Source organism: Enterobacter roggenkampii, assembly GCF_001729805.1.
GTDB lineage: Bacteria > Pseudomonadota > Gammaproteobacteria > Enterobacterales > Enterobacteriaceae > Enterobacter > Enterobacter roggenkampii.
Genome location: NZ_CP017184.1, coordinates 4696061 through 4748414, shown reverse-complemented (window position 1 = coordinate 4748414; position 52354 = coordinate 4696061). Strand labels below are relative to the sequence as shown.

51 protein-coding genes (1 of these 51 only partly in view) are annotated in these 52354 nt (G+C 51.1%); 13 read left to right on the top strand and 38 right to left on the bottom strand.

The window, feature by feature from the left end; genetic code table 11:
* Positions 1–271 precede the first annotated feature (271 nt).
* From rpmH to BFV67_RS22265, 6 genes are all read left to right on the top strand, one after another.
* Positions 272–412, top strand: coding sequence for a 50S ribosomal protein L34 (gene rpmH / locus BFV67_RS22285; RefSeq protein ID WP_000831330.1), 141 nt, complete (start codon positions 272–274; stop codon positions 410–412).
* A 16-nt stretch (positions 413–428) separates the two neighbouring features.
* Entirely contained in the window at positions 429–788 is a 360-nt protein-coding gene (gene rnpA / locus BFV67_RS22280) for a ribonuclease P protein component (protein ID WP_021242673.1), read from the top strand.
* Entirely contained in the window at positions 752–1009 is a 258-nt protein-coding gene (gene yidD, locus BFV67_RS23660; RefSeq protein WP_001307474.1) for a membrane protein insertion efficiency factor YidD, read from the top strand. The genes rnpA and yidD overlap by 37 nt, the downstream gene beginning before the upstream one ends.
* 2 nt (positions 1010–1011) lie before the next feature.
* Positions 1012–2655 carry a membrane protein insertase YidC gene (gene yidC, locus BFV67_RS22275; protein WP_008500173.1) on the top strand — a complete coding sequence of 548 codons (1644 nt, stop codon included), beginning with the start codon at positions 1012–1014 and terminating at the stop codon, positions 2653–2655.
* Positions 2656–2727: 72 nt separating this feature from the next.
* Positions 2728–4092 carry a tRNA uridine-5-carboxymethylaminomethyl(34) synthesis GTPase MnmE gene (mnmE, locus tag BFV67_RS22270; protein ID WP_032654291.1) on the top strand — a complete coding sequence of 455 codons (1365 nt, stop codon included), beginning with the start codon at positions 2728–2730 and terminating at the stop codon, positions 4090–4092.
* 163 nt (positions 4093–4255) lie between these two features.
* Positions 4256–5425, top strand: coding sequence for a site-specific integrase (locus BFV67_RS22265; RefSeq protein WP_069598929.1), 1170 nt, complete (start codon positions 4256–4258; stop codon positions 5423–5425).
* A gap of 244 nt (positions 5426–5669) precedes the next feature.
* Here the strand turns inward: BFV67_RS22265 and BFV67_RS22260 are convergent, their stop codons facing one another.
* The 3 genes from BFV67_RS22260 to BFV67_RS23655 are packed head-to-tail and all read right to left on the bottom strand — an operon-like array spanning position 5670 to position 7948.
* Complete coding sequence (locus tag BFV67_RS22260; RefSeq protein ID WP_069598928.1) at positions 5670–6014, bottom strand: helix-turn-helix transcriptional regulator; 345 nt, start codon at positions 6012–6014, stop codon at positions 5670–5672.
* A 57-nt stretch (positions 6015–6071) separates the two neighbouring features.
* Positions 6072–7760, bottom strand: a complete 1689-nt coding sequence (locus BFV67_RS22255) for a DUF927 domain-containing protein (protein ID WP_235610632.1) — start codon at positions 7758–7760, stop codon at positions 6072–6074.
* On the bottom strand, positions 7751–7948 hold the full coding sequence (locus BFV67_RS23655) for a helix-turn-helix transcriptional regulator (RefSeq protein WP_071965113.1): 198 nt from the start codon (positions 7946–7948) through the stop codon (positions 7751–7753). The genes BFV67_RS22255 and BFV67_RS23655 overlap by 10 nt, the downstream gene beginning before the upstream one ends.
* Positions 7949–8480: 532 nt before the next feature.
* Between BFV67_RS23655 and mobI the strand changes: the two genes are divergently transcribed.
* Positions 8481–9158: a conjugative transfer protein MobI(A/C) gene (mobI, locus tag BFV67_RS22250; RefSeq protein WP_069598926.1), complete on the top strand. Its 678-nt coding sequence runs from the start codon at positions 8481–8483 to the stop codon at positions 9156–9158.
* Positions 9159–9215: 57 nt separating this feature from the next.
* On the opposite strand, the gene BFV67_RS22245 is transcribed toward mobI, so the two are convergent.
* The 11 genes from BFV67_RS22245 to BFV67_RS22195 form a co-directional block, all read right to left on the bottom strand.
* A complete protein-coding gene (locus BFV67_RS22245) occupies positions 9216–10250 on the bottom strand; it encodes a virulence RhuM family protein (protein ID WP_069598925.1) in 1035 nt (344 codons plus the stop codon).
* 17 nt (positions 10251–10267) lie between these two features.
* Complete coding sequence (locus BFV67_RS22240; RefSeq protein ID WP_069598924.1) at positions 10268–12286, bottom strand: hypothetical protein; 2019 nt, start codon at positions 12284–12286, stop codon at positions 10268–10270.
* Positions 12287–12295: 9 nt separating this feature from the next.
* A complete protein-coding gene (locus BFV67_RS22235; protein WP_069598923.1) occupies positions 12296–13447 on the bottom strand; it encodes a restriction endonuclease subunit S in 1152 nt (383 codons plus the stop codon).
* Between the two features lie 2 nt (positions 13448–13449).
* Positions 13450–14928 carry a class I SAM-dependent DNA methyltransferase gene (locus BFV67_RS22230; RefSeq protein ID WP_069598922.1) on the bottom strand — a complete coding sequence of 493 codons (1479 nt, stop codon included), beginning with the start codon at positions 14926–14928 and terminating at the stop codon, positions 13450–13452.
* A gap of 3 nt (positions 14929–14931) precedes the next feature.
* Entirely contained in the window at positions 14932–16728 is a 1797-nt protein-coding gene (locus BFV67_RS22225) for an AAA family ATPase (protein WP_069598921.1), read from the bottom strand.
* Between the two features lies 1 nt (position 16729).
* Positions 16730–19048, bottom strand: a complete 2319-nt coding sequence (hsdR, locus tag BFV67_RS22220; RefSeq protein ID WP_069598920.1) for an EcoAI/FtnUII family type I restriction enzme subunit R — start codon at positions 19046–19048, stop codon at positions 16730–16732.
* A 21-nt stretch (positions 19049–19069) separates the two neighbouring features.
* Positions 19070–19285, bottom strand: coding sequence for a helix-turn-helix domain-containing protein (locus BFV67_RS22215; RefSeq protein ID WP_069598919.1), 216 nt, complete (start codon positions 19283–19285; stop codon positions 19070–19072).
* 190 nt (positions 19286–19475) lie between these two features.
* Entirely contained in the window at positions 19476–20102 is a 627-nt protein-coding gene (locus BFV67_RS22210) for a recombinase family protein (protein ID WP_069598918.1), read from the bottom strand.
* Between the two features lie 133 nt (positions 20103–20235).
* Entirely contained in the window at positions 20236–20685 is a 450-nt protein-coding gene (locus BFV67_RS22205; protein ID WP_235610612.1) for a hypothetical protein, read from the bottom strand.
* A gap of 125 nt (positions 20686–20810) precedes the next feature.
* Positions 20811–21242, bottom strand: a complete 432-nt coding sequence (locus tag BFV67_RS22200; protein ID WP_036425086.1) for a hypothetical protein — start codon at positions 21240–21242, stop codon at positions 20811–20813.
* Positions 21239–22081, bottom strand: coding sequence for a hypothetical protein (locus tag BFV67_RS22195; RefSeq protein ID WP_069598917.1), 843 nt, complete (start codon positions 22079–22081; stop codon positions 21239–21241). The genes BFV67_RS22200 and BFV67_RS22195 overlap by 4 nt, the downstream gene beginning before the upstream one ends.
* A gap of 407 nt (positions 22082–22488) precedes the next feature.
* Between BFV67_RS22195 and BFV67_RS22190 the strand changes: the two genes are divergently transcribed.
* The 4 genes from BFV67_RS22190 (at position 22489) to BFV67_RS22175 (ending at position 26076) form a co-directional block, all read left to right on the top strand.
* The gene (locus BFV67_RS22190; RefSeq protein WP_069598916.1) at positions 22489–23664 is read left to right on the top strand and encodes an MFS transporter; all 1176 of its coding nucleotides are present in this window, start codon (positions 22489–22491) and stop codon (positions 23662–23664) included.
* Positions 23633–24604, top strand: a complete 972-nt coding sequence (gene yidZ, locus BFV67_RS22185) for an HTH-type transcriptional regulator YidZ (RefSeq protein ID WP_008500176.1) — start codon at positions 23633–23635, stop codon at positions 24602–24604. Before BFV67_RS22190 ends, yidZ begins: the two co-directional genes overlap by 32 nt.
* A gap of 122 nt (positions 24605–24726) precedes the next feature.
* Entirely contained in the window at positions 24727–25473 is a 747-nt protein-coding gene (locus tag BFV67_RS22180) for a 4'-phosphopantetheinyl transferase family protein (protein WP_032654285.1), read from the top strand.
* Positions 25474–25509: 36 nt separating this feature from the next.
* Positions 25510–26076, top strand: coding sequence for an NADPH-dependent FMN reductase (locus BFV67_RS22175; RefSeq protein WP_069598915.1), 567 nt, complete (start codon positions 25510–25512; stop codon positions 26074–26076).
* A gap of 91 nt (positions 26077–26167) precedes the next feature.
* Here the strand turns inward: BFV67_RS22175 and adeP are convergent, their stop codons facing one another.
* Positions 26168–27505, bottom strand: coding sequence for an adenine permease AdeP (gene adeP / locus BFV67_RS22170; protein WP_021242668.1), 1338 nt, complete (start codon positions 27503–27505; stop codon positions 26168–26170).
* Between the two features lie 165 nt (positions 27506–27670).
* Here adeP and yieH point away from each other — a divergent pair, with 165 nt between their 5' ends.
* On the top strand, positions 27671–28336 hold the full coding sequence (gene yieH / locus BFV67_RS22165; RefSeq protein WP_069598914.1) for a 6-phosphogluconate phosphatase: 666 nt from the start codon (positions 27671–27673) through the stop codon (positions 28334–28336).
* Between the two features lie 31 nt (positions 28337–28367).
* Here the strand turns inward: yieH and BFV67_RS22160 are convergent, their stop codons facing one another.
* From BFV67_RS22160 to asnC, 21 genes are all read right to left on the bottom strand, one after another.
* Positions 28368–29522: an esterase gene (locus BFV67_RS22160; protein WP_157888838.1), complete on the bottom strand. Its 1155-nt coding sequence runs from the start codon at positions 29520–29522 to the stop codon at positions 28368–28370.
* A gap of 160 nt (positions 29523–29682) precedes the next feature.
* Positions 29683–30408, bottom strand: a complete 726-nt coding sequence (gene phoU / locus BFV67_RS22155; RefSeq protein WP_008500182.1) for a phosphate signaling complex protein PhoU — start codon at positions 30406–30408, stop codon at positions 29683–29685.
* Between the two features lie 26 nt (positions 30409–30434).
* Complete coding sequence (gene pstB / locus BFV67_RS22150) at positions 30435–31208, bottom strand: phosphate ABC transporter ATP-binding protein PstB (protein WP_008500183.1); 774 nt, start codon at positions 31206–31208, stop codon at positions 30435–30437.
* A 47-nt stretch (positions 31209–31255) separates the two neighbouring features.
* Positions 31256–32146, bottom strand: coding sequence for a phosphate ABC transporter permease PstA (pstA, locus tag BFV67_RS22145; protein WP_008500184.1), 891 nt, complete (start codon positions 32144–32146; stop codon positions 31256–31258).
* Positions 32146–33105: a phosphate ABC transporter permease PstC gene (gene pstC, locus BFV67_RS22140; protein ID WP_008500185.1), complete on the bottom strand. Its 960-nt coding sequence runs from the start codon at positions 33103–33105 to the stop codon at positions 32146–32148. Before pstC ends, pstA begins: the two co-directional genes overlap by 1 nt.
* Before the next feature lie 128 nt (positions 33106–33233).
* On the bottom strand, positions 33234–34274 hold the full coding sequence (gene pstS, locus BFV67_RS22135) for a phosphate ABC transporter substrate-binding protein PstS (protein WP_008500186.1): 1041 nt from the start codon (positions 34272–34274) through the stop codon (positions 33234–33236).
* Positions 34275–34595: 321 nt separating this feature from the next.
* The gene (gene glmS, locus BFV67_RS22130) at positions 34596–36425 is read right to left on the bottom strand and encodes a glutamine--fructose-6-phosphate transaminase (isomerizing) (protein ID WP_008500188.1); all 1830 of its coding nucleotides are present in this window, start codon (positions 36423–36425) and stop codon (positions 34596–34598) included.
* Between the two features lie 225 nt (positions 36426–36650).
* The gene (gene glmU, locus BFV67_RS22125; RefSeq protein WP_069598912.1) at positions 36651–38021 is read right to left on the bottom strand and encodes a bifunctional UDP-N-acetylglucosamine diphosphorylase/glucosamine-1-phosphate N-acetyltransferase GlmU; all 1371 of its coding nucleotides are present in this window, start codon (positions 38019–38021) and stop codon (positions 36651–36653) included.
* A 138-nt stretch (positions 38022–38159) separates the two neighbouring features.
* Positions 38160–38579, bottom strand: a complete 420-nt coding sequence (locus BFV67_RS22120) for a F0F1 ATP synthase subunit epsilon (RefSeq protein WP_006177560.1) — start codon at positions 38577–38579, stop codon at positions 38160–38162.
* A 20-nt stretch (positions 38580–38599) separates the two neighbouring features.
* On the bottom strand, positions 38600–39982 hold the full coding sequence (gene atpD / locus BFV67_RS22115; RefSeq protein ID WP_003862362.1) for a F0F1 ATP synthase subunit beta: 1383 nt from the start codon (positions 39980–39982) through the stop codon (positions 38600–38602).
* Between the two features lie 31 nt (positions 39983–40013).
* Positions 40014–40877 carry a F0F1 ATP synthase subunit gamma gene (atpG, locus tag BFV67_RS22110; protein ID WP_008500191.1) on the bottom strand — a complete coding sequence of 288 codons (864 nt, stop codon included), beginning with the start codon at positions 40875–40877 and terminating at the stop codon, positions 40014–40016.
* A 51-nt stretch (positions 40878–40928) separates the two neighbouring features.
* Positions 40929–42470, bottom strand: a complete 1542-nt coding sequence (gene atpA, locus BFV67_RS22105) for a F0F1 ATP synthase subunit alpha (protein ID WP_003862367.1) — start codon at positions 42468–42470, stop codon at positions 40929–40931.
* Between the two features lie 12 nt (positions 42471–42482).
* Positions 42483–43016 carry a F0F1 ATP synthase subunit delta gene (atpH, locus tag BFV67_RS22100; RefSeq protein WP_008500192.1) on the bottom strand — a complete coding sequence of 178 codons (534 nt, stop codon included), beginning with the start codon at positions 43014–43016 and terminating at the stop codon, positions 42483–42485.
* A gap of 14 nt (positions 43017–43030) precedes the next feature.
* On the bottom strand, positions 43031–43501 hold the full coding sequence (gene atpF, locus BFV67_RS22095) for a F0F1 ATP synthase subunit B (protein WP_003862370.1): 471 nt from the start codon (positions 43499–43501) through the stop codon (positions 43031–43033).
* 48 nt (positions 43502–43549) lie between these two features.
* Positions 43550–43789 carry a F0F1 ATP synthase subunit C gene (gene atpE, locus BFV67_RS22090; RefSeq protein WP_000429386.1) on the bottom strand — a complete coding sequence of 80 codons (240 nt, stop codon included), beginning with the start codon at positions 43787–43789 and terminating at the stop codon, positions 43550–43552.
* Positions 43790–43838: 49 nt separating this feature from the next.
* On the bottom strand, positions 43839–44654 hold the full coding sequence (gene atpB / locus BFV67_RS22085) for a F0F1 ATP synthase subunit A (protein ID WP_008500193.1): 816 nt from the start codon (positions 44652–44654) through the stop codon (positions 43839–43841).
* 8 nt (positions 44655–44662) lie between these two features.
* Positions 44663–45043 (bottom strand): F0F1 ATP synthase subunit I, encoded by a 381-nt coding sequence (gene atpI / locus BFV67_RS22080; protein ID WP_008500194.1) that lies wholly within the window; start codon positions 45041–45043, stop codon positions 44663–44665.
* Positions 45044–45659: 616 nt separating this feature from the next.
* Positions 45660–46283, bottom strand: a complete 624-nt coding sequence (gene rsmG / locus BFV67_RS22075; RefSeq protein WP_008500195.1) for a 16S rRNA (guanine(527)-N(7))-methyltransferase RsmG — start codon at positions 46281–46283, stop codon at positions 45660–45662.
* 107 nt (positions 46284–46390) lie between these two features.
* Entirely contained in the window at positions 46391–48280 is a 1890-nt protein-coding gene (mnmG, locus tag BFV67_RS22070) for a tRNA uridine-5-carboxymethylaminomethyl(34) synthesis enzyme MnmG (protein WP_008500196.1), read from the bottom strand.
* A 374-nt stretch (positions 48281–48654) separates the two neighbouring features.
* Positions 48655–49104 (bottom strand): FMN-binding protein MioC, encoded by a 450-nt coding sequence (gene mioC / locus BFV67_RS22065; RefSeq protein WP_023616251.1) that lies wholly within the window; start codon positions 49102–49104, stop codon positions 48655–48657.
* A gap of 90 nt (positions 49105–49194) precedes the next feature.
* Complete coding sequence (asnC, locus tag BFV67_RS22060; protein ID WP_008500198.1) at positions 49195–49653, bottom strand: transcriptional regulator AsnC; 459 nt, start codon at positions 49651–49653, stop codon at positions 49195–49197.
* Positions 49654–49804: 151 nt separating this feature from the next.
* Here asnC and asnA point away from each other — a divergent pair, with 151 nt between their 5' ends.
* The gene (gene asnA / locus BFV67_RS22055; RefSeq protein WP_069598911.1) at positions 49805–50797 is read left to right on the top strand and encodes an aspartate--ammonia ligase; all 993 of its coding nucleotides are present in this window, start codon (positions 49805–49807) and stop codon (positions 50795–50797) included.
* Here the strand turns inward: asnA and viaA are convergent, their stop codons facing one another.
* The gene (gene viaA, locus BFV67_RS22050) at positions 50798–52249 is read right to left on the bottom strand and encodes an ATPase RavA stimulator ViaA (protein ID WP_008500200.1); all 1452 of its coding nucleotides are present in this window, start codon (positions 52247–52249) and stop codon (positions 50798–50800) included. It lies immediately after the preceding gene.
* Positions 52243–52354, bottom strand: the 3' end of a protein-coding gene (gene ravA / locus BFV67_RS22045) for an ATPase RavA (RefSeq protein ID WP_025910786.1). The gene runs 1385 nt beyond the window's last position; the window shows 112 of its 1497 coding nt (coding positions 1386–1497); the start codon falls outside the window, past its right edge; its stop codon occupies positions 52243–52245. Before ravA ends, viaA begins: the two co-directional genes overlap by 7 nt.

Here is a 52354-nt window from a genome sequence, read left to right as displayed (position 1 = left end):
AGATCCGGGACGATCCTTGCGCTTTATCGGTGAGCCCGTATAATCCTCGACCCGGCGCGTGATGCTCATCTTCCTGCGTCGTCCGTTGCTCATTTTCCACGCGAAAACGTGCGGAAATACGCGGGAAATAAGGAAAGAGAATTGACTCCGGAGTGTACAATTATTACAATCCGGCCTCTTTAATCACCCACGCTGAGGCGTTAGTCGTTCGAAACTCGTTCGGGTATACGCAAAAGTCAGTGAATTTATTCAAGTTTAGGTAGAAATCGCCATGAAACGCACTTTTCAACCGTCTGTACTGAAGCGCAACCGTTCTCACGGCTTCCGTGCTCGTATGGCTACTAAAAATGGTCGTCAGGTTCTGGCACGTCGTCGTGCTAAAGGCCGCGCTCGTCTGACCGTTTCCAAGTAATAAAGCTAACCCCTGAGTGGTTAAGCTAGCATTTCCCAGGGAGTTACGTTTGTTAACTCCCGCTCATTTCACTTTCGTCTTCCAGCAGCCACAACGGGCTGGCACGCCGCAAATCACCATCCTCGGCCGCCAAAATTCGCTGGGGCATCCCCGCATCGGTCTCACAGTCGCCAAGAAAAATGTTAAGCGTGCGCATGAACGCAATCGGATTAAACGTCTGACGCGTGAAAGCTTCCGTTTACGTCAGCACGAACTGCCTTCAATGGATTTCGTGGTGGTGGCGAAGAAAGGGGTTGCCGACCTCGATAACCGTGCTCTCTCGGAAGCGTTGGAAAAATTATGGCGCCGCCACTGTCGCCTGGCTCCCGGGTCCTGATAGCCCTCATTCGGGTCTATCAACGCCTGATTAGTCCGCTACTCGGGCCGCACTGCCGTTTCACACCAACATGCTCAAGCTACGGAATTGAGGCATTGCGCAGGTTTGGAGTGATAAAAGGCAGTTGGTTGACGGTGAAACGCGTATTAAAATGCCACCCTTTACACCCCGGTGGAGACGACCCCGTCCCCCCAGGACCCTTTGATACCAGAGAACACTAACGATGGATTCGCAACGCAATCTTCTTATCATCGCTTTGTTGTTCGTGTCTTTCATGATCTGGCAGGCATGGGAGCAGGATAAAAATCCTCAACCCCAGCAGCAGACCACGCAGACTACGACCACCGCAGCGGGTAGCGCCGCCGACCAGGGCGTACCGGCCAGTGGCCAGGGGAAACAGATTACGGTTAAGACCGATGTGCTTGAGCTGACAATCAACACCCGTGGTGGTGATGTTGAGCAGGCGCTGCTGTTGACCTACCCGAAAGAGCTGAAGTCTAACGAACCGTTCCAGTTACTGGAAACCACGCCTGAGTTTATCTACCAGGCGCAGAGCGGCCTGACCGGTCGTGACGGCCCGGATAACCCGGCTAACGGTGCGCGTCCACTGTATAACGTCGAGAACGACACCTTTGTGCTGGCTGATGGCCAGAACGAACTCGTTATCCCGATGACCTATACCGACGCCGCAGGCAACACCTTCACCAAAACCTTCACCCTGAAGCGCGGTGAGTATGCGGTGAACGTGGGCTACAGCGTACAGAACGCCAGCGCGAAACCGCTGGAGCTGTCGACCTTTGGCCAGCTGAAGCAGTCCATCAATCTGCCGTCTCACCGTGACACCGGAAGCAGCAACTTTGCGCTGCACACCTTCCGTGGCGCGGCGTACTCCACGCCTGACGCGAAGTACGAGAAATACAAATTCGACACCATTGCCGATAACGAAAACCTGAACGTCAGCGCTAAAGGCGGTTGGGTGGCGATGCTGCAGCAGTATTTCGCGACGGCGTGGGTGCCAAATAACGACGGTACCAACAACTTCTATACCGCGAACCTGGGTAACGGCCTTGCAGCCATCGGCTACAAATCTCAGCCGGTTCTGGTACAGCCGGGTCAAACCGGTAAGCTGGCCAGCACCCTGTGGGTTGGCCCGGAAATTCAGGACAAAATGGCCGCTGTTGCGCCGCACCTGGATCTGACCGTGGATTACGGTTGGTTGTGGTTCATCTCTCAGCCGCTGTTTAAGCTGCTGAAGTTCATCCACAGCTTCCTGGGTAACTGGGGCTTCTCCATCATCGTTATCACCTTCATCGTTCGTGGCATCATGTACCCGCTGACTAAAGCGCAGTACACCTCTATGGCGAAGATGCGCATGCTGCAGCCGAAGATTCAGGCAATGCGTGAGCGTCTGGGCGATGACAAACAGCGTCAGAGCCAGGAAATGATGGCCCTGTATAAAGCAGAGAAAGTGAACCCACTGGGTGGCTGCTTCCCGCTGCTGATTCAGATGCCAATCTTCCTTGCGCTGTACTACATGCTGATGGGTTCCGTTGAGCTGCGCCACGCGCCGTTCGCGCTGTGGATCCATGACCTGTCCGCACAGGACCCGTACTACATCCTGCCGATCCTGATGGGCGTGACGATGTTCTTCATCCAGAAGATGTCGCCGACCACCGTGACCGACCCGATGCAGCAGAAGATCATGACCTTTATGCCGGTCATCTTCACCGTGTTCTTCCTGTGGTTCCCGTCAGGTCTGGTGCTGTACTATATCGTCAGCAACCTGGTGACCATCATCCAGCAGCAGCTGATTTACCGTGGTCTGGAAAAACGTGGCCTGCATAGCCGCGAAAAGAAAAAGTCCTGATCCGATAAGTTAACGCTAAAATAAGGGCGGTCGATTGACCGCCTTTTTTATTTGTATTGAACGAGAGCAACCATGAGCCATAACGACACTATCGTCGCCCAGGCAACCCCACCGGGACGCGGTGGTGTTGGCATTCTGCGTATCTCCGGCCTGAAGGCGCGCGAGGTCGCCGAAGCGGTGCTGGGTAAACTGCCAAAGCCGCGCTACGCTGATTACCTGCCGTTTAAAGATGCCGACGGCACCCCGCTGGACCAGGGCATTGCGCTGTGGTTCCCCGGCCCGAACTCCTTTACCGGTGAAGACGTGCTGGAGCTGCAGGGCCACGGCGGCCCGGTTATCCTCGACCTGCTGTTAAAACGGATCCTGACCCTGCCGGGCCTGCGCATTGCGAAGCCGGGCGAGTTCTCCGAACGTGCCTTCCTCAACGACAAGCTCGACCTGGCGCAGGCGGAGGCCATTGCAGACCTGATCGACGCCAGTTCTGAACAGGCGGCCCGCTCTGCTCTGAACTCGCTGCAGGGGGCATTCTCCGCGCGTGTGAATCACCTCGTGGAAGCACTTACTCACCTTAGGATCTACGTGGAAGCGGCTATCGACTTCCCGGACGAGGAGATCGACTTCCTCTCTGACGGCAAAATCGAAGCCCAGCTCAACCAGGTAATGGCCGATCTCGACGCCGTTCGTGCCGAAGCGCGCCAGGGCAGCCTGCTGCGCGAAGGGATGAAGGTGGTGATTGCCGGACGCCCGAACGCCGGTAAATCGAGCCTGCTGAACGCCCTGGCGGGCCGTGAAGCGGCAATCGTAACCGACATTGCCGGCACCACTCGCGACGTGCTGCGCGAGCACATCCACATCGACGGCATGCCGCTGCACATCATCGACACCGCCGGTCTGCGCGATGCCAGCGACGAGGTTGAGCGCATCGGTATCGAACGCGCCTGGCAGGAGATCGAGCAGGCCGACCGCGTGCTGTTTATGGTGGACGGCACCACGACCGACGCCGTTGACCCGGCAGAGATCTGGCCGGACTTTATTGCCCGTCTGCCGGCCAAACTGCCGATCACCGTGGTGCGTAACAAAGCGGACGTGACCGGCGAAACGCTCGGTATCAGCGATGTGAATGGTCACTCACTGATCCGCCTGTCGGCGCGGACCGGTGAAGGCGTGGATGACCTGCGTAACCATCTCAAGCAGAGCATGGGTTTTGACACCAGTATGGAAGGCGGCTTCCTGGCGCGTCGCCGTCACCTGCAGGCGCTGGAAGAGGCGGCACGCCATCTTGACCAGGGCAAAGCGCAGCTGATTGGCGCGTGGGCAGGTGAACTGCTGGCGGAAGAGCTGCGTCTGGCGCAACAGAATCTGAGCGAGATCACCGGGGAGTTTACGTCGGACGATCTGCTCGGACGGATCTTCTCGAGCTTCTGTATTGGGAAGTAAAATAGTAAAACGTATCAAACCAAATCAAAACAACATTATGATTTTAAAATAATTTTGTTTTACTTGGTGGGAAGTGATTTGAAGGGTTTTGTCGATTCTTGCGCCACGTGTGCGCCACAGATAAATTCTGGCGCACATATGGCGCACAAGATGAGAAAAACCTATGAAAATCAGCATACATAAACGAGATCCAGATAAAAATGGCCTGCGAGCTATCAGGCTTGTTTACTATTATGGATCAAAGACCTCGGAAGACGGCTCAAGAGCTCAAAAACGCTCATACGAGACGTTAAATCTGTTCCTCTACGCCAAGCCCAAAAACGTAGTTGAGCGCGAGCACAACAAAACCACATTGCAAAAAGCCGAAGCGATTCGTGCCAAGCGTCTACTGGAAATGGAATCAGCCAAACACGGCTTAGATGATCGCACTAAACTCAATGCCAGCTTCTTTGACTACTTCGATCAAGCAACAGCAAGTAAAGCATCCTGTAGTAAATCCAATTACTCAATTTGGGTTTCAGCGGGCATCCATCTCCACCGATACCACGGCCACGCAGAACTCACTTTTGAACAGGTAGATAAATACTTTTTGGAAGGGTTCCGCCATTACCTACAGCATGAGGCAATGACAAAATCAGATACCGGCCTCTCTAGGAATACCGCCTGTAGCTACTTCAATAAAATTCGGGCAGCACTCAACCAAGCACAACGAGACCGAATCATCAGAGATAACCCTGTTGAACAAGTCAAATCCATCAAAGCAGAGAGGACTCAGCGCACTTATCTCACTCTGGATGAGGTAAAGGCCCTTACTAAGGCAGAATGCCGTTACGATGTGCTACGAAGAGCATTTCTGTTTTCCTGCACTACTGGTCTACGCTGGTCAGACATACATAAACTGGTATGGAGTGAAATTGAACTGTTTGCTCAAGGGCACTACCGAATCATCTTTTCCCAGATAAAGATCAAAAACTCGGGCAATGGCCTGCAATATCTCGACTTACCGGATTCAGCAGTGCGTTTGCTCAACTTGGAAAACAGGGGAAAACCGACAGAACGGGTTTTTAAGGGCTTACGTTACGACAGCTATAGCAACGTCGCGCTAGTGCAGTGGGCTATACGTGCCGGGATCACCAAACACGTGACCTTTCATGCAGGCCGCCACACCTTTGCAGTAAACCAACTGGCCCGAGGCCTGGACATCTATTCCCTTTCCAGATTACTTGGCCACAGCGAACTCAGAACGACAGAAATTTACGCAGACATTCTGGAAACCCGCCGCACAGAGGCCATGCGGACCTTTCCAGATATCTTCGATGAGTCATCAGACTAAGAGCATTATTACAACCAAACGACGACATCTTTATAAACAAAAGGGCACCTCGACAGTGCCCTCCATCAACCACATAAGATTCGTTAGTTTTTGCAGCCGTTCTTATCACATGTGATTTTCTCGTGGAAATTAACCCAAGCCTGAGCTGTCAATTCGACGAGTAACCGTTACATGTCACAGTTAAAAATGTGACATGTAACGTATCTAATCATTCCTTTTTATTTTCATAACGTTAATCCACAACCTAATATCTCCGGCCATACAATTTTCGGTTAGCCACTAGATGATCAGCAGCGGCTTTATCAATCTCATTAGAAGAAGCCACACGATTACTCTGCAACCAAGCCAAGATATCTGCTCGCCTGAAGAACACCCGATTGCCATTAGGTTTGAAAAATGGGATCTTGCGTTCGTGAGTCAACCGGTACAAAGTGCTCTTCTTTAACCCCGTCAGCTCAGCGCATTCCTCGACGGTGAGGATTTCCTTTGTCGTGTCAGGACGTTGCTCGTTTTTAATATGATCGGTAATCAGTTTTTTAAGCAGCGACATATCCATCAGCATGCGCTGAAGCATCTCTTTTTCAGTCATGTTGATACTCCTACCTCAGAATCAAACAGGGAAAAGTGGGAAAGTGGGATATTTGAATTATTCATCATCGACTTGCTCCATCTTCAGCATTGCTTGCCTCACCCTGTCAGGCCAAAGGGCAAAAAAACGATAGTAGCGACCGCTCATCTTTAGCTTATAGGTACCACGGCTACGTTCATTACTTTCAAGACATTGACGGCGGAAGAGCAGCTCAACATCACGCATATAATGAGTTGGCAAATTTAAGCCTTTCAAAAATTCATCTTTGTGGATGAGCCAAAGCTCCTCACCATCGATAAACCGTCGATATCCTATGCTTGTTGGCCTATATACATCGCCTTCTTTAGCAAGTCGTTTGTCCCACTTAGCGAGAACACCGCCAATCTTTTGTAGTAAGCTATATTCCTCAAGATTCATTAAATGACCGCGACTTCCCAACCAAACCCGATATAAGCTGTGCACTGCTTGCTCTGATTCGTCCTCACTCCAATTAACCAGAAAGTTACGAGAGGCAAGCTGCAAGGCCACTAAAATCAGCGCAAAACGCCGGGTGACTCGCTGCACCTGTGAGGATGAATCCGGCAGTAGCCAGCTATCAACAATGCGCTGTAATTCCTTTGGCACGTATTGATTAAGATCCACTACATCAGTCGTGATCAATTCGATGAATGATCTCAGCAATGATCCGTACGTTCTCGCACTTGCAGACTTCAGATGATCAATGGCCTTTTGAGGTGTGGAAAAGCTGTGAAGATCATTCAGCACCCCATGCTGACCAATTACCGGAAGTTCAATCAAACGAACTTCTTGCCCGGCCATCGGGCTACGACCCAAACTTTCAAATATCTCTGAGAGCCACTTTTCACCTGAACTTAATACCAGCACACGCCAATGCTCAGATTCAGCAAGCTTGCCGGTTTTATCTGCCCGCAATTTCCCAGCACCATTAAAAATTTGATACAAACAGGTATCGATATCTTCCGCTTTGACCATGCCAATTTCATCAAGCGGTAAAACTAGGTCGTGATGTTCACTTGCGACAGCAGCAATACCATTGGCAGTGCCACTCCAACTTTTCATGAAGTCAGAACCACCACAGACACTTGCACACACTTGGAGAAGTGCGGTTTTACCATCAGCAGAATTGGAAACAATATGAATACCGCCATTCTCCAAACCGGCGGGTTTTAACAGTGGTCCTGCAAGGGCACAGCCAATAGCGAAAATTAAATATGGGTTACCACGACAAAAACGCCCGACTTCTTGTCGCCAATCGTCCAAAGATCCTTTTTGCTGAAAATTTGGGGCAACACGCGGAGATAGATATAGATACGGTTCATCACTCCTACCAGAAATCCAACTGGGCGTAACAAATACCTCACGATGCCAACCAGCCCTTTCCACTATGGTTGCAGTACTCGCTTTGCGCGATTCTTGAACTAAATATTGTTGAATCAGTTTCCACGTATCGATGCCAGTTTCTATCCAAAAACCGCTGTCTAATAACCGCTCTCGAATTAACATAGACTGGCTACCATTCAATATCTTCATCAAAAATACCTCCTGGACAGAACAGCCATCCAGATTGAGCCACTCGCACAACACGCCACTACTCCGAATTCGGTCATCACTACGCACTCTAAAAAGAACGCAAATTGGATCGGAAATTTTCCGTTCTTCACCATCCTGTATGCGGAATAAACCATTATTACGTAGTTCAAGCTGCATTTTTCCACCTACAAACATTGCATCCAAGCCAATACCTCGCTGTGTCGGAAACGGACTGATCGGCCATGAGCATTGAGTTTTATTGGTGAAGGAAATTTTCCACTTTGGACATAACGTCGCAGTGTTGCAGGTGATATTTGAGTTAGAGAACACACCTCTCGATATGTGAGTAGTCTTTCGTCAGTGGTGGATGTAACTTGATTCATAATGCCTCCTGAAAATTATTGAACTTTCATGCAGCATCATCCTAAAAATCAGTTATGAAGCAGACCGCTGGAACTGCCCTTTTTTGGAACTTCAATAATAAATTTCAAGACGCTGATATTTAATGATATTTATTCAATATATAGATTAAAAACAGCCTTGTGAGAACGAAAAGCCTAGCCAACAATGAGTTGCTCGACATTACCGTATCAATTTGTGCGCCAGTGAATACCCAGAGAAAAACTTTCACATGTGAAAGTTTAGAGACCTGTCGATTTACACCTCTTAAAGCCATGTCCCCCATTAAAAATGGAATCATTTAGCTAAGGTCTTTTATTGACGATAAAGCTTGTATGGAATGAATCGTCCAAGGTCCCCCATTAGATAATTATCTGGATAGGAATTGGTTAGGTCTTTTTGGCCAAGACATAACAACAAAAGACCTATGCGCCCAAAAAAGGTACGAAGACAGGCGATGAATTAGGTCACAGGACAATAGACTGACTCTGTATTCACAACGCAAAGGATTATGTCATGACCAAAAATTATTCATTTTTAGAACAACAAATTGTTGCATTTGGTGCAGCATTAAATGGGGGAAATCAACCGCAATCTGAGTACATAAAAGCCTTATCAAAATCATTTAAAGCACTAGAAACACAAATTAATATTTGGGAAACCTTTATTGCCAATAGCACAAACGTTAATAAAGACGATGCTATGCTTTTTTCATTATCAGTGTCAGAGCAATATCTACACTACACCCATAAATCGACCGAAATAGAGCAACTGCGCTACTACTACATAGCCCAGCGAATAGCCGATCTCTATTGGAAGCACAATCGAGACCATAGAGGGAAAGACTCACCTGGGTATCCTGGCCACTTTGGTTGCCGTGTTAGGCTGCGAGAGATGAAATTGGAAATTTTCTGGGTTTATAATGAGTTTAAGCCTAAAAAGAATTCTGACAAATACCAGGTGATCAGCCATTACCTCCCCCGTGAGGGCAATTATCGCTATCCACAAAGCACCTTTACCCGAGCACAAGATTGGGAAAAACCGGTGATTACTGCTGTTGAAGATGCTTTCTCAATAATCCGCAGCGCCAACTCAAATCTAATGCGGGTTAGACAACTGTGCCGTTGGAATGACACCAATCTATTCAAAATGACAGGCGATATCGACGATTTTAAGATGGATAATCCTTTATAGTTATGATCTTACAACACAGCCCTCAACTCATTAGAGATCAGGGCTGCACTATATCGGCTATTTATCTTTTTTGAGTATGGCCTTGAGTGCTGCAATATTAGCCCGCGCGCCTTCGGCTTCTTTTAAACGACGGCGCTGCTGGGCAAAGAGGTCAAACTCCAATTTCGCTTTATCATCAGCGTCTTTCTTGGAGATTTTTCCAGCTCCGCTTAGTACGTCCCGATCATTAAAACTTAAAAACTGGTCAAGCTTATCGGCCCAGTCCTTTAAGAATACCTGTTTGCGACGCAGTGCTTGGTCTTCGGCAAAGTCGAGCCACATATTGACGATGCGATTAAGCTCTTTGATTTCGTCTTCACGCAAATAGTTCTTGGCAACAGTAACGTCAGTCTTGCGAACTTCATCGCTTTTATAGCTGGTTAAGCCCATATCCGGCTTACTGGCATCCACACGGCTGGCGATAAGCTCAGCAGCCGTCATATGCGTACAAGCATAATGCAGTTTGTTCTGAATGGTTTGGAAGAAGCGGTTGGTCTCTTGGTTAGATGGCTCGTAATCAGCAGCCATGGTAAAGATTTCTTTCACCCGCAGATAAACGCGACGCTCACTGGCTCGGATATCGCGAATGCGTTCCAGCATCTCGTCAAAGTAGTCAGGCACCGCAGAGTGACCAACGGGTGGATTTTTGAGGCGCTCGTCATCCATGGCAAATCCCTTAATCAGGTATTCTTTCAGGACTTGCGTTGCCCATTGGCGGAACTGTGTTCCACGTTGCGAACGAACTCTGTAGCCAACAGACAGAATGGCATCGAGATTGTAGTGGTCGATCTCGCGAGATACTTGGCGAGTACCTTCCAATCGAACTATCCGGAATTTCCGGATGGTTGCGTTTTGTACAAGTTCACCCTCGTTGTAGATATTGATTAGATGCTCATTGATTGTGCGAACGTCTTTATCATAAAGCTCAGCCATTGCAGCCTGAGAAAGCCACAACGTGTCAGACTCAAAACGACACTCAACGCGGGTTTGACCGTCAGCACTGGTGAAAAGAACAAACTCACCATGAGGAGCTTGGGGGATATTATCTGTCATGCAATCAACCTTTTTACTTACATAGAGGGAAGTCCAAGCTTGTCAAAGAATGCACGGTTTCGTTCTTTGGCTGCCTTTACTAACTGGTCGAAACTAATGACTTCGATGTAGGCATGGGATGGTTCGTTGTAACCGAAATAACCCATTCCGTCAGATGTAATGCGCAGATTGGCTCGGCGACAGCGGCGATGCATGGACTCAGTCAGGTCACAAAGCACATAGCAATACCCTGGGATATCGTTGTTGCCGGGTATTGGGCGGCCTGATTTTGTCGTTACTTTTCCCTCGCGTATTCGCTCTAAATAACTAAGTGCCTGATCAATCGGGTCTTTATCTGCGCCTTCGCGCATGTCGTTGCGCATTGAGCGTTTGATCTCGACCACAGTGATAGATGCCAAGGGAAAGCTATTTTGATCATTAACAAGCAGTGGGTTATCAAACACTCTTAGGCTGAGTAAATCCGGTTCCTTTGTCGAATCATTACGAGTAATCGGCATCGCATTCAAAGTTTTGTCGGAAGCCAAATAGTTGTGAAATGCTAAACGTTCGTCGATCAGCCAAAGATTGCAAGAATCCAGTAAAACCTCACTGGAATCTTTACGCATAGGCATGATTAACTCATGAATCATATCCTCACGAGCATACTTGCCATCATCCAGTCGCTCGATGGATTTTTGCAGCAGATCAATAATGACCTTTCGATGGGATACGTAATTAGCGAGATCTGATTGTTTAAGGTCTTCAGCTTTTTGCAGATACTCGCTCAGTCGTTCCTTGTACTGCTCTATATGCTCCTCATTTTGAGGTTGCATGATGTCATGACCCTCACTGACTAATTGTCTCTCGACCTCATACCACTGAGCATGTAGATGTAACTCTAAGTCTTTGTCCGACTTTTCTGGGTCAACAATGAGCTGTTCTTCTGCAACATAGTGAGCAATAGGCCGGTATCGGGGTGCATGGCTATTAATAAAATCATCTACGCGTTTACGACCGGCTGAGACATTTTCTGCCAAAACATCTTGCAGATATTCTTTCGTGCGTGCGAGCACTGCATCGCGAATATCTTTAAAGCTTACTTCGTTGAGCATGTCCTCTACGTTTTCGGCAATATCAAAAGAGGTGCGCTCGCTACGTACACGCTCATCTAAGTAGCCTGAAGACACGTAACAGGTATAGGTAAATTCCCCCGATTCGTCAGATATTTTGCCGTACAAGCCGGGAATTTTTCCTTGAATGGATTCTTCTTTAACCAATCGATTAGCTGCGCATAAAGCTAACTGATGCTTTTTATTTACCGATGCACGAAACTTGATATGAGTTAGGTCGAATGCATAATCGCGTATTTTTATCGTTTCGAGAAATGCACTAGCGTGCATATGCTCTTCGAGTAGGAGGTCAAGGTCGAACACTTCTCCTGCATCTTCTACCAGTATCTTGGGTGCACTGCCTCGACGAACAAAGTACCATAGCACATGTTCAAGTAGCTGATTAGCTACGGTTAGTCCCTTGGTTGGTACCTGCTTTCGATAACTTTCATCAAATCCCACCAGTTTGATTTGAGAATCTGGTTGTTGTTCGGTAGCTACCTGAATATTTTCACTGTGGACGCCTGATTTATCGTTAAAGCGAAATACACGCTTTTTGAGATGGCCATCCCCATCGACAAAATGGCTTTCTACTTCAACAAGATCAAACACCTTCAACCACATCAAGCGACCTACACCTCGGCAGCCTTTGTCAATTTTGTGGTCGGAATCCAGTGTTTCAAATGACTTAAAGTTGGTTTCATTAAAACCACAACCATTGTCAGTTATGGTGAAACCCAAGATAGGGGGTAGCGATTTGGCATCGAAATCTAGACTCTCCTGAGTAGCACGGTTGATCCGAAGAATAACCTTACCGTTATCGCTATTACCTTTTTCTTCAATCGAGTGAATAGAGTTTACTACCGCCTCAAAAACAGGCATCAGGCCATGACTCTTAGGTAAAGAAGTGTTGCGTAAGCGACCTTTGAGATTGGTTTGTAAACTCATACTCCCTCCTTAGAGCTCGCCTTTAAAGGCGGAATCGAGAATTGAACTTTTCAAAGCTTGCAAATCATCCAGTTGTCTTTGAATTTCAGAATTCATTGTTTCGACTTTTTTAACCAACAAGTTTACGCGGCTAACCACGTCAGCCTGTTCCTCGATACTTGCCAGAGGGATTTGCATTTGATCAATGTGTTTGTTGTTAACTTGCGGGATCGTACTTGCGTCGACGAAATTTGCTAAATCTATTGTCCGCATGAAGGCGAAGAGGTACTCGTCGGAAATTTTAGATTCGTCAGCTTTTAACCCCATGATGTTGCTGTCATATGACGCATCCTCAAGTAGCATTCTCTTTTTATTGGTTAGGATTGCCCCACCTCTTTTGGGAATCAGAGTGCTGCCCTTAGGAAATAGCTTTATTTTGTGTTCTTTGGCAACGGTTTCATTAAATGTTATCTCTGGTGCAACCATAGTTTCATGGTGGTTGTTCATTTGTGCCACTTTGAAAAATGGAATGTCACCATCGCTGAAACCGTTTTTAAAAAGTTTCGGTAACGCAATGCCACTATTAATTTTTACGACAGATGATAGGGGTACGACCTCATAACGATCTTTTAGGCTCTCGAATATTTCTGACAGCCCGTTTTTTGACAGCGCATCAGCCAATGTGACGCTTTCCTGCAAATGCTCGATGGCGGTGTCGATGCGGTTGAGCAGTGCGTCGAGTTTTTCGACAATGCGTTTTTGTTCATCCAATGGTGGGTAAGGAATGACTAAATCTTTTATTCCTTTGTACGAGATTACAGGTTGAGCAGCCTTGTTTGCCGTTTCCCCAAGGTTCAACGCTGAGAGTACCTGTGCGAGATACTCCTTCAATATATCTACCTTATATTCTTTAATGAAAAACGCGTTATCCGTAACCCATATATCACCATTGACCAAGCGAACATTACCGCAAAGTGCGCCGACCCGACCAATAATGATGTTCGAACCACTCAGGTTGAAATCATTATATCTACCAGCTATTCCATTACCGCCATATACCGAAAATTTTCCCTCATCGGCCATATCTTTTTTAGTGAGGTTCTTTCCGCTAGTGATTGTGAAAACTTCTTCAATACGTTTCCACTCCCACCCATCCGGCAATTTGTATAAAACCTGCTCCATGCTTATTTCTCCGCCAACAGATCTTCTATTTCATCCAACAGGCCAGATACCAGTTTTTCCTTGGTGCGGATCTGTTTGAGAATATCGCTGGGCGCTAAATGCTCGGCATCTTTCTGTTTGGCTGGGTTTTTAGCAGATAGGTCATAGTCTTCAGCTAATTTACTGGCTGAAACTCTCCAGGAACGCTCAGTTGTTTCGCGGCTGTTATACAGCTCAACAAACTCTTTTAGGTGGTCATCGGTGATCGGTTTGTTTTTGGTGAGCTTTTGCTCGGGTTCACATTCGTAGTACCACACATCGCTAGTGCCGCCGCTACGCTCAAAAAACAGCACGTTGGTTTTTACGCCTGAGTAGGGCAAAAATACCCCAGCGGGCAGGCTTAAAATAGTGTGTAGGTTAAAGTTTTCCAGCAGTTCTTGTTTGACTTGTTTAAACGCACTGTTGGTTTGGAACAGCACGCCTTCTGGCACAACAATCGCAGCTTTACCGCCACTTTTCAGGGTTTTCATAAAGTGTTGTAAGAACAACAGTTCTGTTGCGTTACTCTGGATAGGGAAGTTTTGCTGAATTTGCGACTTCTCTTTACCACCAAATGGCGGGTTAGCCAGAATAATGTCGTAGCGGTCTTTTTCCTGAATATCCCTGATATTCTGGGTCAGGGTATTACCACGGAACAAGTTGGGTGACTCGATGCCATGTAAAATCATGTTCATCATACCCATCACGTAAGCCAGCGAGGTTTTCTCGTAACCGAAGAAGGTGTCGCGTTGAATAAAATCCCACTGCTCGGTAGAGAGTTGGTTCTTTTTGCTCTTTAGATGCTCAAAGGCTTCCACTAAAAAGCCGCACGAGCCAGCCGCTGCATCGTAAATGGTTTGCCCAGCTTGCGGGTCAATGGCCTTAATCATGGCACGTACCACTGGGCGTGGGGTATAAAACTCGCCCGCATAGCCCCCGGCATCGCCCATGTTTTGCAATAGGCCTTCATACACCAACGAGAGTTCAAACAGATCAGACTCAGATTGGAAGTTCAGGCTATCCACAATATCCAACACTTCACGCAAGGTATGGCCAGACGCCACCTTGTTGTCTAAATACTGGAAGATGGCACCAATTTTATAGGCGAAGGATTTTGGGTCTGCTCCCGTAACGGCGGCATTGGCAAAGCTTTTTAAGTAAGGGAATAACTCGTTATTCACATAATCGGTTAAGTCATCACCCGTGCGAGCTTTGTTAATATCTAGTTTGCCATCAGCATTTTTCGGGCAGGCCCAATTTGACCAGCGGTGCGCTTCATCCAATACCGGTTGATAATCTTTACCTGATAGTACTGCTTCATCTTCTTTTACAGATTCATAATCATCCAAAAACTTTAAGAACAGTACCCACGAGGTTTGCTCGGTATAGTGCATAGCACCACTAATGCCATCGTCGCGGCGCAGTATGTCGGTAATTCGGTCAATCTTTTGTTGTAATGACATGGCTTATAGTTTTCCGATAATAAAATTGTACATATTGGTGATGTCTTCGCTGATTTCTGCGGGCGGGATCAGGTCGATATAGGCTTGGAGTTTTGCAGGGTCTAAGCCTTCGCCATCGGTGTTAATCAGCGGGTTGATAATGTCTTTGACGTTCATCCTACGAATATCGTCGTTATCACCAGGATTATTGGACTGAAGGTGATTGCGCTGCGCAATATCACCATTGTTTATTTGGCCAAGCAGATTGTGGTGCGCCAATGCGGTGTATGAGAGCAAATAGTTTTTGATTTCACGGCGTTTCCAAGCCAATAGATATGGCGATACGTTGGTGCCACGAGGCCATTGAATGGCATTTAGCAACTCACGGTACACTTGTCCGTTCACTTGAACTCCATTGGCAGCATTCCAGTCCAATGCCGCCTCGTCTCGATCACAAATTAGGAAAATCTGTGTTGTTACAAGTGGTGATTCAATCTTGCTTAAGCCATGTAACCAATCTATTTTACCCTTGCCAAAGGTTTCGTTAGCAGTAGCGTAGCTGGACGACTTTTTCATGGCATGCACAGTGGCTAGACGGTTTATATCTAGCCCTGCACGTGCCGCAAGTTTGGTAAAAATAATCCAATCGTTGTAGTCATCTAATAAGGCGATGTTAGGCAGCTTGCCACACACCTCAAATTCAACGGATTTGGCACGAGAAAGTACACTGAGTCGGCTGATTAGTTGCTTGATCTTGTTGTCTTCGTTAATTCGGCCGTGCTCCACCACTTTCAGATGTTCTATGCGGTTTTCTTTTGCAGAAATAGAATCCAACAGGTGTGTAGTAGTAATCGCATGGCCTTGTATGCTGTGTAATAGAGACCATAGTTTCTCTACGTTTTTGTAGTGCAGGTGCGAATCTGCTTCATCAAACAGGAATAAAGTATTCGGCGCATCAAAAAGGTCTATCAACGCGTATAGAAAGAGCAGTTGGTATTCACCATCGCTTAACTGGTCAAGCTCTATTCCATCTTTAAAAACGAGTTTGTAGCCGTGTTTGTCTATGAAGTAATTGTTATCCGCCGCTTGGGTAAAAAAACTCACTTCAGGATCAAACGCAATATTTTGAGCCTGAGCATTTGCTTCACCAGCTTCGATACCTTCTTCACCTGCTTGTGGCTGTCTTGGGTAATCGAATGAAACATCGATCAATCGGCTTGCTGGTATTTCAATAGTTCGCTTACGTAGCGGTTGCTCAAACTCATAGTCATTTGAGACAAATGTGTTGATAAAGCTATCTAACGAACGGAAATAGGGCGTATTTCGTAGCGTATCAACCTCACCACTTTCTTCACGCTTCAGAGCGTCTTGAACTCGATTGACATAATTTTTATCAATCTTGAATGCGCATTTTAAGCACGTAGTTTGGTCATCACCTTCAAATACTGATTCAGTAACATAGCCTCTTTCGCGCAAAAAAGAGCGAACTTTGCCACTACGTTTAGTCGCCGTTGCGAGGAAAATGAGTAATTTTGACCAGGGCTTGTCAAAGTAAAGGCACTCTAACCCCAACCCTCTGCCCGCTTGACGCTCGCGTTTTAAGTAAATACCAAACTTTTCAGAGTAATTTTCATTCTGCCCTGAAGAGAAGCACACCACATTTAGGTGGTGATGTGCGCGTTTGTTTAACCGCTCTTCAAATACTGACTGCAAGATGCTGGATTTACCGCTGCCATTTTCACCAATCAAAGTCGCTACTTTGTTGATATGTAGGGTTTGCTGCTGATCGTGTAGCGGGTTAGGCGCTAGTGTTAGTTCCATTTCAGTTCACGTGATAAAGCTGTTGTTGTAATTGCTTAAAAGCCGCCAGTAAATAGGCTGGCTTTCCACCGAATGCTGTTGAGGCGTCTTTCACTGTGCCCAACCCTGATAGCTCGATAAGTGCAGGCAAGCGCTCGCGTGATAGCTCGGTGCTGCCGGTTTGCTCATACCGGTTAAGCACAAAGTGCAAAAACTGCTGTGCCTTTTGTTGTTGGTACTGATTAAAGAAGGCGCTGTTAGTACGTACTTGATCGGCACGAGCTTTCCGGGTTGCCATGGGCTGTTCAAAGGCTAAAAAAGCCAGCAGATCGAAGATATCGCACTCTTCTGCTTCAAACATGCGTCGTAGTGTGGCGAGTTGCTCTTTATCAAAGCCTGCTTGTACGAGTTTACCGAGCAAGGTTTCGCGTTCGTCTGGGTCTGACCATATCTGCCGCAGTTCATCAACCGTTCTAAACAACCCAGGTAATTGAGTAATTAGACGCTCAACAAATTCTTGCACCGTGAGAGGTTTACCGTTTTCATCGATATAACGGGTTTCAACGTCAATGACTTTCAGTTCACGGTGTTTGCCTAACTTTACTTTTAACCGAGGTTTTGGCTCTCTCGGTTCAGGCTCTGGGCCACCTGTTCCTCCGGGAGGCTCTGGTGTGTAAGGCTCCCCAGTGCCACCGGGCTCCGGTGCTTCAGGTTCGCCATCCCAATCTTTGTCGTAAAACTTATTGGTTGCACCGCGAAAATCGACAATGGTGAAATAGTCTTTTCCATCAAAAACACGGGTACCGCGACCGACTATTTGTTTAAACTCCACCATTGAGCCGACGGTTCTATCCAACACTACGTTACGCACATTGCGGGCATCTACCCCGGTAGTTAACATTTGCGATGAGGTAATGATAGTGGGAATGTCTTTGTCGTTATCTTGGAATTTTTCCAGTAGCTCGCGGCCGACTTTGCCCTCATCACTGGTCACGCGCACACAGTAGTGCGGGTCTTTCACTTTTTTGTGTTTGTTGATCATGTCACGCATGGTCAGTGCATGATTTTGGTTTTCGCAAAATACGATGGTTTTTTCTAGTGGATTGATATTGTCCAAAATGGCTTTGGCGACCAGTTCGGTACGATCATCCACGATGATTTTTTTGTCGTAATCTTCAACCTGATAGACGTCTTGCCCAGATTCACCTTCGATCACTTGGTCATCTTTGGTTAGCACTAGCTCGTCTAAGTTGGTGCGCACCCGTTTGACACGGTATGGCGTTAAGAAGCCATCATTAATGCCTGCTTTTAGAGAATATTCAAAAGCTGGTTGTCCAAAATAATCATAAGTATCAATATTATCTTCTCGTTTGGGTGTAGCAGTTAAACCAATGTGAACAGCACTTCCAAAGTGGTCCAGAATTGCACGCCATGAACCAGTGTCATTGGCGCTACCTCGGTGACACTCATCAATCATTACTAAATCAAAAAAGTCGGTTGGATAAGACTTGTAATACCCTTCAATATTTTCTTTTTCTCTATCCGTTCGATCTGCGATAGCTTGATAAATTGCAAAAAAGATATGAGCATTCGTCGGCACAACACCATTACGCTTTCGAACCTCCTCCCCATTAATTTTAATAAGATCTTTTTCGTACGGATTAAATGTATTGATAGCTTGATCTGCCAAAATATTGCGATCAGCTAAAAACAAGATTCGAGGCCTACGTGTACCCGGAGATTCTTTGTTCCAACGGGACTGGAACAGTTTATGGACGATTTGAAAGGCAATAAATGTTTTACCTGTACCAGTAGCCAGCGTTAACAACACTCGTGGCTTACCTTTACCAATAGCATCTGTGGCGGCATGTACCGCTAATTCTTGGTAATAACGCGGCTGCATTGCGCCTACTAAATGAAAGGGCACATTACGAAGCTGCTGGCCTAGATCCGAATTAACACCCGCGTAGCGGCTTTCAAGCTCTTGTGGTGTTGGGTAAAACTCGATGTAGTCGCCTTTACCAGTTTCTAAGTCGAACTCATAGGTTTGTTTGCCGTTGCTTGAATAGACAAAGCGAACGAGTAGCTTCTTTGCATAGTCGATGGCTTGTTGAAGGCCTTTGGTTGGATGTTCAGATTCTTTTTTTGCTTCAACAACTGCAAGGTAACGATTGTCTTTATGGAGCAGATAATCGACAAAACAACGACGGCCACGGACACCGCCAGCAAGCTTACGGCCATCGGTAAAGTAATGTTCCCGAATGATGTTGCCCGGTTGCCAATGTGCGGCTTTTAACGCTGGGTCGATGTAGTTTGCTCTGGTATCTGCTTCTGACGACATATCGTCACTCCTTGATGCTTTTTAGCGTTGGCTATCGCTTGGCATTTTTTCCAATATGTCGCTCAATGAACAGTTAAATAAATCACATAGCTTATCGAGCGCTTCTAAATCCACCTTGAGCGCGGTTTCTTTGTAAAGTAGCGTCACGGTGGTACGGCTGAGGCCGGTTTCTCGCATCACGTCGCTAATGCGCATTTTTCTCTCACCCATTAATCGGGCTAGGTGGCAGCGGATCATGCTCTCTCCACGGTGTTTTTTAACCCTAAAATTTAGGGAATTATCACTGTTGCATAGCCTATCACTATTATGATTTTTCTCAACTTATTTGAGTTGAAACCAAATTTTTTAGAGGGGTGAGAACATATTGTCAATGTGAGGAAGTTAGATTACCGTAATCAAGAAAATGATACGGCAGAAAGTCGTGGTATTACTGCTCTATACTACCGATATTCTTCGAGATAGTTGCAATCAGGTGCCGCGAACATCCCAACATGTCCTGAATGTCACTATAGCTATGTCCAGTTTTCAGTAGGCTGGCGATGTGCTGGTGACGTTTGAGATCTGGCTGACGCCCATTATATTTACCATCGGATTTAGCCTTTGCGATTCCCTGAGACTGACGTCTGCGCCGATCATCATAATCTTTGCGAGCAACGGCAGCGAGCATGTCCAACATCATGGCATTGACCGCCTGTAAAATAGCGCCGGTAAAGTCAGTTTCGCTATGTTGTTGCAAAGCCAGCCAACTGGTAGGAAGTTCTGGTGAAACAATGGCTAGACGTTTGCTGGCCAGCTTTTGTTTCAACGTGTCCCAATCGCTTTGCTTAAGCCGCGCCAGACGGTCGATTTGTTCAACCAGCACAATGTCACCCTCGCCTGACTCGGCAATCAAGCGCATCAACTCAGGCCTGTGCAGCGTGGCACCAGAAACATTCTCAATATAAAAAGCGGCGATTCGCTGGTCATGCTGAGTAGCAAACTGGATAAGGGACTCACGAGCGCGTTCAGCATTTTGTTCTTTGGTTGATGCGCGAAGGTAAGCTCGAATAAACATCTAAGTCTCCACAGTCTGTTATAAGTGGTGCTTTATCTCTGGTCTGGTTTAGGTGGTTCTGTTGGTAGTAAAGCCAGTCTGATGGCGAGTTCCGTTGATGTGTACTCAAAAGGAACCAGCTAAGGACCAAAAATCAATCATCAAACCTAATATGGTTTCGGTAGTCGTAATCAAAGTTATCAGGAATGCCAATACCAGTACCTAAATGCCCGCGTTTATCTATATCTATTGAGGTGTAATCACCATAGAACTCTGAATCGTGCTTACGACTTTTCACCTTTTTACGATTCTTTATTTGGTAATTACTATTTAAATCAATTGGATATTTAAAAATTGCAACCACTATATATCCAATCCAAAGCGCTAAAGACATTTGCCAACACAAATAAGTAAGTGCACACCAAAATGGAACGGCTAGCCACCATTTGCGTTGGATAAATGCGAAAGCTTTAAAACACCAAATAGCTAATGGCAAACTTGCAAGCAAGAATCCCCATCCAGAGTCTTGAGCCAGCATCAATCCGAATAGCAGAACACCAAGCAACATTATATTTACTAAATCATTTTTGAGATTTTGACTCATGTTTTCCCTCCCAATCTTCAGCTTGAGATTTGCCTTGGCCTGACAATTTCTGGTTGGCCCTATAGCTGTAAAGACACCAGAAGGTGACCAAACTAAAAAATAGGAATAGCCCAAGCATTCCCCACTCAAATGCAGTCATAGCAACCTCCGCTCACTCGAGTATCCAGTCCTTGCACACTGAATAACTTGGAAAACATAAAATCAGTCATTTCATCGAGTTCAGATGGTTCGAATTCGGGCACGGTAAGGGGCATACCGAAATACTGAAGGTTCCGGTAGGATGATGGATCGAAAATGCCTTGCGGATAACGGTCGAACGTGTTGAAAGCCTGATTCAGTCTAAGATCAACAGTCCAACCACCTGAAAGCTCAATCCAGCTATGGGGATAGACTAATTCTCCCGTGCTCTTGCATTTGACACATCCAACTCTAGGCTGATGAAACACCGAATTTCTCGTCAATAGATGACTGATCAGGTAAGTAAGAATTATGGGATCCGTTTGGACTTCATCCATCGCCAAAACAATATTGTCTAGATCCTGATATTCACTTTTCATAATGCAGGCTCCTTAAACAGCAGTTGTTCCCCTTGCTCATACAACACTGGATATGGGAGAGATTGGCCATTCTTCACCACATGGTTTGGTGGAAAATAGATCACCATCCACGATGGCAATGCAGCACTGACGGCTCTATAAAACTCATCAATTGGAAAGTCTTTTGGGCCTGACTGGCGGAAAACAAAGCGAGAATAGTTCTTCAGGTGATTAGCAGCGATGTTATAGCTTTCTGACTCACCATCTTTAATGTAAAGCGGGCTCTTCCAGAGATAAGGAGTCGTAATGTTGTAAGCAACCACACATTGACCAATACCGCATCCATGCTCAGCGCTTTCAACAGACCAAAGAATCATGGGATGACCATCAATTTCTGGCGTTTCTACATTACTCAGTTTAATGACATTCAATGCCATATCATCGGCCACATGCTCGATAGCCTGATCGACAAGATGCACATATTTCTCATAAGCCTGAGATTCTGAGGTAGCAGCGGATGCAGGCATCCATCCAATTAGACTTGGTCTAGCCGAGGGATTGTCTGGTGTCATCATTATATCGGTAGCGTTAAACGCGAACGTCTGCGTACCAGAAAGACGCCGAAGAGGATCATCAAATGAAGTAGTTAGCCTCGCGAGATCAAGCAATGGAACCAACATACCCTTGCTATAAGAGTGAGTACCATCGAGGGAATCTCTCAAATCCAAATCGTAGATGCCCCCGGCTCGCGCTAAATTCAAAGCCCGAGATTCACCTTGAGCATAATGACGAGGTCCGGCTGCACAACCTGACAAGGACACACATAAAGCAATTAATGATAAAGACGGGGATTTTTTCATGATTACCTCCTGCTTTATAAAGATTCGCATGGAGGAAGAAAAACGCAAGAAGATTTGCCATTTTATTATTTAAAATCAACAATTTGCACTGAAAGAACAAACTTCAAAATGAGTAACAATAAAGATAATAATTTTGTCCCACTTTCCCAGATATCCCACTTTAAAAATGCTGCAAATCGCCTAGAATGGGTTCTTCCATGGCAAAACCTAACAAAAGGTTGCACTCCATATGTGCGCCAATAGCTTTCTAACACTTTGAGTGGTTTTACATTTTTAGTTTCTGTATTGGTAAGTAATTCCCGCTAATCCATGGTGATTTCTTCCTGGGAAATCACCATTGTCCAAATGGCAACTCGCCTAATCCCTTTTCACCCCCTATCCTGCATGCCTGCATCTATGGGGGGTTTATGGCGCGTTTTCTGTTTTGTAGTTTCGCATTAGTTCTGCTTTATCCGTCCGGCATTGATATGTATCTGGTGGGACTACCGCATATCGCCCGCGATCTGGGTGCCAGCGAAGCGCAGCTGCATATTGCGTTTTCGGCCTACCTCGCGGGGATGGCATCGTCGATGGTCTTTGCCGGGAAGATTGCGGATAAAGCAGGCCGTCAGCCTGTCGCTATCGCCGGTGCCATCGTTTTTGCCCTGGCGTCGCTTCTCTGCTCACAGGCGCAGAACAGCACCGTGTTTCTGACCGGGCGCTTTATCCAGGGCATCGGTGCGGGCGGTTGCTACGTGGTGGCGTTTGCCATTTTGCGCGACACCTTAAGCGCCCAGCGTCGCGCCAAAGTGCTGTCGATGCTGAACGGCATTACCTGCATCATCCCGGTGCTGGCCCCGGTCGTGGGCTATCTGATCATGCTGAAATTCCCGTGGCAGAGTCTGTTCTGGACCATGGCGGCCATGGGCGCGCTGGTGTTTACCTTATCCATCGCCGTGCTGAAAGAGACCCACCCGGGCTCGCAGAATACCGGCCATACCGCAACCATTCACCCGGCAGAGAAGCTTCTCAACCGCTTTTTCCTCAGCCGTCTGGCCGTGACCACGTTAAGCGTGGCGGTGATCCTGACGTATGTAAACGTTTCCCCGGTGTTGCTGATGGAGACCATGGGTTTCGATCGCGGTGAGTATTCAACGGTGATGGCATTAACCGCGATGGTTAGTATGGCCGTTTCGTTTTCGACGCCGTTTGCGCTAAATGTTTTCAGCCAGCGTACATTGATGGTGACCTCACAGGTTTTATTCCTTGCCACAGGCGCGATCCTGGCGACCACCAGCTCACATGCGGTGATGCTGGTGGGCATTACGCTCATTTGCGCCGGGTTCTCGGTTGGCTTTGGCGTGGCGATGAGCCAGGCGCTTGGTCCCTTCTCGCTGCGGGCAGGCGTGGCGAGTTCGGTGCTGGGTATCGCACAGGTCTGCGGCTCGTCGCTGTGGATTTGGCTGGCAGCCGTAGTTGGCCTGAACGCGCTGAATATGCTGATCGGGGTTCTGATTGGCTGTAGCATAGTCTGCATTACCTTACTTGTGGTCATCCAGCCCGCGGCGCACTATGAAGAAGCCCATCAGCAGTCTCGATCTTAACCTGTTGCTGTGCCTGCAGCTTTTGCTGCAGGAGCGCAGCGTTACCAAAGCGGCGAAGCGGATGAACGTGACGCCGTCGGCGGTGAGTAAATCACTGGCCAAGCTGCGTGACTGGTTTGACGACCCGTTGTTTGTCAAAACGCCGCTAGGGCTGCTGCCGACGCCGCTGACGGTGAGCCTGGAGCAGGATCTGGCTGACTGGATGCAAATCGGCAACCAGATCCTCGATAAATTCCATCATGATTCTCCGGGCGGGCTGACGTTCGTGCTGGCCGCGGAAACGCCGCTGATGCTGATCCGCTTCAATACCCTGCTGGAGCAGGTGAACCAGCGCTATCCACAGGCGACGGTGAAAATGCGCCAGTGGGATTACGACTCGCTGGACGCGATTACGCGTGGCGAGGTGGATTTGGGCTTCACCGGGCGTGAAACGCATCCGCGATCCCGCGAGCTGCTTAAGCTGATGCCGTGGTTTATCGACTATGAAATCCTGTTCAGCGACCGCCCCTGCGTCTATCTGCGCGAGGATCATCCGGCGCTTCAGCAAGAATGGAATCTGGAGACCTTCCTGCGCTATCCCCACATCAGCATCTTCTGGGAACGCAGCGATACCTGGGCGCTTGATGAGGTGTTAAAGGAGATGGGACGCGATCGCACTATCGCCATGAGCCTGCCGGGCTTCGAACAGGCGATGTTTATGGCGGCGCAGCCCGGCCATCACTATATCGCCACCGCCCCGCACTACTGTCACCACTACAATGAACTCCACCAGCGTAAGCTGATCGCGCTTCCGATCCCCATTGATGAGGAGCAGGCGGATAAATTGACCGTGCCCTTCACGCTGATCTGGCATAAACGGAACAGCCATAATCCCAAAATTCTCTGGCTGCGGGAGACCATCAAGGCGCTGTACGGTGCGAGCGATCCAATTTTTGCCTAAGAAAATGTAAAGTTCGGTCCTAAGGCTTCTCTTACTTCCATTTACTGATTAAAACAGGAGGCAAGTTAAGCGATAATCATGTAACCGTTTAACCGATTACGACCATTATCAAGGAGCGAAAAATGGCTACGCACTTTGCAAGAGGGATACTTACAGAAGGACGTCTCGTATCGGCAAGAATTTCTTCAGCCTGTCACCGTGAAGCACTCACGCTTCCGGAGCATCGCAGGTCGCGGTTTTTAGCGTCCCGAGCGCTTCTCGCAGAACTGATGTTTATGCTGTACGGCACCAGCGAGCTGCCGGACATCATTACCCAGCCAGAAGGCCGCCCGGTCTTTGCGGACCCGGAGCTCCCTCGTTTTTCCATTGCCTACACGGGCAATATCATTGGGGTCGCGCTGACCACCGAAGGGGACTGTGGGCTTGATATGGAGCTTCAGCGCGCGACGCGCAGCTTCCACGGTGGTAACGCGCATGAAGACTATCCGCTCTCCAGCAATGAGAAGCTGTGGGTACGCAACCAGAACGATCCTGTTGAAGCCAGAGCCCAGCTCATTACCCTGCGCCAGAGCATTCGCAAGCTCTGCGGATGCGCCTCAGACGACGCCAGCCTGCTGCAGCTGTTGCCTGGCTCCGGACGTCTGCGCGCCACCCAGGCCACGCTGGTAGAAGCGCTCTGCGACGCGGAGGATGTGCTCATCTGGTCCATCGCGGTGACCCCCGCAATCGAACGCATGAAAATCTGGGAATTTGACAGTCAACAGGGATGGCGTAGCCTTCCTGATGTGCCCGAGCGCGCCAACGAGCCCGCCGCACGTCTGATGCGATTAACCAGTTTACCGGCAGAAAAAGCATTCACCCTTAGCTGATCCAATCAGGGTCATCATGATGAAACAGGAGTAATCATGTCTGATACGTTGAAAGTTGTTACGTTACTGGGAAGCCTGCGCAAAGGTTCATTTAACGGGATGGTAGCCCGCACGCTGCCACAGCTGGCACCTGCAGGTATGGAAATTAGCGCCCTGCCGTCTATTGGCGATATTCCGCTTTATGATGCTGACGTACAGCAGGAAGAAGGGTTCCCGCAGAGCGTTGAGGCGCTGGCAGAGCAGATTCGCCAGGCTGACGGCGTGGTCATCGTCACGCCAGAGTACAACTACTCTGTACCCGGTGGTCTGAAGAATGCCATCGACTGGCTGTCCCGTTTACCTGAGCAGCCGCTGTCAGGCAAACCGGTGCTGATCCAGACCAGCTCCATAGGCGCGATTGGCGGCGCGCGCTGCCAGTATCACCTGCGTCAGATCCTGGTCTTCCTCGATGCGATGGTGATGAACAAGCCGGAATTTATGGGCGGAGTGATTCAGAACAAGGTCGACCCGCAAACGGGTGAGGTGGTGGATCAGAGCACGCGCGACCATTTGTCTGGCCAGCTGACGGCGTTCGGGGATTACATTAAGCGGGTTAAAGCCTGATAAAAAAGCCCGGTGGCGCTAGCGCTTACCGGGCCTACACTCGTCAGTAGGTCAGGTAAGCGAAGCGCCACCTGACACCACAAACCGCACCTTAGTGCGCGTCAATAAACACAATCTTCAGTACAAACAGCAGCGCCACAACGATGACGCACGGGCTGAGGTCGCGGAAGCGGCCGGTACCGATCTTCATTACGCAGTAAGAGATAAAGCCCAGCGCGATACCTTCGGTAATCGAGAAGCTGAACGGCATCATCACGGCGGTAATAAACGCCGGCACCGCTTCGGTTAAATCATCCCACTTCACGCGCGACAGGCTGGAGGTCATCAGCACACCCACGTAGATCAGCGCACCCGCTGCAGCGTACGGAGGCACCATGCCCGCCAGCGGAGAGAGGAAGATCACCAGCAGGAACAGAATACCCACTACAACCGCCGTCAGACCGGTACGGCCACCCACAGAAACCCCGGAAGAGGATTCGATGTAAGCGGTCACAGACGAGGTCCCGATAAATGAGCCGGTCACAGAGGAGATACTGTCCACAAACAGCGCCTGCTTCATGCGCGGGAATTTGCCTTTCTCATCTGCCAGACCCGCTTTGTCGGTCACGCCGATCAGCGTACCGGAGGAGTCGAAGAGGTTCACCAGCATGAAGGAGAAAATCACGCCCGCCAGGCCCAGGTTCAGGGAACCCGCCAGATCAACATGGCCAACAACGGTAGAGACGCTTGGTGGCGCGGAAACGATGCCGTTATAGTGAACGTCGCCCAGCATCCAGCCCAGCAGCGTGGTCACCACGATGGAGACCAGCACCGCCGCATGAATATTGCGGGAAGCCAGGATGGCGATGATAAAGAAGCCCAGCACGCCCAGCAGCACGTTATGCGAGGTCAGGTGACCGATGCTCACCAGCGTATCCGGGTTCGCCACGATCACGCCGGCGTTTTTCAGCCCCATCATCCCGATAAACAGACCGATACCGCTGGTGATGCCCACGCGCAGGCTCACGGGAATGTTCGCAATCATCCAGTAACGCACGCGGAAAATGGTCAGCAGCAGCAGGCCAACCGCGCCCCAGAAGATGGCGCCCATACCCACCTGCCACGGCAGCCCCATCGCCTGAACCACCACGAAGGCAAAGAACGCATTCAGACCCATCGCCGGGGCCAGCGCGACCGGCAGGTTAGCGAACACACCCATCAGAATGCTGCCAAGGGCCGCGATCAGACAGGTAGTCACGAAGACGGCGCTGGTATCCATGCCAGCAACGCCCAGAATTTGAGGGTTAACAAAAACGATATAGACCATCGTCAGGAAGGTGGTGAAACCGGCGATCACTTCGGTGCGTGCCGTCGTGCCGTGCTCGCGCAGTTTAAACACGCGCTCAAGCAGACCCTGACCAGATGTCTGGGTAGTGTGTTGTTGACTCATCATCAATTTCCGAACAAGGAGGGAAAATTCGTCGCTATCCTATACCAAAATGCGACAATAGTGGCGGTTACGTGATACTTTTTTCATTGAATTTGCTTATACGGCAACGATTGCGTTCCGGTGAACTGCCGTACGTAAACGTTAAACTGGTTAAAAGGGAAAGGCATGTCCGGAATTGAAGCGGTATTTTTCGACTGCGACGGTACGCTGGTCGACAGTGAGGTCATTTGTTCCCGCGCGTATGTGGCCATGTTCCAGGAATTTGGCATTACGCTGGAACTCGACGAGGTGTTTAAGCGCTTTAAGGGCGTGAAGCTCTACGAGATCATCGACATCATTAACGAAGAACACGGCGTCGTCCTGGAGAAGGCGGCTCTGGAACCGGTGTACCGCGCCGAGGTTGCGCGCCTGTTCGATTCGGAGCTGGAGGTGATTCCGGGCGCAAACGCGCTGCTGGATGCCATGACGGTGCCGATCTGCGTGGTCTCCAACGGACCGGTCAGCAAAATGCAGCACTCGCTCGGCAAGCTTGAGATGCTGCACCACTTCCCGGAAAAACTGTTCAGCGGCTACGATATCCAGCGCTGGAAGCCGGACCCGGCACTGATGTTCCATGCGGCAAAGGCGATGAACGTTAACGTAGAGCACTGCATTCTGGTGGATGACTCGTCTGCGGGCGCGCAGTCGGGGATTGATGCGGGGATGGAGGTGTTTTACTTCTGCGCCGACCCGCACAACAAGCCGATCGTTCATCCAAAAGTCACGACCTTCACCGATCTGGCGCAGCTACCCGCGCTGTGGAAGGCGCGCGGGTGGAATATTACGCGTTAAGCCGCCCCTCCCGGCAGGGAGGGCGACAGGTTTATCTGAAGAGCTTTTGAACAAACTCAGCATAGGCCGGACGCCAGACGTCCATTTCGTGATTCAGACCGGGGTACATTTTATAGTCGAATTTGATGCCCTGCTTTTCCAGCTCCGCTTTCAGACCGGCGATATCTTTGCCGGTCACCGAATCGCGCTCTCCCACAACGACGGTGAAGTTATGCAGCTGCCGGTTAATGGCCTCAGGCTGCTTAAAGCGTGCGGCCACGCCTTCGTCAGGCACGGTTGTCGTGGTAACGCCGCTGAACGTTCCCAGCCAGCCGAAGCTCTCCAGATGATTCATCCCGGAGACCAGCGCCTGATAACCGCCCTGTGACAATCCCGCCAGTGCCCGGCCTGCCGCATCTTTACGCACGTTGAAGCGTGTATCCACCAGCGGAATAATCTCGCTCATCAGTTCACGGTCTGCGGCTTTCGCATTGAGCGGATAGAAAGACTTCCGTCGTTCTGCCGGTGGGAAGTTCTCGGGGATGGCCTCAGTGCTCTCCGTCTCGGTGTCGGGTACCACCACCAGCATCGGTTTGATTTTCCCTTCGGCCATCAGGTTATCCATGATTTGCGGCAGACGGCCCTGGTCGATGGCAGAGAGCCCGGTATCCCCAAAACCATGGTAGAAGTAGAGCACCGGTAAGGGTTCTCCTGTGCCGTTGTAGCCAGGGGGAGTCCATACATAGACGCGGCGCTCTGACTTGAGCGACGGCGAGTGCCAGGTCAAGGTCGTCAGATCGCCATGCGGTACAGGACGATCGTCGAGAATACTGCCCGGAACCAGAATCAGGCTGGTGTTCACCTGCCGCTGGGGTTTTTGATAGCGGCTTCCCGTGTCAACTGAACGGAAACCATCGATGTCGAAATAATATTCGTAGAGATTCGGGGCCATCGGCTCGCTTTTCCATGACCAGACGCCATTTTTCTCTTTCGTCATATCATGGGAAACCTGGCTTTCAGGCATTGACCCCGTCACCACGGAGACTCGCGTTGCGCCGGGTGCAAACAGGCGAAACGTAATGCTTTTATCCGCATTAACCTGGGTCACATAGCGGCTGACCGGGGTAGTCTGGTCAGGTGTGACCGGCAACGGTGCGGCAATCACGTCTGTTCCAGTACCGATCCCGATGCTGATGCTGATGGCCATCGCCAGGCACGCTAATGAATTTTTCATATACCATCCTTTGCTGTTTTTTCGTCTCACGTTAGCGCGTTTCGAACGTCAGGCAACGGATGAAGGGGAAAATTGTGATTACACTAGAAATAACAACGCCGGTGAGTACCGGCGTTGTTATCAGATGACAGGATTACTCTTTCGGATCTTTACCCGCCAGCAGCTTGTCCAGCTCGTCGCCGCCCACGTGACGGAAGTCCTGACCCTTCACGAAGTAGAAAATGTATTCGCAAATATTCTGGCAGCGGTCACCGATACGCTCGATGGAGCGCGCGCAGAACAGGGCCGTCAGCACGCTCGGGATCGTGCGGGAATCTTCCATCATGTAGGTCATCAGCTGGCGCACGATGCCTTCATACTCCTGATCGACCTTCTTGTCTTCACGGTAGATACGCACCGCTTCGTCCAGATCCATCCGCGCAAAGGCATCCAGCACGTCGTGCAGCATCTGCACGGTGTGGCGGCCCAGTGACTCCAGGCTGACCAGCAGCGGCTGATGCTGCTGCGAAAACTTCTCCAGCGCGGTGCGGCAGATTTTATCGGCGACGTCACCAATACGTTCCAGCTCGGCGATGGTTTTGATGATCGCCATCACCAGACGCAGGTCGCTCGCCGTCGGCTGACGTTTCGCGATAATGCGCACGCAGGCTTCGTCGATAGCCACTTCCATCATGTTGACGTTTTTATCGCCTTCAATGACGCGCTTCGCCAGCTCGCTGTCCTGGTTGTGCATCGCCGTAATCGCATCAGAAAGCTGCTGCTCGACCATGCCGCCCATGGTCATCACCTGGGTGCGAATGCTTTCCAGCTCTGCGTTGAACTGGCCGGAAATGTGTTTATTAAGATTGAGGTTGTCCATGGTTTCTCCACATGCACTAAGGCAAATCAACCGTAGCGGCCAGTAATATAATCTTCGGTTTGTTTCTTCGCGGGCTTAGTGAACAGATCGTCCGTGTTACTGAACTCAATCAATTCACCCAGGTACATAAACGCCGTGTGATCGGAGCAACGCGCAGCCTGCTGCATGTTGTGGGTCACGATAACCACGGTGTAATCCTGCTTCAGCTCGGTGATCAGTTCTTCAATACGACCGGTTGAAATCGGGTCCAGCGCTGAACACGGCTCATCCAGCAGCAACACTTCCGGGCGAATCGCAATACCGCGCGCAATGCACAGACGCTGCTGCTGACCACCGGAGAGAGAGTACCCGCTCTGGTGCAACTTATCTTTGGTTTCGTTCCATAATGCGGCCTTGGTCAAAGCCCACTGCACGCGCTCATCCATATCGGCACGGGAGAGCTTTTCAAACAGGCGAACGCCAAAGGCGATGTTGTCATAAATGGACATCGGGAACGGCGTGGGTTTCTGGAACACCATCCCCACTTTCGCGCGCAGCAGGGCGATATCCTGAGCCTGGGTCAGAATGTTTTCACCGTCGAGGATGATTTCCCCTTCAGCACGCTGCTCCGGATAGAGCGAATACATTTTGTTAAAGGTACGCAGCAGCGTGGATTTCCCACAGCCGGACGGACCGATAAATGCCGTGACCTGGTTCTTCGCGATATCCAGGTTGATGTTCTTCAGGGCATGGAATTTGCCGTAGTAGAAGTTCAAATCACGAACCTGAATCTTACCCGGGGCAGTATCAACCATACTCATTGACTCATTTCCTCATTCGGCGCCGCGAGCTGCCGCGCCGTAAAAAATTAACCGTGTTTCTTCTTCGCGAAAATGACGCGCGCCAGAATGTTCAGCAACAGTACGCAAAGGGTAATGATCAGCACCCCGGCCCAGGCCAGCTGCTGCCATTCCGCGAAGGGGCTCATCGCAAATTTAAAGATCGTCACCGGCAGGTTGGCGATCGGCTGCATCATGTCCGTGCTCCAGAACTGGTTGGAGAGGGACGTAAACAGCAGCGGTGCCGTTTCACCCGCAATACGCGCCACCGCCAGCAGGATACCGGTCATGATCCCGGAGACCGACGCCTTCAGCGTAATCGCAGAGATCATCTTCCATTTTGGCGTACCCAGCGCGTAAGCCGCTTCACGCAGGCTGTCCGGCACCAGTTTTAGCATGTTCTCGGTGGTTCGAATCACAATCGGCACCTGCAGCAGCGCCAGCGCAATCACACCCGCCCAGCCGGAGAAGTGTTCCATCTGCGCCACCACGACGGTATAAACGAACAGACCCACGACGATAGACGGGGCTGACAGCAAAATATCGTTAATGAAGCGAATGACTTCCGCCAGCAAGGATTTACGACCGTATTCCGCCAGGTAGATACCCGCCATAATGCCCAGCGGCGTGCCGAAGACCGTGGCCCAGAGGATCAGCAATCCGCTGCCCGCCAGGGCATTCGCCAGGCCACCACCCGCCGTGTTCGGCGGCGGCGTCATTTCGGTGAACAGCGAGAGTGACATTCCGTCAATCCCGCGAACGACCGTTGAAAAGAGGATCCAGACAAGCCAGAACAGACCGAATGCCATCGTCGCCATAGAGAGCGTCAGGGCAATGCGGTTTTTCATGCGGCGTCTGGCCTGCATTTTGCGGCGGGATTCCGCCAGTTCAGCAGTAGCTTGCATTTCGAGAGTGGCCATTAGCGTGCTCCCTCATTTTTAGCGAGACGCATAATCATCAGCTTGGAAATCGCCAGAACAATGAAGGTAATAACGAACAGAATCAGACCCAGCTCCATCAGCGCCGCGACGTGCAGACCCGATTCCGCTTCCGCAAACTCATTCGCCAGTGCAGAGGTAATACTGTTACCCGGCATATAAAGCGACGCGCTGTCGAGCTGGTAGGTGTTACCGATGATAAAGGTAACCGCCATGGTTTCACCCAGCGCACGACCTAAGCCCAGCATCACGCCCCCGATCACCCCATTTTTGGTGAACGGAAGGACGATGCGCCAGATCACTTCCCAGGTGGTGCAGCCGATACCGTAGGCCGACTCTTTCATCATCACCGGCGTTTGTTCGAACACATCGCGCATCACCGCCGCAATGTACGGAATAATCATGATGGCGAGGATCACACCCGCCGCCAGAATGCCGATACCGAAAGCCGGGCCGGAGAACAGGGCCCCCACAAACGGAATGGCAGAGAGGACGTTACCCACCGGTTCCTGGAAGTACGTGGCGAACAGCGGCGCAAAGATAAACAGGCCCCACATGCCGTAGACGATACTTGGGATGGCCGCCAGCAGTTCGATGGCGATACCCAATGGGCGACGCAGCCAGCCCGGCGCCAGCTCCGTCAGGAACAGGGCGATACCGAAACTTACCGGAACCGCAATCAGCAGGGCGATGAACGAGGTCACCAGCGTGCCGTAAATCGGCACCAGTGCACCGTAGATATCGTTCGGCGCATCCCACTCTTTACTCCACAGGAAGGAGAAACCGAATTTCTGGATGCTCGGCCAGGAGGAGAAAATCAGAGACACGATAATGCCGCCCAGCAGCAATAGCACAATCAGCGCAGCCAGTTTGACCAGCGCGCTGAAAATCATGTCACCTTTTTTACCCGGAGGGTTAAATGCAGGCTTGGTTGCAGCCATAAATTACTCTTCTGTTTGAGACGTTTTTACGAATATGCCCGGTGGCGCTGACGCTTACCGGGCCTACAGAGTAAACCGTAGGGCGGGTAAGCGCAGCGCCACCCGCCATCTTCGTTAAATATATCCTGTTAGTACAGCGCTTTACCGCTGCTGTCTTTCACGTTGGTTTTCCATGCAGCGCGAATCTGCTCAACCACGTTGTCTGGCAGGGTGGCGTAATCCAGAGCGTTAGCCTGTTTGCCGCCGTTTTTGTATGCCCAGTCGAAGAATTTCAGCACTTCAGCGCCCTGTTCAGGTTTCTTCTGCTCTTTGTGCACCAGGATGAAGGTGGTAGAGGTGATTGGCCACGCTCCTTCGCCCTTCTGGTTAGTCAGATCCTGCGCGAAGGATTTGCTCCAGTCAGCGCCTTTGGCGGCGTTAGCAAAGTTCTCTTCGGTCGGGCTAACCGGTTTGCCGTCGGCAGACACCAGTTTGGTGTAGGACAGGTTGTTCTGCTTCGCGTACGCATACTCTACGTAGCCGATGGAGCCAGGCAGACGCTGTACGAACGCGGCGATACCGTCATTACCTTTACCGCCCAGACCGGTAGGCCAGTTAACGGTAGAGCCGGAGCCGACTTTAGATTTCCACTCTTCGTTCACTTTCGCCAGGTAGCTGGTGAACACGAAAGAGGTACCAGAACCATCCGCGCGGCGAACCACGGCGATGTTCTGAGAAGGCAGCTTCAGGCCTGGGTTGAGTTTGGCGATCGCTTCGTCATCCCATTTTTTGATTTTGCCCAGGTAGATGTCACCCAGGGTTTTGCCGTCCAGCACCAGCTCGCCCGACTTCACGCCCGGCAGGTTGATCGCCAGAACCACGCCACCGATCACGGTAGGGAACTGGAACAGGCCTTCCTGAGCCAGTTTGTCATCAGACAGCGGAGCATCTGATGCGCCGAAATCAACCGTGTTCGCGGTAATTTGTTTTACGCCACCGGAGGAGCCGATACCCTGATAGTTAACCTTGTTACCGGTTTCTTTCTGGTAGGTATCCGCCCATTTGGCATACACCGGCGCAGGGAAGGTTGCACCAGCGCCAGTCAGGCTTGCTTCTGCAAATACAGAGAACGCGCTCAGAGATAAGGTCGCGGCGACAACAGTTGCGACAGTGGTACGCATAACTTTCATAATGTCTCCTGCAAGATTTTCGTAAATCGTTGTTTAGTGGCTACGATGAGCAAAATAGGACAAACAGGTGACAGATAAATGTACGAATTATGACAGTTTTATGACAAAGAAAATTTAACTTAAAATTAAACAAAAAAAAGCTTAATTTTCATCTAGTTAGCCACTTTTATGACAGGTTGTTTTCAGAAATATTTTCTTTATGTGACACTGAAAAAAGTAGCTGAAGATGACAAATTGTCATTATTAAAAATGAGAAAGGATTGATGAAAAACAAACCAGGCAGGATAAAAAAGCTCCACCCGAAGGTGGAGCCTGAAGGGTTTATTCTACAGTGACCGATTTCGCCAGGTTACGCGGCTGGTCGACGTCGGTGCCTTTGATCAGCGCCACGTGATAGGCCAGCAGCTGCAGCGGAACGGTGTAGAAGATCGGCGCAATCACCTCTTCCACATGCGGCATCTCGATGATGTGCATGTTGTCGCTGCTGGCGAAACCGGCATCTTTATCAGCAAAGACGTACAGCACGCCGCCACGGGCGCGGACTTCTTCGATGTTGGACTTCAGTTTTTCCAGCAGTTCGTTGTTCGGTGCCACGACGATAACCGGCATATCCGCGTCAATCAGCGCCAACGGACCGTGTTTCAGCTCGCCTGCCGCATAGGCTTCAGCGTGAATGTAAGAGATCTCTTTCAGCTTCAGCGCGCCTTCCAGCGCAATCGGATACTGATCGCCACGGCCCAGGAACAGGGCGTGATGTTTGTCAGAGAAATCTTCCGCCAGAGCTTCAATGCGTTTGTCCTGAGAGAGCATCTGCTCAATACGGCTCGGCAGCGCCTGCAGACCGTGAACGATGTCATGCTCAACAGAGGCATCTTCACCTTTCAGACGCGCCAGTTTCGCCACCAGCATCAGCAGAACCGTCAGCTGAGTGGTAAACGCCTTGGTGGAGGCCACGCCGATTTCGGTACCCGCTTTGGTCATCAGCGCCAGATCGGATTCACGCACCAGCGATGAGCCCGGCACGTTACAGATGGCCAGAGAACCCAGATAACCCAGCTCTTTAGAGAGACGCAGCGCCGCCAGGGTATCTGCCGTTTCACCTGACTGGGAAAGGGTGATCATCAGGCTGTTACGACGCACGGCAGATTTGCGATAGCGGAACTCAGAGGCAATTTCCACGTCGCACGGCACGCCCGCCAGAGATTCAAACCAGTAGCGAGAGACCATACCGGAGTTGTAGGAGGTACCGCAGGCTACGATCTGAATATGCTCAACCTTGCTGAGCAGTTCGTTCGCGTTTGCGCCCAGCTCGCTCAGATCCACTTCACCATGGCTGATGCGCCCGGTCAGGGTGTTTTTGATGGCGTTTGGCTGCTCGTAAATCTCTTTCTGCATGTAGTGACGGTAAGCGCCTTTGTCGCCCGCGTCGTACTGCAGATTCGATTCGATCTCCTGACGTTTCACCTGCTCGCCTTTGGTATCGAACACGGTTACGCTGCGGCGAGTCACTTCGGCGATATCCCCCTCTTCGAGGAAGATAAAGCGACGCGTTACCGGCAGTAGTGCCAGCTGATCGGAAGCGATAAAGTTTTCACCCATGCCCAGGCCGATAACCATCGGGCTACCGGAACGCGCGGCCAGCAGCGTGGACGGGTCGCGGGAATCCATGATCACCGTACCGTACGCACCGCGTAGCTGAGGAATAGCGCGCAGCACCGCATCACGCAGCGTACCGCCCTGCTCAAGTTCCCAGTGCACCAGGTGAGCAATCACTTCGGTGTCAGTTTCAGAGACGAAGGTGTAGCCGCGCGCTTTCAGTGCTTCACGCAGCGGTTCGTGGTTTTCGATAATGCCGTTGTGCACGACCACGATGTGTTCAGACACATGCGGGTGCGCGTTGCCTTCAGACGGTTCGCCGTGCGTCGCCCAGCGGGTGTGCGCAATACCGGTTCCCCCGTGCAGCGGATGTTCTTCCGCGGCCTGGGCCAGCATCTGCACTTTACCGAGACGGCGCAGACGGGTCATATGACCTTCTGCATCGACAACAGCCAGACCGGCAGAGTCGTAACCACGGTATTCCAGACGACGTAAACCTTCGAGAAGGATTTCAGCAATATCACGCTGAGCAACTGCGCCAACAATTCCACACATAATTTTAGATTCCGAATTTAGGCATAATGCCTGCGTTGTCGCTGACCTGTATTTGCCCTTTCCGGGCGCCCCGAGCCTTGTAGAGAGTGGGGTTATTGTTATGGGTACTGCTTGTGGGGGGAGATATATGTTTATCTCCTCACCCGGGTTTGCCTGATGACGGCTACGCCTTATCAGGCCTACTCAATCGTAGGGCGGGTAAGCGTAGCGCCACCCGCCTTGTTGTTACTTCTTCTTCACAGGACGTTTCCAGCCCTGCTTGTGCACCTGCGGCACACGGCTTAATACCAGTTCGTTATCGGCGATATCGCGCGTAACGGTTGTCCCGGCGGCAATCGTTACGCCGTTACCCACGGTAACAGGCGCCACCAGTTGGGTGTCGGAACCGACAAACACATCATCACCGATGATGGTTTTAAACTTATTGGCGCCGTCATAGTTACAGGTGATTGTGCCTGCGCCAATGTTGACGTTGTCACCAATTTCCGCGTCGCCCAGATAGGTTAAATGACCGGCTTTAGAGCCTTTACCCAGACGCGCTTTTTTCATCTCAACGAAGTTTCCAACATGTGAGCCTTCCAGCAGCTCAGCGCCCGGGCGCAAACGCGCAAACGGGCCGATGGTACAGGCCACATCCAGACGGGCATTTTCCACCACGCTGTACGGGCTGATTTCACAGTCGTCACCAATGACGCTGTTTTTGATCACGCAGCCAGCGCCAATTTTGACGCGGTTGCCCAGCGTGACGTGACCTTCGAGGATAACGTTAGTATCAATTTCAACGTCGCGCCCGTGAGATAACGTGCCACGCAGATCGAAACGCGCCGGATCGCGCAGCATCACTCCAGCCAGAAGGAGTTTCTCGGCCTGTTCGGACTGATAAAAGCGCTCAAGACGGGAAAGCTGCAGACGGTTATTCACCCCTTCGGTTTCGCTGATGCGCGCCGGATGGACCGCCGCAATCTCGCGCCCTTCCTGGTATGCCATCGCAATGATGTCGGTGATGTAGTATTCACCCTGCGCGTTATTGTTGTTGAGCTTCGACAGCCAGCGCTTCATATCCGCACCATTGGCAATCAGGATACCGGTGTTGATCTCCTGAATCTGACGCTGCGCCTCGCTGGCATCTTTATGCTCAACAATGCCCGTAACGTTGCCGTTTTCACGGGTGATACGGCCATAACCGGTTGGATCGTCCAGCACAACAGTTAATAAACCGATGCCGCCCTGCGGTTTGGCTTCACGCAGGCGAGTCAGCGTTTCAACGGAGATCAGCGGGACATCGCCGTAGAGCATCAAAATGTCTTCGTCATCCGCAAAGAAGGGCGCTGCCTGCTGCATGGCATGGCCTGTACCCAACTGCTCGGCCTGAAGCACCCAGTTGAGCTTGTCGTCGCTCAGCGTCTTTTTAAGCAGATCGCCGCCGTGGCCGTAGACCAGGTGGACCTGGCTGGCACCCAATTCATTCGCTGCATCAATGACGTGCTGCACCATTGGCTTTCCTGCAAGCGTGTGAAGCACTTTAGGCAGGTCGGAATACATGCGGGTCCCTTTGCCTGCGGCAAGGATCACCACGCTCATCGCACTGTTTGACATACGCATCCTGACGGTTGTTTGAGTGAGAAGTAAAAACGTTTGATGCTTAAAATTCTACATCTTTTTCATCATGAATTAAGGCCGAAAAAAAAAGCCAGCCTGGTATCCAGACTGGCTTTTGTGCTTTTCAAGCCGGTGTTACATCGCTTTTTTGGTCAACTCGATAACGCGCAGTTTCGCGATCGCTTTGGCCAGCTCCGCAGACGCCTGAGCGTAATCCACGTCGCCATGAGAGCTGCTAATGTGCTCTTCAGCCTTACGCTTCGACTCCAGGGCTCGCGCTTCGTCGAGATCCTGGCCACGAATAGCGGTATCGGCCAGAACGGTCACACTACCAGGCTGCACTTCAAGAATGCCGCCGGACAGATAGATAAACTCTTCGTGACCGAACTGTTTAACGATGCGGATCATACCAGGCTTAATGGCGGTGAGCAGCGGTGCGTGACCCGGGAAAATACCCAGCTCACCTTCACTACCCGTTACCTGGATTTTCTCGACCAAACCAGAGAACATTTGTTGCTCTGCGCTGACGACGTCCAGGTGGTAAGTCATTGCCATATCACCCTCCGATTAAGGCGTTAAAGTTTTTTGGCTTTTTCCACAGCTTCTTCGATGGAACCAACCATGTAGAACGCCTGCTCTGGCAGGTGATCGTATTCGCCTTCCATGATGCCTTTAAAGCCACGGATGGTGTCTTTCAGGGAAACGTATTTACCCGGAGAACCGGTGAATACTTCCGCAACGAAGAACGGCTGGGACAGGAAGCGCTGGATCTTACGCGCACGTGCTACCACCAGTTTGTCTTCTTCAGACAGTTCATCCATACCCAGGATGGCGATGATGTCTTTCAGTTCCTGGTAACGCTGCAGCAGGGACTGTACGCCACGCGCGGTGTCGTAGTGTTCCTGACCAACAACCAGTGGATCCAGCTGACGGCTGGTGGAGTCCAGCGGGTCAACGGCTGGGTAGATACCCAGAGACGCGATCTGACGGCTCAGTACCACGGTTGCATCTAAGTGCGCAAAGGTGGTGGCTGGAGATGGGTCAGTCAAGTCATCCGCAGGTACGTATACCGCCTGAACGGAGGTGATAGAACCGGTTTTGGTAGAGGTGATACGTTCCTGAAGAACACCCATCTCTTCCGCCAGTGTTGGCTGATAACCTACCGCTGAAGGCATACGACCCAGCAGTGCAGATACTTCAGTACCGGCCAGGGTGTAACGATAGATGTTATCAACGAACAGCAGAACGTCACGGCCTTCGTCACGGAACTTCTCAGCCATCGTCAGGCCGGTCAGCGCAACGCGCAGACGGTTTCCAGGTGGCTCGTTCATCTGGCCGTAAACCAGGGATACTTTGTCCAGAACGTTGGAGTCGGTCATTTCGTGGTAGAAGTCGTTACCCTCACGAGTACGTTCACCTACGCCCGCAAATACGGAGTAACCGGAGTGCTCGATCGCGATGTTACGGATCAGCTCCATCATGTTTACGGTTTTACCTACACCCGCACCACCGAACAGACCGACTTTACCGCCCTTCGCGAACGGACACATCAGGTCGATAACTTTGATACCGGTTTCCAGCAGTTCCTGAGAGCTGGACAGCTCTTCGTAGGAAGGTGCCGCGCGGTGGATAGCCCAACGCTCTTCTTCACCGATGTCGCCTTTCATGTCGATTGGCTGACCCAATACGTTCATGATACGACCCAGTGTTGCTTTACCTACCGGGACTTCGATCGGGTGCTCAAGGTCTTTGACTTCCAGACCACGACGCAGACCGTCGGAAGAACCCATCGCGATGGTACGCACGATACCGCCGCCGAGCTGCTGCTGAACTTCCAGCACCAGGCTCTCGTTACCATTCTGTACCTCAAGCGCGTCGTACACGCGTGGTACGGCGTCCTGAGGGAACTCGACGTCCACCACGGCGCCGATTACCTGGACAATCTTTCCAGTAGCCATCTTGAATCCTCTACGTAATTCGTAAACCTGGTTAAACCGCGGCGGCCCCCGAGACGATCTCGGTGAGTTCCTGAGTAATGCTGGCCTGACGAGCTTTGTTGTAAACCAACTGCAGCTCTTTAATCAGGCTGCCGCCATTATCGGTCGCGGCTTTCATCGCCACCATTCGTGCGGCCTGCTCGCTGGCCAGGTTTTCTACAACGCCCTGATAAACCTGAGATTCAACGTAACGACGCAGCAGGGTATCCAGCAGCGGTTTCGGATCGGGTTCATACAGGTAATCCCAGGCTTTTTGCTTCAGCTCGTCATCTTCTGATGCCGGTAACGGCAGCATCTGAGTGAGCGTTGGAACCTGAGACATGGTGTTAATGAATTTGTTGCTGACAACGTACAGTCTGTCCAGACGGCCTTCATCATAGGCCTGCAACATCACTTTAACCGGGCCGATCAGTTCGGACAGGGACGGGTTATCACCCATACCGGTCACCTGAGCGACAATGTTGCCACCAACGGAGTTAAAGAAAGAGACGCCTTTAGAGCCGATCATTGCGATATCGCACTGAACGCCTTTTTCAGACCATGCTTTCATATCCGCCAGCAGTTTTTTGAACAGGTTAATGTTCAAGCCGCCACACAGACCACGGTCGGTCGACACCACCAGGTAGCCCACGCGCTTAACGTCGCGTTCTTCCAGGTAAGGGTGCTTATATTCCAGATTACCGTTTGCAAGGTGACCAATCACTTTGCGCATGGTTTCTGCATAAGGACGGCTGGCCGCCATGCGATCCTGCGATTTACGCATTTTGGAAGCGGCGACCATCTCCATCGCTTTAGTGATCTTTTGCGTGTTCTGGACGCTTGCGATCTTACTACGTATCTCTTTTGCGCCGGCCATGAGCTTCTCCTCAATGCCAGGCGGCTTGTCCTGAGACAAGCCGCCGGACGATTACCAGGATTGGGTTGCTTTGAAGGAATCGAGGATAGCTTTCAGCTTGCCTTCGATTTCGTCGTTATAGCCACCGGTCTGGTTGATCTCTTGCATCAGCGGAGCGTGATCACGGTCGACGTAAGCCAGCAGAGCGGCTTCGAAGCTACCGATTTTCGCCAGTTCCACATCTTCGAGGTAACCGCGTTCAGCCGCGAACAGTACCAGGCCCTGCTGAGCAACAGACATTGGTGCGTACTGTTTCTGCTTCAGCAGCTCGGTCACTTTCTGACCGTGGCTCAGCTGTTTACGGGTTGCTTCGTCCAGATCGGATGCGAACTGAGAGAACGCAGCCAGTTCACGATACTGTGCCAGCGCGGTACGGATACCACCGGACAGTTTCTTGATGATCTTGGTCTGAGCAGCACCACCCACACGGGATACGGAGATACCCGGGTTAACCGCCGGACGAATACCGGAGTTAAACAGGTTGGTTTCCAGGAAGATCTGACCATCGGTAATGGAGATTACGTTGGTCGGAACGAACGCAGAAACGTCACCCGCCTGGGTTTCAATGATCGGCAGCGCGGTCAGAGAGCCCGTTTTACCCTTCACTTCACCTTTGGTGAAGTTCTCGACGTATTCCGCGTTAACGCGGGAAGCACGCTCCAGCAGACGAGAGTGGAGGTAGAATACGTCGCCAGGGAACGCTTCACGTCCAGGTGGACGACGGAGCAGCAGGGAAACCTGACGATAAGCAACAGCCTGCTTAGACAGGTCATCGTATACGATCAGCGCATCTTCACCGCGGTCACGGAAGTATTCGCCCATTGCGCAACCGGCGTATGGTGCCAGGTATTGCAGTGCAGCAGATTCAGACGCGGTCGCCACAACAACAATGGTGTTAGACAGCGCGCCGTGCTCTTCCAGTTTACGAACCACGTTAGAAATGGTGGACGCTTTCTGGCCGATAGCCACGTACACACATTTGATGCCGGAGTCACGCTGGTTGATGATGGCGTCGATTGCCATCGCGGTTTTACCGGTCTGACGGTCACCGATGATCAGTTCACGCTGACCACGACCGATTGGGATCATGGCGTCAACGGACTTATAACCTGTCTGAACAGGCTGATCTACGGACTGACGGTCGATAACGCCTGGTGCGATAACTTCGATTGGGGAGAAGCCATCGTGCTCAACCGGACCTTTACCGTCGATTGGCGCACCCAGGGTGTTAACAACGCGACCCAGCAGGCCACGGCCAACCGGTACTTCCAGAATACGGCCAGTACACTTAACCTTCATGCCTTCGGCGAGGTCAGCATATGGACCCATCACAACTGCACCAACGGAGTCGCGCTCCAGGTTCAGTGCGATAGCGTAACGGTTACCCGGCAGGGAAATCATCTCACCCTGCATACAATCGGCCAGGCCGTGGATGCGGATAACACCGTCACTTACAGAAACAATAGTACCTTCGTTGTGAGCTTCACTCACAACATTGAACTGAGCAATGCGCTGCTTGATCAGTTCGCTGATTTCGGTGGAATTCAGTTGCATGCTCCAGTCCCCTTAAGACTGCAAGACGTCTGCAAGGCGCTCAAGACGGCCGCGTACGCTGCCATCAATGACCATATCACCCGAGCGGATGATTACGCCTGCCATTACAGACTTATCGATTTTGCAATTCAGCTTAACTTTGCGTGACAGACGTTTTTCCATCGCGGCGGTAATTTTCGCAAGCTGTTCGTCACTCAGTTCAGTCGCAGAAGTCACTTCGACTTCAGCGGTAGCTTCACTAAGGGCACGTAAGTGCTCAAACTGCTCGAGAACATCCGGGAGCACACGGAGACGACCATTTTCTGCCATCACCTTAATCAGGTTCTGGCCGTTGGCATCCAGTTGCTCTCCGCACACGGCGATAAACGACGCGGCGAGGGTTTCAGGTGCTAACGCACCGGAAAGCAACTCGGCCATTTGTTCGTTTTTCGTCACCTCAGCGGCAAACGCCAGCATATTCTGCCAGCGATCGACATTTTGGTGTTCGATAGCAAAGTCAAAAGCTGCTTTGGCGTAGGGGCGAGCTACCGTAACAAATTCAGACATCAGCCCCTCCCTCCTTACAGTTCAGCGACAAGTTTGTCCACGATGTCGCTGTTAGCAGCTTCATCCACGGAACGTTCGATGATCTTCTCGGCGCCAGCAACAGCCAGAATCGCAACCTGCTTACGCAGTTCTTCACGAGCACGTTTACGCTCAGCTTCAATTTCAGCCTGAGCCTGTGTCACGATCTTAGTACGTTCCTGTTCTGCTTCAGCTTTCGCTTCGTCCAGGATCTGCGAACGGCGTTTGTTAGCCTGTTCGATGATAACCTGAGCTTCCGCTTTCGCTTTTTTCAGCTGGTCTGTCGCGTTGGCCTGTGCAAGGTCCAAATCTTTCTTAGCGCGTTCTGCAGAAGCCAGACCGTCAGCAATTTCTTTCTGACGTTTTTCGATGGCTGCCATTAAAGGCGGCCATACATACTTCATGCAGAACCAGACAAAGAGAATAAACGCGATGGCCTGGCCGAGGATTGTTGCGTTCATGTTCACAGCACAATACCTCTTTAATATCTGTGGCTTAGGGTTTTAAAACTACTACTACGCGACAGCAAACATCACGTACAGACCCAGACCTACAGCGATCATTGGGATAGCATCCACCAGACCCATAACGATAAAGAACTGAGTACGCAGCAGAGGAATCAGATCAGGTTGACGCGCAGCGCCTTCCAGGAATTTGCCCCCGAGGATGCCGATACCGATCGCAGCACCGATAGCCGCCAGACCCATCATCACAGCGGCAGCCATGTACAGCAGATCCATATTCAGGTTTTCCATGACAGTCTCCAGTTTGTTTCAATTAAAACGTAGTAGTGTTGGTAAAAAATCAGTGCTCTTCAGACGCCATCGACAGATAGACGATCGTCAGAACCATGAAGATAAAGGCTTGCAGCGTAATGATCAGGATGTGGAAAATGGCCCACGGCACATTCAGAACCCACTGTGACCACCACGGCAGAAGACCCGCGATCAGAATGAAAATCAGCTCACCCGCATACATGTTGCCGAACAGTCGCAGACCCAGTGAAACAGGTTTGGACAGCAGGCTAACGCCTTCCAGGATCAGGTTGACCGGAATAAACGCCCAGTGGTTGAACGGCTGCAAGGTAAGCTCTTTCACAAAGCCGCTTACGCCTTTCATTTTGATGCTGTAGAAAAGAATCAGGATAAACACGCCCAGCGCCATCGACAGGGTGATGTTCACGTCCGCAGACGGTACAACACGCAGTGCAGGCAGGCCGAAGATGTGCTCGCCAATAAACGGCAGCAGATCGATTGGCAGCAGGTCCATCAGGTTCATCAGGAAGACCCAAACGAACACGGTCAGCGCCAGCGGAGCAATCAGCTTGCTCTTGCCATGGTACATGTCTTTGACGCTGCCATGGACGAAGCCGATGATCATTTCGATGAAGGTCTGGAATTTCCCTGGTACACCGCTGGTCGCTCGTTTAGCAACACCGCGGAACATGGCCAGGAACAGAAGACCCAAAACCACCGAGAAGAACATGGAGTCGATGTTGATCGTCCAGAAGGTGGCCGGGGGGTTATGTGGATCCACCAGCGAGAATGTACGCAGGTCCAGCTGAAGGTTATTCAGATGGTGACCTATGTAATCCTGCGGCGTCATATTTTCTGAAGCCATGATGCCTTTTACCCTTTGTTATTGATTACAGCTGGAGCCAGAACTTGTACCACCAGCACCAAAACCCACGTTGCTATCAGCGGCATGAAGACCACTTTCAAAACCGCCAGCGCCATCACCAGTAGAGCAAAGGTCAGCAACACCTTACACACTTCGCCGAGGGCGAAGGACCAGGCCACGCGGCCTTTGGCAGGTGTATGCGCCTGATGACGCCAGGCAAAAATCATAAACAACACGTTTGGCAGCACAACCGCCAAACCCCCGCACACGGCGGAGATGCCCCAGAAGGGGTCTTTGAGGCTAAACAGCAGTCCACTTGCTATCACAGCCAGAAACTGAATGAACAGAAGCTTACGAGCAACGTTTCTACTCAAGAGCGACACAGACATCACGTTTTTACTCCTGCTCCCTTCGAGGTATGCCGCGTGTCGTATAAAACGTCCTTTAAGGCTCAGAGTCAAGCATCAAAAAGCGGTCAAATTATACGGTGCGCACCCGTGATTTCAAACATTAAGTAGCGAAAAGGTGAATAAATGTTTAAATATTTTTCCCCACCGCTATTTTTTAACTTTCGCTGAAAGCGTCAACCTTCGACCAAAACTGCAAACAGCGCGAAAACGTTGTCGATAAAGCGTGCACGAGATCACAAAACACACATTTGCGATAAGGTTGTATTTATCAAAGGCGCAAATCGCAGAAATTTATCTTTATGAAATTAAACGCAAAATGTCGCAACTATTTTCAAAACAGCCCAGTACACAATAAAAACCTTTTATTGACATTCTTAATAAATAATTAACATTGCGTTCTGGTTACTGCCTTCCACTTTTAGCAGACTTATATTTTCAAAGATGACTATCTTCTCGGTGAATAACGATTGCTTCGTTAACCGGAAGAAAAACCTTAGTGAAGCAGAGGTTAAAAGCTCCTCGGTAAATCCCCGGTAGTTGTGCTGTTTTTTAACATGATAAGAACAGCACGAATTCCACATTTTTTATTAATTTTTTAAAAATTGTTTGGCTTAATTATCACCAGGTGACGTTCGCCTTCGAGCTGAGGAATCTGTAATTTCTCAATAGACTCGACAGCAAAACCATCCGGAAGCTGTTCAATCTCATCGCCTGGCAACTGCCCTTTCAGCGCATAAAAGCGGCCATTCTCCGCAGGTAAGTGCTTGCACCAGCTCACCATATCGTTGAGCGACGCAAATGCGCGGCTGATAACCCCGTCAAACGGCGGCTCTGCCGGGAACTCCTCTACCCTGCTCTGCACGGGCGTGATGTTTTCAAGCTTCAGCTCATGCTGTACCTGGCGTAAAAAGCGCACGCGTTTGCCAAGGCTGTCCAGCAGCGTGAAATGGCTCTCAGGGCGAACAATCGACAGCGGAATACCCGGCAGACCAGGGCCCGTCCCCACGTCGATAAAGCGTTCACCTTTCAGCCAGGGAGCAACCACGATGCTGTCGAGAATGTGGCGAACGAGCATCTCGTTGGGGTCGCGAACAGACGTCAGGTTGTACGCTTTGTTCCATTTGTTCAGCATATCGACATAGGCCACCAGCTGATTTTTCTGGTGATCGGTGAGCGAAATACCTGCCTGATCCAGCAGACGAGAGAGTTTGTTGAGCACAGTGAATACCTGTTGAGAGTTTTTTTGCCCGGTGGCGCTGCCGCTTACCGGGCCTACGAATAAGTAGGGCGGGTCAGCGAAGCGCCACCCGCCAAAAGCAATGTCAATTACGCGCTACGGCGCAACATGCCCTGCTTTTTCAGCCACACCAGCAGGATCGAAATCGCCGCCGGGGTCACGCCCGAGATGCGGGATGCCTGACCGATCGACACCGGTTTGTGATCGTTCAGCTTGGCGATCACTTCGTTGGAAAGGCCCGTCACCTGGCGGTAGTCCAGCATTTCCGGCAGCAGCGTGTTTTCGTTACGCTGCTGTTTTTCGATCTCATCCTGCTGACGGGCGATGTAACCTTCGTACTTCACCTGGATCTCGACCTGCTCTGCCGCTTCAGCGTCTTCCAGACCCGGCGCGAACGCAGTCAGTTTGACCAGGTTCTCGTAGGTGACTTCTGGACGGCGCAGCAGATCTTCACCGCTGGCTTCGCGCGACAGCGGCGCGGTTAAGTGAGCGTTCACTTCAGCAGCGGTTTCCGCCTGCGGATTCACCCATGTGGTTTTCAGACGCTGACGTTCCTGCTCAATGCGCTCCAGCTTCTCGTTGAAGCGCGCCCAGCGCTCGTCATCGACCAGACCCAGCTCGCGGCCCATTTCGGTCAGACGCAGGTCGGCGTTATCTTCACGCAGCATCAGGCGATATTCCGCGCGAGAGGTAAACATACGGTACGGTTCTTTGGTACCCAGCGTGCAGAGATCGTCAACCAGCACGCCCAGATAAGCCTGAGAACGCGCCGGAGCCCAGCCCTCTTTCTCAGCAGAGAAGCGCGCGGCGTTCAGACCGGCAAGCAGGCCCTGTGCAGCCGCTTCTTCGTAGCCGGTGGTGCCGTTAATCTGACCCGCGAAGAACAGACCGTGGATGAATTTGCTCTCCAGGGTCGGCTTCAGGTCACGCGGATCGAAGAAATCGTACTCAATAGCGTAGCCAGGGCGAACGATTTTTGCGTTCTCCATACCCTGCATTGAGCGAACAATTTGCATCTGTACGTCGAACGGCAGGCTGGTGGAGATGCCGTTCGGGTAAATTTCGTTTGAGGTCAACCCTTCTGGCTCCAGGAAGATCTGGTGCTGGTTGCGATCGGCAAAGCGCATCACTTTGTCTTCGATCGACGGGCAGTAGCGTGGACCGATCCCTTCGATCACGCCAGCGTACATCGGGCTGCGATCGAGGTTATTGCGGATCACATCATGGGTTTTCTCGTTGGTGTGCGTGATGTAGCACGGCACCTGCTGCGGATGCTGTGCCGCATTGCCCATAAACGAGAAGACCGGCATTGGGTTATCACCGTGCTGTTGCGCCAGCACGCTGAAATCAATGGTGCGCGCATCAATACGCGGCGGCGTGCCGGTTTTCAGGCGGCTGACGCGCAGCGGCAGCTCGCGCAGACGGCGAGACAATGGGATAGACGGCGGATCGCCAGCACGGCCGCCGCTGTAGTTATCCAGACCAATATGAATTTTACCGTCAAGGAAGGTACCCACGGTCAACACCACGGCTTTGGCGCGGAATTTGAGGCCCATCTGGGTCACGGCGCCCACGACGCGATCGTTCTCAACGATAAGATCTTCAACCGCCTGCTGGAAGATCATCAGGTTTGGCTGGTTCTCCAGCGCGGTACGTACCGCCTGGCGATAAAGTACGCGGTCTGCCTGAGCACGGGTCGCACGCACAGCGGGGCCTTTACTGGCGTTTAGTATCCTAAACTGAATGCCTGCGTGATCGATCGCCTTCGCCATCAGGCCGCCAAGTGCATCCACTTCTTTTACCAGGTGTCCTTTCCCAATGCCGCCAATCGCCGGATTACAGGACATTTGTCCCAGCGTGTCGATATTGTGTGTCAAAAGCAGGGTCTGCTGACCCATTCGCGCTGCGGCCATTGCGGCCTCAGTGCCTGCGTGACCCCCGCCAATGATGATGACGTCAAAAGGATCCTGATAAAACATGGTGGTCTGCCTCGCGTAAAGCGGTATGAAAATGGATTGAAGCCCGGGCCGTGGATTCTACTCAACTTTAGTCTTTCGAGAAAGCATTGGGATCCTGGGCTATTAAAAAGAAGATCTTTTTATTTAGAGATCTGTTCTATTGTGATCTCTTATTAGGATCGCGAACCCGTGTGGATAAGTCCGATCTCATAAAGAAGATCATGCAGTTAGAAAGGATCGTTTGCTGTGAATGATCGGTGATCCTGGGCCGTATAAGCTGGGATCAGATCGCGACTTTATACACAGGCTAAAAACTGCGCTACGGTTGTTCTTTGGATAACTACGTGTTAATACGAGCTTTTAACCAGAGTTATCCACATCTGTTCGCGCGATCTTTAATCGTTTTTGAGTAAAATTTTCCATTCCGCGAGCCAGATCTCGGCTGGATCCTCCGGAATGTCATGATCGAGGATGTTGATCTTGAGCGTTTCGCCCAGCTGTTTTGCTCCGCAGGAGGTCACAGCGGCTTCGACTTTCTCTATTGCCCCGCAAAAGGTGTCATATTCACGACTGCCGATCCCCACTGCGCCAAAACGGACGTTTGACAGGTCGGGCTGCTGTTCCAGCAGTTCGTCATATAAAGGTTGCAGGTTATCCGGCAGATCGCCCGCGCCGTGCGTGGAGGTGATCAGCAGCCAGACCCCGTCAGTCGGGAGATCTTCCAGCAACGGGCCGTGCAGGGTTTCCGTAGAAAAGCCCGCCTCTTCCAGCTTTTCAGCCAGATGTTCCGCTACGTATTCTGCACCACCCAGGGTGCTGCCGCTGATAAGGGTAATGTCCGCCATTGATCGCTCGCCCAGATAAAGAGACGGCCATTGTACGCTGTGAACGAGCTGGGATCTACCTGTGGAAAATGTGGGAATGAATTTGCCCGATCACGGGCGGATGGTACGCATGATCGGGTTTTGCAGGGAGATCAGGGTCTCGGTGGACTGAATTTCATCGATTGTTTGGATCTTGTTGATAAGTACCTGCTGGAGGGCGTCGATGGATCGGCACATGACCTTAATAAAGATGCTGTAGTGCCCGGTGGTGTAGTACGCCTCGGTGACTTCATCCAGCGCGTTCAGTTTCGCCAGGGCGGAAGGGTAGTCTTTGGCGCTTTTTAGAATGATGCCGATGAAGCAGCAGACGTCGTAACCCAGCTGCTTCGGGCTGACGTCAATGCGCGCGCCGGTAATGATCCCCGCCTGCTTCATCTTCTCTACGCGAACGTGAATGGTTCCCGGGCTGACGCCAAACTGTTTCGCCAGTTCGGCGTAGGCGGTACGGGCATTGGCCATTAACGCCTCCAGAATGCCGCGGTCGAGATTGTCGATCTGATAATTTTCCATAGCTTTTTCTTATGAAGATTAATGAATCACTCTATTCTAGCGCCTTATTTTATCGAATCAAAAGTGAAGGCGGCTTTTTGTTGATGGGTTATTGAATAAGGTGCCATTTCTGTTGCTTAATCAATATCAACAGGACGCAGGAGTATAAATAATGAAAACCGCTTACATCGCAAAACAACGCCAGATCAGTTTCGTAAAATCCCATTTTTCCCGCCAGCTTGAAGAGAAGCTTGGGCTGATTGAAGTCCAGGCCCCGATCCTCAGCCGCGTGGGTGACGGGACGCAGGATAACCTCTCTGGATGCGAAAAAGCGGTACAGGTAAAAGTGAAAACGCTGCCAGACGCCCAGTTCGAAGTGGTTCATTCACTGGCGAAGTGGAAGCGTCAGACCCTGGGACAACATGACTTCAGCGCGGGCGAAGGGCTCTACACGCACATGAAAGCCCTTCGCCCCGATGAAGACCGCCTGTCTCCCATTCATTCCGTTTACGTTGACCAGTGGGACTGGGAGCGCGTGATGGGCGATGGCGAGCGCCACGTTGGCACGCTGAAGTCTACCGTTGAGGCGATCTACGCCGGGATCAAAGCGACCGAAGCGGGCGTAAGCAAAGCGTTTGGTCTGGCACCGTTCCTGCCGGAAACGATCCACTTTGTACACAGCCAGGAATTGCTGACCCGTTTCCCGGATCTGGATGCCAAAGGCCGCGAGCGGGCGATCGCCAGAGAGCTCGGGGCGGTGTTCCTGATTGGGATCGGCGGCAAACTGTCTGATGGCAAACGCCACGACGTTCGTGCGCCGGATTATGATGACTGGAGCACCACCGGTGAGGGCGAATTTGCCGGGCTGAACGGCGATATTCTGGTCTGGAACCCGGTGCTGGAAGACGCATTCGAGCTTTCTTCTATGGGGATCCGCGTTGATGCTGAGGCGCTGAAGCGCCAGCTGGCGGTGACCGGAGATGAAGATCGTCTCAAACTGGAGTGGCACCAGGCGCTGCTGCGTGGGGAGATGCCGCAGACGATTGGCGGCGGTATCGGCCAGTCCCGTCTGACCATGCTGCTGCTTCAGTTGCCCCATATTGGTCAGGTGCAGTGTGGCGTCTGGCCGCAGCAGGTACGTGAAAGCGTCGGTTCTCTTCTGTAATTAACGCTGCCAGCGTCTGAGCAGTCGGCTACGCAACCCGGTATCAAAGCGCCAGATATGATCGAAGATGCGCATGATGCCGGGTTTTCCATGGGCGGACATCGCCACCGCATGAAAACGGTGCTGATGCACACGCTGTAATTCCTTCACTTTATTGACCACGTCATCCGGCAGCCGCTGGGCAATAAAATCGGATATCACTACCGCGTCAGCGTCATACCAGTCGCCGCCCTGCATCCGCTCTACGATGCTGCGAAAACAGCTGGCCAGATCGGTTCCGCCGCGAAAGCGCTGGCTCAGGAAGCGGATTGCCTGCTCGATCCCCTGCTGGTTCGTCAGCTCATAGCCCACGACTTCGCTGGAGAACAGCATAATGAAGCAGCGACGGCGATCGGCGAGCGCCACGCGCATCAGCGCCAGACAGAACGCCTTTGCACACTGCTCGTTAAACCCGCCCATGGAGCCGGACGTATCCACGCAGACAATAAATGGCCCGCGCGGCTGTTCGTCAAAATCCTGATGAATGACCGGCCGCTGGCTGACTTTCTCGCGCCAGGCTTCACCGTGCAGCCGGTAGGTGAGGAGCTGTTTTTCCACCAGCCGACGGTAAAACTCGTACTCCAGCTCGGTCATCCCGAGCGTGCTCAGCTCCGTGGGCAGCAGGCGCAGAATATCATCGCTCTGCTGGAGCCCGTCGACCTGCTCTGGAACGGTGGCCGGCTCACGCACCAGGGTGCGGAAGGTTTCCATCGGGGCATCTTTCTTTGGAACCGACTTTGCCTCCCTTGAACGTCCCAGCTGTTCTGCAAGCTTCATCAGCTCGGGCTGCTGCGCCAGAAAATCGCCGTACTTGACGATCAGCTGATAGTCCCCGCGCCGAAGCTGGCCCGCGCTCATGTCCCAGAGACGCCCTGCCGCGTTCTCATTTTCCACCAGCACCTGCTCAAGCTGGCCGCTTAAGGTCATGCGTTCCTGAACTTCACTGAGCAGCTGTTCGCGCTCTTCATCCAGCAGCTGCTGGTTTAGCGTCGTGGCCTGCACCACCAGGCTGAGACGCCAGCGCTGTAAAAAGAGGGTGTGCAGTGCGGGAGTGAACGTGGCGTTGTCCGTGACCAGCCCACGGGCCTGGCTGGCAAACGGGGAGTGGACCTTGTCGAGCAACGTCAGGGTTTGCGGAAGCTGGACGATAAACTGCGACGTGGAAAGTCGCTGGCACTGCTGATAGCAGGCCACTTCTTCCGTTAACTCAGGGGGGACTTCGGTCTCTTTAAACCGTTGACGCAGGTTATCCCGCCAGCGCGGAAGATCGTCGGTCATCGCCTTTTTGAGCTTCGGAAATTTTTCAAAGAAGGCCGCCAGCTGCGGTGAAGCCAGAAGGGTGATCACCACTTCTTCGATCAACCCTTCCTCGCTGACGGCCAGCATGACGTTAAGCGTATCCAGGGTTAGCATTGACGCGCCTGTTTGATCTGCGCGCTAACGTCCTGCAGGCTGGCTTCGATGCGGCCTAACCAGTCGCTATGGATAAAGAGGCATTTTTGCTGCTCGCTAAAGCGG

Bases quoted from the DNA above. Each gene is read 5' to 3' on its own strand.
- rpmH (WP_000831330.1), top strand. From the start codon at position 272: ATGAAACGCACTTTTCAACCGTCTGTACTGAAGCGCAACCGTTCTCAC.
- yidD (WP_001307474.1), top strand. From the start codon at position 752: ATGGCGCCGCCACTGTCGCCTGGCTCCCGGGTCCTGATAGCCCTCATT.
- yidC (WP_008500173.1), top strand. From the start codon at position 1,012: ATGGATTCGCAACGCAATCTTCTTATCATCGCTTTGTTGTTCGTGTCT.
- mnmE (WP_032654291.1), top strand. From the start codon at position 2,728: ATGAGCCATAACGACACTATCGTCGCCCAGGCAACCCCACCGGGACGC.
- BFV67_RS22265 (WP_069598929.1), top strand. From the start codon at position 4,256: ATGAAAATCAGCATACATAAACGAGATCCAGATAAAAATGGCCTGCGA.
- BFV67_RS22260 (WP_069598928.1), bottom strand. From the start codon at position 6,014: ATGACTGAAAAAGAGATGCTTCAGCGCATGCTGATGGATATGTCGCTG.
- BFV67_RS22255 (WP_235610632.1), bottom strand. From the start codon at position 7,760: ATGTTTGTAGGTGGAAAAATGCAGCTTGAACTACGTAATAATGGTTTA.
- BFV67_RS23655 (WP_071965113.1), bottom strand. From the start codon at position 7,948: ATGAATCAAGTTACATCCACCACTGACGAAAGACTACTCACATATCGA.
- mobI (WP_069598926.1), top strand. From the start codon at position 8,481: ATGACCAAAAATTATTCATTTTTAGAACAACAAATTGTTGCATTTGGT.
- BFV67_RS22245 (WP_069598925.1), bottom strand. From the start codon at position 10,250: ATGACAGATAATATCCCCCAAGCTCCTCATGGTGAGTTTGTTCTTTTC.
- BFV67_RS22240 (WP_069598924.1), bottom strand. From the start codon at position 12,286: ATGAGTTTACAAACCAATCTCAAAGGTCGCTTACGCAACACTTCTTTA.
- BFV67_RS22235 (WP_069598923.1), bottom strand. From the start codon at position 13,447: ATGGAGCAGGTTTTATACAAATTGCCGGATGGGTGGGAGTGGAAACGT.
- BFV67_RS22230 (WP_069598922.1), bottom strand. From the start codon at position 14,928: ATGTCATTACAACAAAAGATTGACCGAATTACCGACATACTGCGCCGC.
- BFV67_RS22225 (WP_069598921.1), bottom strand. From the start codon at position 16,728: ATGGAACTAACACTAGCGCCTAACCCGCTACACGATCAGCAGCAAACC.
- hsdR (WP_069598920.1), bottom strand. From the start codon at position 19,048: ATGTCGTCAGAAGCAGATACCAGAGCAAACTACATCGACCCAGCGTTA.
- BFV67_RS22215 (WP_069598919.1), bottom strand. From the start codon at position 19,285: ATGATCCGCTGCCACCTAGCCCGATTAATGGGTGAGAGAAAAATGCGC.
- BFV67_RS22210 (WP_069598918.1), bottom strand. From the start codon at position 20,102: ATGTTTATTCGAGCTTACCTTCGCGCATCAACCAAAGAACAAAATGCT.
- BFV67_RS22205 (WP_235610612.1), bottom strand. From the start codon at position 20,685: ATGAGTCAAAATCTCAAAAATGATTTAGTAAATATAATGTTGCTTGGT.
- BFV67_RS22200 (WP_036425086.1), bottom strand. From the start codon at position 21,242: ATGAAAAGTGAATATCAGGATCTAGACAATATTGTTTTGGCGATGGAT.
- BFV67_RS22195 (WP_069598917.1), bottom strand. From the start codon at position 22,081: ATGAAAAAATCCCCGTCTTTATCATTAATTGCTTTATGTGTGTCCTTG.
- BFV67_RS22190 (WP_069598916.1), top strand. From the start codon at position 22,489: ATGGCGCGTTTTCTGTTTTGTAGTTTCGCATTAGTTCTGCTTTATCCG.
- yidZ (WP_008500176.1), top strand. From the start codon at position 23,633: ATGAAGAAGCCCATCAGCAGTCTCGATCTTAACCTGTTGCTGTGCCTG.
- BFV67_RS22180 (WP_032654285.1), top strand. From the start codon at position 24,727: ATGGCTACGCACTTTGCAAGAGGGATACTTACAGAAGGACGTCTCGTA.
- BFV67_RS22175 (WP_069598915.1), top strand. From the start codon at position 25,510: ATGTCTGATACGTTGAAAGTTGTTACGTTACTGGGAAGCCTGCGCAAA.
- adeP (WP_021242668.1), bottom strand. From the start codon at position 27,505: ATGAGTCAACAACACACTACCCAGACATCTGGTCAGGGTCTGCTTGAG.
- yieH (WP_069598914.1), top strand. From the start codon at position 27,671: ATGTCCGGAATTGAAGCGGTATTTTTCGACTGCGACGGTACGCTGGTC.
- BFV67_RS22160 (WP_157888838.1), bottom strand. From the start codon at position 29,522: ATGGCCATCAGCATCAGCATCGGGATCGGTACTGGAACAGACGTGATT.
- phoU (WP_008500182.1), bottom strand. From the start codon at position 30,408: ATGGACAACCTCAATCTTAATAAACACATTTCCGGCCAGTTCAACGCA.
- pstB (WP_008500183.1), bottom strand. From the start codon at position 31,208: ATGAGTATGGTTGATACTGCCCCGGGTAAGATTCAGGTTCGTGATTTG.
- pstA (WP_008500184.1), bottom strand. From the start codon at position 32,146: ATGGCCACTCTCGAAATGCAAGCTACTGCTGAACTGGCGGAATCCCGC.
- pstC (WP_008500185.1), bottom strand. From the start codon at position 33,105: ATGGCTGCAACCAAGCCTGCATTTAACCCTCCGGGTAAAAAAGGTGAC.
- pstS (WP_008500186.1), bottom strand. From the start codon at position 34,274: ATGAAAGTTATGCGTACCACTGTCGCAACTGTTGTCGCCGCGACCTTA.
- glmS (WP_008500188.1), bottom strand. From the start codon at position 36,425: ATGTGTGGAATTGTTGGCGCAGTTGCTCAGCGTGATATTGCTGAAATC.
- glmU (WP_069598912.1), bottom strand. From the start codon at position 38,021: ATGTCAAACAGTGCGATGAGCGTGGTGATCCTTGCCGCAGGCAAAGGG.
- BFV67_RS22120 (WP_006177560.1), bottom strand. From the start codon at position 38,579: ATGGCAATGACTTACCACCTGGACGTCGTCAGCGCAGAGCAACAAATG.
- atpD (WP_003862362.1), bottom strand. From the start codon at position 39,982: ATGGCTACTGGAAAGATTGTCCAGGTAATCGGCGCCGTGGTGGACGTC.
- atpG (WP_008500191.1), bottom strand. From the start codon at position 40,877: ATGGCCGGCGCAAAAGAGATACGTAGTAAGATCGCAAGCGTCCAGAAC.
- atpA (WP_003862367.1), bottom strand. From the start codon at position 42,470: ATGCAACTGAATTCCACCGAAATCAGCGAACTGATCAAGCAGCGCATT.
- atpH (WP_008500192.1), bottom strand. From the start codon at position 43,016: ATGTCTGAATTTGTTACGGTAGCTCGCCCCTACGCCAAAGCAGCTTTT.
- atpE (WP_000429386.1), bottom strand. From the start codon at position 43,789: ATGGAAAACCTGAATATGGATCTGCTGTACATGGCTGCCGCTGTGATG.
- atpB (WP_008500193.1), bottom strand. From the start codon at position 44,654: ATGGCTTCAGAAAATATGACGCCGCAGGATTACATAGGTCACCATCTG.
- atpI (WP_008500194.1), bottom strand. From the start codon at position 45,043: ATGTCTGTGTCGCTCTTGAGTAGAAACGTTGCTCGTAAGCTTCTGTTC.
- mnmG (WP_008500196.1), bottom strand. From the start codon at position 48,280: ATGTTTTATCAGGATCCTTTTGACGTCATCATCATTGGCGGGGGTCAC.
- mioC (WP_023616251.1), bottom strand. From the start codon at position 49,104: ATGGCGGACATTACCCTTATCAGCGGCAGCACCCTGGGTGGTGCAGAA.
- asnC (WP_008500198.1), bottom strand. From the start codon at position 49,653: ATGGAAAATTATCAGATCGACAATCTCGACCGCGGCATTCTGGAGGCG.
- asnA (WP_069598911.1), top strand. From the start codon at position 49,805: ATGAAAACCGCTTACATCGCAAAACAACGCCAGATCAGTTTCGTAAAA.
- viaA (WP_008500200.1), bottom strand. From the start codon at position 52,249: ATGCTAACCCTGGATACGCTTAACGTCATGCTGGCCGTCAGCGAGGAA.